The organism is Niastella populi (assembly GCF_002078015.1).
In the GTDB taxonomy this organism is placed as follows: Bacteria; Bacteroidota; Bacteroidia; order Chitinophagales; family Chitinophagaceae; genus Niastella; species Niastella populi.
Window position 1 is genome coordinate 57,672 of the sequence record NZ_LWBP01000192.1, and the last position, 42,364, is coordinate 100,035.

The following is a 42,364-nucleotide window of genomic DNA, read 5'->3' on the forward strand; positions in this document are numbered from 1 at the left end:
CCAAAAACCAGCTAAATGAGAACAGTATTAATCACCGGCGCTACCGCTGGTTTTGGAAAAGCCATTGCTGAAAAATTCGCTTCCAATAATTTCAATGTGATCATAACCGGCCGCCGGGCCAACCGGCTGAACGAGCTGGTAAAACAATTGACCGCCGCTTACAACGTAAAAGTACATGGGCTGGAATTCGATGTGCGCGATAAAAAAGCGGTTTTCAGCGCTATTGAACAATTGCCGGCTGAGTTTAAAAAAATTGATATACTCATCAATAACGCGGGGCTTGCGCTTGGCCGCGATTATTTTGAAGATGCGGATATCGATGATTGGGACACGATGCTCGATACCAATGTTAAGGGAGTGATGTATGTAACAAAAGCCGTTATACCTGGCATGATAGAACGAAAAGAAGGGCACATCATCAACATGGGTTCCATTGCCGGTAAGGAAGTATATGAAAGAGGAAACGGCTATTGCGCTTCGAAATATGGGCTCGATGCATTATCACAATCGATGCGTGTTGATCTGCTGCGGCACAAAATAAAAGTAACCGCCATTCACCCCGGCGCAGCGGAAACCGAATTTTCCATGGTGCGTTTCAAAGGCAACGCTGAAGCTGCGGATAAGATGTATGAAGGATATCAACCGTTATCTGCTGCCGATGTGGCCGATGTTGTTTATTACACAACAACATTACCATCACATGTTTGTATAAATGACCTCGTATTGACCTGTGTTGCACAGGCGAATTCTTTCTATTTGCACCGGTAGTTTTCAATGTTAAAATTCCCTTTATAGTTAGTAGATTCCCTTTAGTGGTATGTAAATTGTGATAGTAATATTAAGCAAACAATACATAATTCATTTAGAATATGTGAAATGTTGGCCTAACTGCTTGCATGAACCGTCAATTTGTGTAGTTTTATGTCAGCTATCAATTCCATAATCCTGCTTAAAAGCCAATTACTATGTGCAAAACCCTATGCGCATGCATCTTAGCATGTATTTGTGTATTTTTCTCCCCATCATTGCAAGCGCAAAATGATGTGATCAAACTTCAAAGTTGCGAAGGCAATCCTTATCAGCAATCTATCGACAGTATAAAAAAAGCCAGTGCCGAACAGGGATATGTACTATTGCGCGAAGCGTCAATTCAAATGGAAAGTGAGTATGAAATGCCGGTTGTTTTACCAATGCAGGCCGGAACGATATATCAATTTGTTTTTATTGGTGATCCGTCTTCAAAATTATATGAAGTTCGAATGTATGATTTCAATGAGCGCCAGGTTGTTTATAAAAGACATCAGTGGGGCGACGTAGATGGTAGTATCATCAGTTACACTTACGTTCCGCAGTTTAGCGAATACCACATGATAAAACCGGTTCAGGTGAACAAGAAGAAAAAGAACTTGTGCGGTTATGTGATGCTGTTAAAAAAGCCGGAGCCAACAGCGAAGAGATAACAAATAACAGTAAACGCTTTATACAAGAAAGGCGGGCCGCGTTGAAGCGTAGCCCGCCTTTTTCAATCATGGACTGATTGAAAAAATTATTATATTGCACCAGGCAGGGTTGTATTCATTGCTTTTATCCATCACGCATACTCCTCAAGACTTTCACCTGACCCTCACAGGACCCTGACGAGACCCTCACAAGACCCTTACGGGACATTCACGAGACATTCACGAGACTTTTACCAGACTTCCATGGTACGCGATTCCTTAATCGATGCTGGTTCAAAGGCCTGTACTCCTTATATAACCCTATTCTTTCGCTTTCCTTACGCTTTTGCACAAGCCTCAGCCATAAGAAGGCCACTACCTGCCTGTTACCAAAAAAAAAGCGCTCCGGTAAAGGAGCGCTATATATGTACAGGGTATTTTGTATGGTTTCCTTATTGCGCCAGTGAGATCCTGATCTGTATACCGGCCCTTGTTGTAGTGATGGGCGGTGAGGTAGAGATCTTCGGTTCTACTCTTCGCTGTTCAAAATAGAATTTCAGGTTTACCCGGTTACTGATCACATAATCGATCGTTGGGTTTATGGTGATCACTTTTTGTCCGTTCGTAGGAAGTGCCTGGTCCTGGTCTAACCGGCTGTTGGCGGTTATGTCGTCGCGGAAGCCAAGGTCTAACCGGAAACTGGCGTCATTTTGCAATGGCTTGCCCTTGATCTTGATCCACGAGAACGCACCGCGCTTTCTGAACCCGGCGCCGATGGTGAACTCTGTCGACCGGTTTTCGCTGAGTTGGAAGTCGATCAAACTCAAGCTCACCGTTCTTGATTTTTTATATTCAAAACGCGCGGTAAGCTGGTTGGTGAACTGCATATCCACATCTATCAAAGGTACAAACTGTTCGCTGATTGAAATGTTGGGCACCAGGAAGTAGGGGATAAAGGCGCCGGTAAGCGTATCGATGAACGAAGGAAAACCGAGATTAGCCGAATCGCGGTACAGCAATGCCGAGCTAAAGCTGTTCATGCTTAACGTACCGGTATAACCATGCGAAATGGTGAAATTGGTAAATATTTTCTCCATGCCTTTTAAGCGGGTGAGGCCAGTATAGGTCAATCGCCAGTTGGGGCGCGGCAAAATACCCGAGAACGGATTGGAGCGGATATTCGGGTTATCTCTTTTAATAAGCGATACCCCTGACGGGTCTTTACCGGTGTATGCCGCAACGAAGGCCGGGATCAATACATCCTGTGCATAACGGCCATAACCGGTATAATAACCATCGGTGGTGAACTGCTGGTTAGGATCGAGCTTTTGCCAATATGGGTTTTGCTCTGCCAGCCTTTTTGATAATATCATCCGGTAATCCTGGAATTTCAGGAAGGTGCTTGTTACCTCGTTCGGTCTTACCGGTGTGAACATTGTCTTCAATGCAATATAACTTACGCTAAAGCTGCCCGATGTATACGGGTTCAACCGGGCAAAATGCATGCCGGTGCCGGTAGTGTCTTTATACAGCTCACTATACATTTTACCAAACGTTTTATCGAACGTAAGGTCAATGGTAAGATCGCGTATCGGGTTCAGCGTGGCTGTTATGTTCAATCGCTGCTGATAATCCTGCCGGTTCTGGTAGTTGAAATTCGAATCGGCGGTGAGCCAGCCTTTGCTTGCCATCATGTTCACGAAGTTGGTATCGGGCTGGCGGCCGAAGATAAATCCAAGACCGGGCGCCATTGATTTAAAGTTCATTCCCAATACGCGTGTGCTATCGGTATAACCATAGATGGTAGCGCTGGCGTTTTCTGAATATTGTACATTCACCCGTTTCAGCATGGTGAGTAAACGGCCAGCGAACTTAACGCCGCTGCCCAATTCAAGCGGCGCGTTTTTGTCGCGCTTCTTTTTCTTTCCGGTAGAATCTGTCTTTTGGCCTGCTCCGGGTGGCAGGGGGCCCTGCGGTGCAGGCGCTGCTTCTTCTTCAAAGGCCCGCAGCAGTCTCGATTTGGCGTACAGCCGGGTAAAGTCTAATTCGGCGGTCACATTCTTTTGTTGTGCATTCGACAGCGTGTTACCCAGTTCGCGGGCAAGCAATGAAGCGGCTAACCAGTCGAAGTTTGCGGTATAACCTGCCCGAACGGTTGTCCAGTCGAGGAACGGCAGTTTGCTTGTTGGCAGGGTATATGAAACCGTTGCCTTATGATTGTACTGGATGGTGCGGCCGCCTTTCCAGAAGTTATGCCACATGCGTTTTTTCTCGGCTTCGCCCAAACGGCCGCTGTCCTCATCAACCCAGGAGCGGTTCAGTGCGGTGAAGTCGAGGTTCAGCGAACGGGTGAAATCCCAGCGCAGGTTATAGGTGCGGTCGAACGTAAAGTATTTATCGTACGTTTCGGGTATCAGGTTCTTTGGCGTACCAACGCTGCGTGGGCGGTAGGTACCGAACTGGCGGTTCACATCGGCCCTGAACCCAAGTAATGTAGGCATGGGGTTGATGTTGAAATCCTTTACCGCCGCTACCCAGGGCGATCTTGATTTTATAAGACGTTTGGCAGGTTCCCAGTATTTGGGGTTGGATGTATAGTTATAACCGAGGCCTGCGCGATGACGCACTACTTCATTGCTTTCGATCAGCGGGTTGTGCTGTTCTTCTTTGTAATAGGAATAGCTCAGGTCCCAGTTCTCGATGCTCCAGATCTGCTGTTTTTTACCGGTCGTATTCAGCTTCTTCACATTGGTGAAGTTGACGGTTTTGATGGTCTTTACATCGATGGCATCGTTACGGATTGAATCCTTGGCGGCGCCTGATGCGGCCTTGAGTTTGTCTTTCAGTTTTATATCCAGATCGTAAGGATCGTATTCGGGGGTTGTAACCGTTTTTGAATAGCTGGCATAAACCGGAATGGAGACACCTGCTTTGGCGGGTAACAGTTTACCCAGCTCGAGGTTGGCTGCCACATCCAGTTGGGTAAAGGCTTCGCGTGAGCGTTCGTTTACCCGTTGTTCCAACGTACCCCAGCCGGTGCTGCGGGCGCTACCGGAAATATACAGGGTACCAAGGTCGGCCAGTTTAATGTCTAATCGGCCGGTTGCAGCCCAGGCGCCCTGTTCATCGAGGCCAGATAAACGAAGCTCGTTGAACCATACTTCGGTACAGGCATCAACCCGGTTAACGTTTTGTACGCCTATGAAGAAGGTACGCACTTCACCAAGGTTGGGGTTGCCCAATATAGAGAACTGTTTGCCATCGCCATCGGTTTCCTGGTAATACTGATAGGTATTGCCGTTATTGTTGCGCGATACTTTCAGCGCGGTCAGCCTTTCGAGCGACAGATCGAGCAGGTTGTTTGTTGGCCATATCAGCTCATCGTCGGTTGTTCCCCATGGCGTAATTTCCAGCGGGATCTTTATCTCATAGAAGTTGCTGATAAGGTCGTTACCGATACGCACTACGGTGTAGAGGTCGCCATTCTTTATATCGGTTGAGCTTTTTACCGACTCGGCGTGCACATACATTTGTAATTGTTTGTACTGACGCAGGTCGAGGTTTATTGTTTTGAACACCCCTCTTGCATCGCCCTGTGCCAGGTTACAAACCTGCAGGCTCAGCGATTGTTCGTTCTGCAACAGGTTCACGTTGTTGTTGCTCAGCTGTTGCTGACGAATAACGCCGGGGGGCGTTCTATAGTTGACAGGATAACGTGATGCATTTTCTTCCACGTTCACGGCCAGTTGTTTTACCGTAGTGGTAGTGTTGGCAGGAATGGGTTTGTACTGATTGGCTGTGTCGAGCAGGTAGTTGAACTGACGCCATTGGTTACGCACCAGCTCGAGTTTGGCGAAACGCAACACCACTGAATCTTCGAAGCCGGTCATGTACATACGAATGAAACGGATCGACTTGAAGTCGGGGATATTACCTACTTTTTGCTGGAACTCCCTGATAGGGATTCGGAACAGGTACCAGGTTTCTGCGGGGCTTCCGCTGGGGCGCACTTCAATACTATCGGTAATGAAGTTTGTGCCCACGCGCATATTGGGTTTTTTCAGGTCAACCCGGTACTGAAAATATTCCTCCAGTTCATTGAGTGTATTATCGCGGTTGAACTCTTCCTGGTCGGGGTACAGTGTAAAGGCGCTTACGAATTTATCGCCGCTGCCGGCAACGGGTGAGTTGCCCTGCGGGTTGTTGATATTTTTGTAACGGGCAAGGATACCGTCGTTTGCACCGAACTGTGCATTACGGTAGTTGATGTAGTCGTCGCTCGAAGGGTCCTGTAAGGCCCGTTGATAGGCGGCTGAGCCAATGCTTTGCAGCTGGTTCAGGTATGCCTGGAATTTCGATTGCTCGGCATCGTTCACCAAACCGTCAAAACCGGCGTCCTGTAAAGGCCTGTCGGCAGGTTCGTTACTGAAGGCCTGCGTAACCTGAATGGGGTTGGCGGGGGCCTTACCCCAATTGGTATTATTGTCTTCCAGGGCGGTGGTCACTGCACCACTGATGCCGTTCTCAAAAAAGCGTTTGCCGTCTTTCAGCACGTCTTCTGAAACATTACCGAGGTTGAAATACAGTTCGCCGCCGCTGCTGCCGGGGTTCAGAATGTATGGGTCCTGTAACCAGAACTCGATGAACTCCACGTTACCGGTTTCAAAGTCAACCTGGTCAATACCGCGCATGATACCGCCCCAACGGCTTTTAGGGTTCAATAACCGGCCGTTAGGGTCGATGCTTCCCGGCCGCGCATCGTAGTTGTATGGACCTCTTTCGGTAGGGTAGTAGGCCATATCGAAAGTTACGAGGCTTCCCTGCCCGAGGTCGGGGGTACGTTGGGGGAAGATGTCTTTTACGTTTATTGAACGAACGCGTGGGTCGTTCAGCAAATTATCGTTAATGGGGTTGTCGGCGCTTGATCTGTCCTGCAACACGGGCTCGATATTATACCATGCGAGTTTAGCGCGGTTGAAACCATATTCGAGGGTGTCGCGTTTTTCGGCTTCGGGGAACAGCCCGTTGCCGGCAGGTGTTGAAGCCAGTCCCCAGCTAACCAGCGGAAAGCGGAGGTCGATGGCATTGCGCGAACCTTCAAAATCATCGATGAACACCTGGCTGCCACTGCCCTTGCCTATCTGCGGCGGGTGGCCCGGTTTCAGGTAAGCCGCTTCACCATAAGCCGTAATGGTACTCATTTCGGTAGTATGGTAAAAGGGGAGCTTATCTAACCAGCGCGTAATGCGGGGCGCCTGGGTCATATAATTGAAGTCGACCCCGTACATGGTATTGCGGATGGGGTCTTCATTGTAGCTTGTTTTTGTAAAGAAGGGGCGTTCTCCCAACCGTACCAGCGAGGCCCCGATCGTCAATTGCTCGCGGGCGGTTTGTTTGGCCATATAGTCGAGCCGTAAACCCATGAAGTTTCGCTGCTGCATTCCATAACCGGCATTGTTCTCAAACTGCACGTTAACGGGTAAGCCTGCGTTAAGAATGGCCTGGTTGATGATCTTAACCGTACCCAGGTTGTAATCTACTATGTAATCCTGGTTTTCTAAAAGTACCTGTCCGCCGGCCGTTACACTCACCGAGCCCTGGGGCACGTTGAAGGCGCCCAGTGAAATTTCGGATGTGCTTTGTCCTTTGGCATAACCGCTGATAACATACCGGTCGAGGTTGGCGTAGGTTTTGGCTATTTCTTTAATGGTGTCGTATAACGGGTAGTAGATGTACTTCTGCTTTATGTCGGGCGTACTGCCGGCAAATGCCACCGCTTCCAGATCGCGGCCGAATGGTTCAAGGGTGGGGAAGATGATACGGGCCTGTTGCGATTGTATGGTAAATCCTTCCAGAAAGTCGAATACCCCATCGGGTAAAGGATCGTTCCGGGCATTCAACCGGTCGAGGTTCATTAGCGTTATCAGTGGAACACCGGGTTTGTCGCCTTCGGGCAAAAAGCGCTTCTGGCCTAAACTGGGTTCTTCATACAAAACGTTCAGCTTGAAATCTGCGGGTTGTACACCGGAGAGGTAACTGCCGTCTTTTGTTTTGAGGGTGTACACGTTCTTCATCATCAGTTCCCACAGCGGCAGGTTGGTACGCTGAGATGTGGCCTTCAACAATTTCAGGAACAGTACTTTTTGTGTGCCTGCAGTTGTGTTGGTAGTATCGGGCGGCACATCCTGTGAAAATTCACCCACCTGGTATATTCTGCCGTTATAGCTGTATTGATAGGCAACCCCCAAAACTTCATCGGGTTGCAGTGGCTGATTGATAGAAAGAAAACCGATCTGCGGATTGTAATAGAAATCGGTTGGGTTCAGTTTGCGGGCAAATGTTTTTTCGAAGTCCTGCACCGGGCGCAACCCTAACGATGATAATTTGCTGGTGATAACAGAGGGTTTGCGGCTGTTGGGGTCGTTGATGATGCGGCGGAACAGATCGTTCGCATCGTTGTGCGGCAGTTGTCCCGCACTGCCCGGCTGCGGCGAATAAAACGGATCGGGCTCGCCAAGGTCCATCAACCCCACCACATCCCTGGTTTCGGTGGTGGAACCATTGCGGTTGGTAACCCAAACTTCCATACGCAGGATCTGCACCTGGGAGGTAACCACCGGCAGTTTCGACATGGCCCTGTTATAGTTCAGCCGGAAATACTGGGCCAACAGGAAGTGACGGTTCTCTTCATAATCGTTGGCCTTGAACTCGAAATAGGTATTGGCCGAACCGCCCTGCAATCCCAGCGACTGCCGCTGCGAGCGCTGGTTGGCCAGCACACCGGTTATGAACAGTTTACCGAACTGGAGCTGGGTTTTTATACCGAAGATATTCTGGGCGCCGGGGATCAGCGTACCCTTTGATGAGAAGGAAATGTTCCCCGCCTCTATCTTTTTTATGATCTCATCATCGGTACCGGTATAATCGAGCTTGAGCTGGTTATCGAAGTCGAAGTTGGCGAGCGTGTTATAGCTGATAGGCAGTTTGAGCTTATCGCCGATATTACCTATAACGCTCAGGTTGGCGTTCATGTCAAAATCGAAACCGCCATTGCGGCGGGCCCGTTCGGGTAATGCCGGGTTTTTGATATTCTGACCCTGGTAACCGGCAATGATATTCACTTCCCCCTGCGGTTTTATCTCGATCTTGCCATTTCCGAAGATGCGGTTGAACAGGTTATCGCTCATTGACATCTTAGGCCGCAGCATTTTGCGGTTCAGTCCGCTCAGGATGTTTGACCGTTTTTTGAAATATTCAGATTCCTGTTTACGGGCCTGTATAGCCATAAACTCCTCAAAGGTGAGATAGGTAGGTTTACGATAGTAAAAATTACCTATTCGTTCAATGATGTAGTATTGCTTTGTTTTGGGATCGTAAACGATAGAGTCCTGGATATTCGACGGGTCGTTCAAACCCATTGAATTTCGTTGAGGAAAGGTAAATTTATCGCCCCGCCTGTCGTGCAGGGGATACTTCAATGTGTCAATGCTTTGCGTACTGCTGGAATCCTTCGCCGGAGCCTGGGCTTTTACGATAGAACTCATACCTACGCAAGCAGCTACTATTAACACAATTGGTGTTATTCTGTTTCTGTAAGGTGCGCGTAACAATCTTCTCTAAAGAATTAGTTAGGTAGAGTTCCGATCCGATAGGCTTAAATGGTTTTTAATGCTTTCTTAATAATATCTTCAACTGCACTAAGAGAAGGTTCCGCTTTTATTACGCGTTGAATGGCTTGTTCCGCTGCAGCCCGGGCTATTCCAAGTGCAATTAAGGCATTTAACGCATCCTGCTCCAACGTATTGTTTATCAAGGGGGAAATATTTAGGCCTGGTTTGGATTTGCTGAGTTTATCCTTCAGTTCCAATACGATCCGTTCGGCCGATTTTTTTCCGATGCCCTTGATGGATTCTAATTGTTTGATATTCCCCTGTACAATGGCGCGCGACAATTCGTCGGGCTTCAAACTAGACAGCATCATTCGTGCAGTAGCTGCACCCACGCCCGATACGCTCAATAACTGCAGAAACAGTTCTTTTTCAGCCACTTCGGAAAAGCCGTACAATGTATGGGCATCTTCCTTTATGTGCAAATGCGTATATAGAAGCCCTTTGTCGAGCGCCTGGATGTGAGAATAGGTGTGCAGACTGATTTGGAGCTCGTATCCCACGCCGTTAGCTTCAATATGTACAACGGCTGGCGTTTTCAATACGAATTGTCCACGAACGAATGCGATCATAGGGCGAAAATAGGAAAGGTTTTCTGGTTTAGCATTTGAAGTTTGCGGAATGTGATTAAATGATAGAAAGTTGTTTCGCTATTTGCAGTTGGGTATATAACAATTACTTAATGAGAGCGTTATAAATGGTTTGTGGTTTGTAGTTTTGGGTTTGGGTTTTTCCGCAATTCAGGATTGCGTTAAATGACTTTTGCGGAATGAACATTTTACCGGAGCTGCAGCACGGATGGTAAGCCTGATGCGGCAGGCTGCACAGCAGGCAGCCAACGACAAACTACAAACCATAAACCATAAACTGGCTTTTATATATCTTTGCCAGCTTATTTGCTCTTATCAATCACTGGTTTTGTTATCAAAAATGATTCAATATCAAACTTGTATAATAGTAGCATGACCCAAAAAATTACTGCCGCCATCACAGCTGTTGGCGGTTTTGTTCCGGAAGAAAAGCTGACAAATGCAGACCTCGAGAAAATAGTAGATACCAACGACGAATGGATCAGGACCCGTACCGGTATTGAAGAAAGAAGGATCTTAAAGGGCGAAAAAGGCACCTCAGACCTAATAACTCCCGCGGTGCAACAAATATTGAAGAAAAGAGGGATCGCACCGGAAGAAATCGACGCCCTGGTAATTGGTACCGTTACCCCGGATATGATGTTCCCTTCTACCGCCAACCTGGTTTGCCACAAGGCCGGATTGAAAAACGCCTGGGGTTTCGACCTGCTGGCTGCCTGCAGTGGTTTCTTATATGCACTCACTACCGGCGCCTCTCTTATTGAAAGCGGCCGTTATAAAAAAGTGATCGTAGCCGGGGGCGACAAAATGAGCTCAATTGTCGACTATAGCGATCGTACTACCTGTATCATCTTTGGCGATGGCGCTGCGGCTGTATTGCTGGAAGCCAATACCGAAGGGTACGGTGTTCTCGACAGCATTCTGAAAAGCGATGGCAGCGGATGCCAGCACCTGCATATGAAAGCAGGCGGCTCACTGCGCCCGGCTTCTGCTGAAACAGTTGCCAATAAAGAGCACTTCATTTACCAGGAAGGTCAACCCGTATTCAAAGCGGCGGTAAAAGGAATGGCCGATGTAAGCGCCGAACTGCTTGAAAGAAATAAACTCACCGGTGATGATATTGCATGGCTGGTTCCGCACCAGGCCAACAAACGCATCATTGACGCCACTGCCGATCGTATGGGCCTTACCCACGATAAAGTGATGTTGAATATTATGCGTTATGGCAATACCACCGCGGGCACTATTCCTTTGTGTTTGTGGGATTGGGAAAGCAAACTGAAAAAAGGCGATAACATTGTGCTGGCGGCCTTTGGCGGCGGCTTTACCTGGGGCGCTACATTACTTAAATGGGGATATTAGGGCAATGTGATAATGTGCTAATTTGATAATGTGATAATGCTTTATGTGCGGCCTCGCTATTGAATGCGAAGTGTCCTGTATGCGGAAGCGCATCGCAAAAATGCCTGTTTTTGCAGGGTGCATTTATTGTAATTTTTGATCTGTCGCTACAGCGAAATGTATATATTCCTCTATGCCGGATGTTGAAGTAAAGAAAGTACTTCAATATTCGGCATTTTACATTTGGTATTTATTATTTTTAAACATGGCTAACAAAGAATTCCCATTTACCGGCTTTACCTCGCTGGCAATTCATGCCGGTCATGAGCAGGATCCGAATTACGCGCACCTCACACCAATTTACGCTTCTTCAACATTCGTTTATGATACCGCAGAGCAGGGCATGCGCCGCTTTAGTAAACAGGAGGAAGGATACATTTACAGCCGTTGGGGCAACCCTACATTCACCGAAGCTGAAAAAAAGCTGGCTGCCATGGAGTGTTTCGGCATAACAGACGCTACAGGCAAACCATTGGTGGCGAAAGCGCTGTTGCATGCATCGGGCATGGCTGCCATCAGTTCGCTGTTCCTCTCGAACCTGAAAGCTGGCGATCAGATACTGTCGCATTATTCATTATATGGCGGTACACAGGAAACGATGGATAAAGTACTGCCGGGTTTAGGTATTGAAGCGGTGATCGTTGATCTGCGCGATCTCAACAAAGCGGAAGAAGCCCTGAAAGCGCATCCGAAAATAAAGATGGTGTATCTCGAAACGCCCGCCAATCCCACTTTACAATGTGTAGATATAGAAGCGCTCACCACGCTGGCCGGCAAATATGGCAAGCTGGTGGCTTGTGATAATACATTTGCCACTCCTTACCTGCAACAGCCGTTCAGGTACGGCGTTGATTTTATAGTACACTCTACCACCAAGTTCCTGAACGGGCATGGCACTGCGATAGGCGGGGTTTTGATTGGGCGTGATATTGAATTCATGACCACCCGGGCAGAAAAGACCATGCAATTGCTGGGCGGAAACAGCAACCCTTTTGATGCGTTCCTGCTTGTAAATGGCATGCGCACTCTTGAAGTACGTATGGAACGGCATTGCCATAATGCCATTGAAATTGCCAACTACCTTGAAGGCCATCCGGCCGTTGCCAAAGTAAATTTTACCGGGCTGCCCTCACATCCTGATTTTTATCTTACCACCAAACAAATGCGACACCCCGGCGCCATTATGAGCATTGAGCTCAAAGGCGGTTTGGAGGCGGGCAAACAAATGATGAACCGCCTGCTGTTGTGCACCCGAACCGTTTCGCTGGGTACCTGCGATACCTTGTTGTGCCACCCCGCATCCATGACGCACTACGGCGTACCGAAAGAACAACGCGAAAAATATGGCATTACAGATGGGCTTATACGCATGAGTATCGGTATGGAGAATGTACAGGATATTCTCATTGACCTGGAGCAATCGCTTAAAGGTTTGTAGTTTGCCGTTTGTGGTTTGTTGTTCTATTTATTCAGAATGCGCTTTATTGCCTGCCGGCAGTCTTTAAGTTTGAACAACCATAAACTAACAACAATAAACCATAAACTTTATATATGAAATGGATTCATTGGTTAACGGCGATCACGCTGGTATCGGGGTGCCAACTTTCATCAGACAACAAATTCGGGCTTATCATTCGCAATGGAATGATCTACGACGGCAATGGCAAAAAGCCATATAAAGGCGATATTGCCATCAATGCCGATACCATTGCTTATGTTGGCGATCTCAGCGGTGCATATGCCCGTAATGTGATCGATGCCAAAGGCATGGCCATTGCGCCCGGATTTATAAACATGCTTAGCTGGGCCAACGAATCGCTTATTCAGGATGGCCGTTCACAGGGCGATATAAAACAGGGTATAACCCTTGAAGTAATGGGTGAAGGCGAAAGCATGGGCCCATTGTCGCCATCGATGAAAAATGAAATGGAGCAGTACCAGACCGCCGTTAAATATAAAGTGGAATGGACTACCCTGGGTGAGTACCTGAACTACCTGCAGAAAAAAGGCGTGTCGTGCAATGTTGCTTCATTTGTAGGCGCCACTACGGTTCGCCGTTATATCATTGGCGAAGATAACCGCGAGCCTTCACCGGCCGAACTCGACAGCATGCGGCAGCTGGTTGCGCAGTCAATGAAAGAAGGTGCGCTGGGTGTTGGTTCTTCCCTTATTTATCCGCCTGCCTTTTTTGCAAAGACCGATGAGCTGGTGGCATTGTGCGAAGAGGCCGCGCGTTATGGCGGTTCCTATATATCACATATGCGCAGCGAAGGCACGCAATTGTATGAAGCGCTGGAAGAACTGATCACCATTGCCCGGCGTGCGCACATTCATGCCGAAGTATATCATTTGAAAGCGGCGGGTAAAAGCAACTGGACTAAAATTGACAGTGTGATCCGCCGGATAGAACGCGCCCGGGCCGAAGGTCTCGATATCACCGCCAATATGTACAACTATATTGCCGGCGGTACCGGGCTAACCGCCTGTTTGCCGCCTTCATTACAGGATGGCGGGTTTGGAAAACTGCGCAGCCGTTTGCACGACCCCGCCATTCGCAAACAAACCATCCGCGACATGAATACGCCTGCCACTACCTGGGAGAACTTTTATGCAGCGGCCGGTTCGCCCGATCGCATTTTGCTGGTAGGCTTCAGGCAGGATAGTCTTAAGAAATACATTGGTAAATCGTTGGGCGAAATTGCCCGCCTGCGGAACAGGCAGCCCGATGAAACGGCGTTGGACCTCATTCTGGAAGACAGCTCGCGTATTGAATCGATTTATTTTTTAATGGATGAGGCGAATATCAAAAAGCAACAGCAAATACCGTGGATGAGCTTTGGAAGCGATGAAGGCTCTTATACCCCCGAAGGCGTTTTTCTGCAGTTCAACTGCCATCCCCGCGCATATGGCAATTTTGCCCGTTTGCTGGGTAAATATGTTCGCGATGAGAAAGTGATGCCCCTTGAAGAAGCCATTCGTAAATTGACCAAACTGCCTGCAACGAACCTGCGCATTGAACGCCGCGGGGTGCTGAAGGAAGGCAATTATGCCGATGTGGTTGTTTTTGACCCGGCGGCCATTCAGGACCATGCCACATTCGATAAACCACACCAGTTTGCCACGGGGGTAACACATGTGCTGGTAAATGGGGTAGTGGTTCTCAAAGATGGGGAACATACCGGCGCCAAACCCGGAAGGTTTGTAAAAGGTGCCGGGTTCAATAAGCAATAGACTATAGGCAATGGGCAAATTATTTCAAGGCTGATAACTAAAAGGCCGGCCTCCTGATTTGCAAAGAACTAAACTGACAACATAAAATCTATTCACTATATAAACATGAAAATTAATATTCGTCGTGCTGTAAAAGAAGATTGTGCCCGGTTACTCGAGCTCATTCATGAATTGGCTGTATATGAAAAAGCGGCGCAGGAAGTAACGGTTAGTATGGAACATTTTGTAGAAAGCGGATTTGGAAAACAACCGGTTTGGTGGGCCTTCGTGGCCGAAGCCGACGGACAGGTTGAAGGATTTGCCATTTATTACATTCGCTACAGTACCTGGAAGGGCCAGCGAATGTACCTCGAAGACCTGATCGTTACCGAAAAAATGCGGGGCAAAGGATTGGGCAAAATGCTTTTCGATCAATTGATTATAGAGGCGAAAGAAAAAGGTTTCCATGGCATAACCTGGCAGGTGCTGGAGTGGAACGAGCCGGCTATCAACTTCTATAAAAAGTACAACGCAGGCTTTGATCCCGAGTGGATCAATTGTAGCCTTACGATTAGTTGAAAAGTTGATAAAGTTGAAAAAGTTGATAAAGGGTAAGTCGATCGTAAGAAGCAGGAGGGAAGGATCACGGTTTTAATATTCCTGCTTCTTACTTCCTGCCCCTCTGCTTATTACTGCCGATGCCCGGATTGCTGCCCCAATTTCTGGTCCCCGGTTCCGGTCCCACTCCAAAAAAACTTAACACTTTCGCCTCCCAACCTTTTCCCCAATTATTTGTAACTTGTTAAAGTTATCAGGGATTTACCTTCTCCGCTATGAAAAGTTCCACTGAATTAGCAACTTTATAATCGATACCGGTCACATAGAAAAAAGTTCAGGTTCTAGTATGAAAACAATTGTAGCAGGCGCTGTAATTTTTATCGGGCTTTCTGTAGTTAGCTGCAGAAAAAATCATGACGTTATCAGCCGTGAGGTCAAGAACGACACCGCTGCAAATTATGCGCGTGATATCTATCTCTGGTACAATAACATTCCGGGATCATTTGATGCACACGAATTCTCTGACCCCAACGGGGTTATGCAGGGCATCCGGGCTTTTAGCGAAGAACCCGGTTTCAATACACCGGTCGATCGCTGGAGTTTCGCCATGCTGAAAAGCGAATGGGACAAACTTAGCTCCGGCATTGGCGGTGACTTCGGTATGAACGTCTTTTTTTTCACCAATTCAGATCTGCGGGTATCATATGTAGAACCCGAATCGCCGGCGGGCAAGGCTGGCATCAAACGCAGCTGGCATATAAAGCAGATCAATGGGAACGGGAATATAAACTCAGGCAATGCGGCAGGAATAATTCAGGCTGTTTATCAAAGTACAACGGGCACTTTTTTGTTTGGGCGCCCCAACGCAGCCGATACAACCATTGCACTGAAAGCCGCATCGTACAAAGAGCATCCTTTATTATTCGATACCGTGTATAACACCGGCAGCACCAAAACCGGTTATTTTGTTTTCAATTCATTTCTTGGCGATACTTCTGAGATCAGGGATGGGTTTATCCGCATCTTCGAAAAGTTCAGCAACGAGCATGTACAGGATGTGGTGGTTGACCTGCGCTATAACGGCGGGGGATATGTATCGGTACAAAACCTGCTGGCCAACTACCTGGTTCCATCGGCCGGCAACCAGCAGGTTATGCTTACCGAAGAGTTTAACGCCCGGTATAAATCATTCAACGTTACAGAGAATTTCAATAAAAAAGGAAACCTCGATCTCAACAGGCTGTTCTTTATTGTAAGCCAGAGCACCGCCTCGGCGAGTGAGCTGCTCATCAACAGCCTGATGCCTTATATGGATGTTCACCTGGTAGGGCCTACCCGCACGCACGGCAAACCGGTTGGCTTTTATCCCATTCCGGTTTTTGATTGGTACATTTTTCCCGTATCGTTCCGTACGATAAACAGGAATGGTGAAGGCAATTATTTCAACGGGTTAGATCTCAGCCACCAGGTTGCAGATGGGCTCGATAAAGACTGGGGCGATGCCGGAGAGCAATGTTTGAGCTCGGTACTGAATTTCATCAATAATGGCAGCTTTGCCCGCATGGCTGTTTCGCCGCAGCAACGGCTCAGTTTAACCGAAGAAGTATTGAGCCTTAATGCCCGCATGGGGCAGCCTAAGTTCAGGGGAATGATCAGGTAAAGGCATAGCTGCAAGCAGCAAGCTTCAAGCTATAGCTGTAAGCAAATACATAATACAGCTTCAAGCTTCAGGCGGGAGGCAAATACAAAGGTATAAAGGCACCGAGGTAGCGAGTTAATACGATAAATACAAGAGAGGGTTAACTGCGGTCAGATAATCCCTGGGGCATAAAGTAAAGGCATAAAGGCACCGAGGTAACGAGTTAATACCATAAATGCAAAAGAGGATCATCTGATTAAGTTGATCCTCTTTTGCATTTACTTGTAATTTGCAGTTTGCAGGTTAAGCGGGGTAACAATTACTTAGGGTTTTACTTGTTGGCTTTATGCCTTGCAGCCTCATTGCCTCGTTTAACTAACCCCATCGATAGTCACCTTTTTGTCGATCTTCCCGATTAGCCCCTGCAATACTTTACCGGGACCGCATTCAGTAAAATGATCGCCGCCATCGGTGATCATTGTTTTGATACTCTGGGTCCACTTCACAGCGCTTGTCAGCTGATCGATAAGATTTTGTTTGATATCTTCTTTATTGCCTACGGCTTTAGCCACAACGTTTTGATAAACAGGGCAATTAGGATGATAGAACGTGGTAGCTTCAATTGCTTTTGATAATTCGGCTTTGGCAGGTTCCATCAGTGGTGAGTGAAAAGCGCCGCTTACCGGTAAAACCAGCGCGCGTTTGGCGCCGGCAGCTTTCAGCCGCTCGATGGCAACTTCTATACCTTTGATGCTGCCGCTGATAACCAGCTGGCCCGGACAATTATAATTCGCCGGTACAACCACTTCGTCGGTTTCTTCCTGGATCTGAGCGCAGATCTCTTCAACTTTTGCATCATCGAGACCCAGTACGGCCGCCATGGTGGAGGGATTGCTTTCGCAGGCTTTTTGCATGGCCGTTGCCCGGATGCTTACCAGTTTCAATCCATCTTCAAAGCTCAATACGCCATTCGCCACCAATGCCGAAAACTCGCCCAGTGAATGACCGGCAACCATTTCGGGACGTGCATTATCAATACTTTTAAATGCGATCACGGAATGAAGAAAAATGGCGGGTTGGGTTACCCTGGTTTGTTTCAGATCTTCTTCAGTGCCGTTAAACATGATATCCGAAATACGAAACCCCACAATCTCATTCGCCTGTTCAAATAATCTTTTCGCAAAAGCGCTGTTTTCATAGTGGTCTTTTCCCATGCCCGGAAACTGAGAACCCTGTCCCGGGAACACAAAAGCATGTGTCATAATGTAAAAAGGGGTTTAAAAAACAAAAATGCCACAAAGGTTTTAACTATCCAAAAAGAAGTAGGGGGCAGGAGGTAGAAAAGGGTGGAACCGCCTTCAAAGTCAGGCCCACCCTGTGTTTTAATTAAATTTTTTTCTTTCAGATTTCTGCTTCCGCCGTCCGTGTCGGACCGCCGACCTATATGTCAGACTTAATATTAATGTAACCGCGATGAGATCAGTTTGGTGAACTCGCTGCGGGTTTCATTTTTTTCAAACTCGCCCCAGAAGGCCGATGTAGTGGTTACGGAGTTTTGTTTTTGTACTCCCCGCATCATCATACACAGGTGCGATGCCTCAATAACCACTGCCACGCCAAGGGGTTGCAGGGTTTCTTTTATGGCATCTAGTATTTGGGTGGTAAGCCGTTCCTGTACCTGTAGGCGCCGGGCATATACATCAACCACCCGGGCCAGTTTGCTTAAACCGGTAATATAGCCATTAGGAATATAGGCAATATGCGCTTTACCGAAGAAAGGCAGTATATGGTGTTCACAAAGGCTGTATAATTCAATATCCTTAACCAGGATCATTTCGCTTACGTTCTCTTTGAACTTGGCTGAATTTAAAATAGCCCTTGCATCCATTTCATACCCCTGCGTCATGTATTGCATTGCCTTGGCAACCCGTTCCGGCGTTTTAACTAATCCTTCGCGCTCGGGATCTTCACCCAACAGCGAAAGGGTTTCGCGGTAATGATGAATCAGACCCGGCATGATCTTATCTTCGTATTGGTCGATTTTTTTGTAAGCCATTTCGTTGATTTATTTTATAATGCTGAACGCTGAATGCAAAACGCAGAACGCAAAATGCTGAATGCCAACGCCTGGTTGGCCTCCTGCTATTGCGCCGGGAACTCTACAAAGTTCCTTTCTGTTTCGTACAACCGCACCTGCAGGTCGAGCTTTGCATCAATTTGTTCACGTAACAGATCGTAGATCACCACGCAAATATTTTCAGCCGTCGGGTTCAGTGTTTTGAAGTATTCGGTATCGAGGTTAAGGTTCTTATGATCGAACCTTTCAAGCACATGGTCCCTGATGAGCTCGCTTAATATTTTCATGTCCATTACATAACCGGTTTCCGGATCGGGCTCGCCGGTTACTTTCACCACTACTTCATAATTATGGCCATGAAAGCTGGGATTGTTGCATTTGCCAAACACGGCATCGTTCTTAGCCATATCCCAGGCAGGATTATATAAGCGGTGGGCCGCGTTAAAATGTTCCTTTCGGTAAACAGCTACTTTTCTGCTCATGTTATTCAAAATACAAAGTAAAAAGCTTTTAAATGTATGTATGCCGGTTTCACGACAATTGCGACAACCGGCCTATTCGCCAAAATACTCCACAAAAATGCGGGGTGTTTCATACAACTTAATGCCATGCAGTTGCACACCGGCCGGTATGTGGGGCTCCAATTGCTTCCAGATGGCAATGGCCAGGTTTTCGGTAGAACAAAGCTGGTCCTTCATGAACGGCACATCTACATTAAGGTTTTTATGGTCTAATTGTTCAGTTACGTATTGATTAATAATGCGGCTCAGCGCTTTAACATCGCATACAAACCCGGTATCGGGGTTGGGGCGGCCTTTTACGGTAACATACAGTTCGTAATTGTGGCCATGCCAGTTCTCATTGGCACATTTTCCAAAAACCTGTTCATTCTGTTCCTTGCTCCACCTGGGGTTGTATAATTTATGGGCGGCATTAAAGTGTTCAACACGAGTCAAATACACCATTGTTGTCGTGAAAATTTGCCGCAAAGGTAAGATATAGCAGGCAGAAGCGCCAATGAATAAGGCACAGGGGGGTGGTTATTGGGTACAGGGAGGAGAATTTAAGGGATAAAGGCGGAAGCCAGAAGGCACAAGGCAAAAAGGTACAAAGCGAATGGCACAAGATTTAAAAAAGGAACGGCGCAGGGGCAAGGGCGGCTTGACCGGATCGCCCGGGTCTTTAATTACCCGACCGTAAATTAAGGGCCTGTAACCCCGCAAAGCGGGGCAAGCTCTGAAACTTGCAGCCTGCAACTTGCCTTTCTCCCCTTAGCTTTGCACCATGGATATTTTGCTTTTAGCGGCTACAAGCTTTGAAATTCAACCCACTATAAACTTTTTGGCCAACAGGGATCATATCGACGGCGGCAACCGTTTCGATGTGCTGATCGCGGGCATCGGCTGTATGAGCACGGCTTACTGGCTTACCAAAACCATTGAGAAAAAAAGGCCCGGTTTCATCATTCAGGCCGGAATAGGCGGCAGCTTTTCTGCCGATTATCCGCCGGGAAGCCTGGTGCTGGTAAATGAAGAAGTGAGCGGCGACCTTGGCGTGGAGGAGAATAATGAGTTTAAAGATGTATTCGATATGGGCCTGCCCCAGATCACTGACCCATATACCGGTAAAGATCTTGTCAATACCCATACCGATCTGCTGCTGCAACAGAAATTACCCCTGGTAAAAGCGGTTACCATCAGCGAGATCACCACCCGCCCTGAAAGGCTACGGCAACTGCAACAAAAATACCGGCCGGTTGTTGAGTCGATGGAAGGCGCTGCTTTTCATTATATAGCATTGATGGAAAAAATTCCATATATGCAGTTGCGCGCAGTTTCGAACTTTGTAGGCGAACGCGATAAAAGTAAATGGAAGATGAAGGAGGCGATCGGGTTGCTAAATGAAAGATTGATACAGATGGTGACTGAAAGTTTTAAATGATGAGTTTGTAAGTTATTCAGTCATTCTGTTGTTCAGTTCGTAGCTGGCCAAAAAACTGAATTACCGAACAACTACTTAATAGGTTTTCAGGATCACAAAATATAGTAATTATATACAGATGACTTTACGTTTAGGTTTTTCCCCCTGCCCCAACGACACGTTCATTTTTGATGCGCTCGTAAATAAAAAGATCGATACCGAAGGCCTTACATTTGAACCTGTGCTGGAAGATGTGCAAACCCTTAATGAATGGGCTTTGCAGGGCAGGTTGGATATTACAAAGATCAGTTACGGCGTGCTGCCTTTGTTACTGGAAAAATATGTTGTATTGAATGCCGGCGGCGCACTGGGTAAAGGAGTTGGCCCATTGTTAATTACAAAACAGGCCGGTGCGGCAAACAAAGCGGTAGATGAAATGACCATTGCCATTCCGGGCGAACATACCACGGCTCATATGTTATTCTCACTGGCGTACCCGCAGGCGGCAAAAAAGAAGTTCATGATCTTTTCGGCAATAGAAGATGCCGTGCTGAATGGCGATGTTGATGCGGGCGTTATCATTCACGAAAACCGGTTCACCTATCAGCAAAAAGGATTGCACAAACTGGTTGATCTCGGTGAATACTGGGAACGGCAAACCGGTAATCCCATTCCGCTGGGTGGTATTGTAATGAAGAAAACCTTCGATACAGCCCTGCAACATAAAGTAGATAGCCTCATTAAACGCAGTCTTGAATTTGCGTTCAAAAATTATCCGATTATAACTGAATATGTAAAACAACATTCACAGGAAATGAGTGAATCGGTAATGCGCCAACACATCGACCTGTATGTGAATAACTATTCTTTGCAATTGGGCGCCGATGGTAAAGCGGCTGTAAATACTTTTCTGCATATTTACAGGCAATTAAAGCAGGTAAACGCAGCTACCGAAAATATCTTTTTACAGGTTGAATAGTATGGTATGCGCTTTGCTAAAACAGGAGAATGCCAATGCACATTGAACCGGGGGCGAATGGTTGGTAAAGCGGGTGCCTTGCTGTAAAAGTAATTATATGAAAAATGTTTCCCTTGGTTTAGCCTTATTCACATTGGTCGCCTGTAGCCCTGTTTCACAAAAGAACAAAGGCAAAAAATACTTCGCCGATCTCCTTAAGGATGTGGATAAAATTCAGCTTAAATTCTTTAACCATGGCGATACGCTGGCTGAATCAATTACAGATCAAACAGAAATTGATATTTACAAAGAACTGATCACCGGTAAGCGCGATCCCAAACAAAAGATCAAATGCGATTCAACCGGTGAAATACTTTTCCTGAGTAAGAAAGATGTGATCCTGCATGCCTGGTTCTCCTCCCGCGCAACGGGCAGTAAATACGACAAAGCCTGTGTAACTTACTCGGTTGAGCCCGAATCATATGGTTCTGCGTTGACCGTCAGATCGGGCCAGGATATTGACGATTATTACTACAAACTGCGCAGCACCGCCAACAGAATGGCGCAGCATTAAAGAATATCGAATAATGAATGCTGCATGTCGAACGCCGAAGTAAATTCACTTCAGTGTTCGGCATTTTTATTTTCTTCCCCAATTCAAAAACTGTTATTATATTCGCGCCGCCGGTTTATAGCCGGCTCTTTTTCTGCTAATTTGGGTCTTCTGCACGCTGCCTTTTCTTTATCAGCCTCTGCTCCCATAATCCCATTCACGGGATGGTATTTCAAAATCGCTGATATAAAAAAATAAACATCTATGCAACCTTTTCCCGTTGTGTGCTCAACGCTGTCGGCCACGCACCTGGCTGTGTACCTGCAGCAACAATATTATTTGGGGGCAGGCACTACCTGTCGTTTAATACGTGCGGCCATCAACCATGTTTACCTGGTAACCGATGGTGCGCAGCACTATGTTTTCAGGTTATACAGTTTGAACTGGCGCACTGAAACAGAAATAGCCGAAGAGCTAAAACTGCTCGATCTGTTAAAAGAGAACGGCATTCCCGTTTCATTTGCCTTACCCGACCCTGAGGGTAATTATATTCAACACATACCCGCACCTGAAGGCATGCGAATGGGCGTGTTGTTCTCTTATGCAAAAGGAGAGAAGACGCTTAACTTTTCTGAAACCCTTCATTACAAACTGGGCGTAATTATGGCCCGTATGCACAAGATAACGGAAGGGCTTAGCCTGCAACGGGTCCACTACACCCATAGGGTATTGCTGATGGATTCTTTTGAATGGCTGAAGCAATACCTTTCTGCCAATACGGAAGAAATGCAATGGATGCAGCGGGTGCAGCCGTACCTGTTACAGCAATACTTAAACGCGCCGTCGCATTTGTTGAGAAAGGGTGTCGTTCACCTCGATATCTGGTTCGATAATATGAATATTCATAACAATGAAGAGGTGACGATCTTCGATTTTGATTTTTGCGGGAACGGCTGGCTGCTGCACGATCTTGCCTATTACATAATGCAGATCTATAATACCGAAAAAGAGCCGGGGATGTATGAATTAAAGCTCGATCATTTTTTGAAGGGTTATGAATCTGTAACTCCCATTCCTGAAGCAGAAAGGCAACTGATACCGGTTGCCAGCATAAGTTTGTATTTCTTTTATCTCGGCGTGCAATGCCAGCGCTTCGAGAACTGGACCAACTCACACCTGAATGAAACATGGTTAAAGCGGTATATCAACCTGGTGATAAAAAAGCTGTATAGCTTTCATCAGTTACCTGAATAAGCGATAAAGGTGTGCCACACGTAAAAAGTGTGGCACACCTTCTATCCCCGGTCCAGCGCTTTCTTATACGTTTCTAAACAACGCTTGCGCGCCATTTCATGATCAACCATGGGTTGAGGGTAGGTGAGTTCCTCAAATTCGGGTACCCACCTGCGTATGTATTTCAGTTCGGGGTCGAACTTTTTGGTTTGCAGGTAGGGGTTGAAGATCCGGAAATAAGGCGCTGCATCGCAGCCGCAACCGGCAGCCCATTGCCAGTTGCCGTTATTGCTGGCAAGGTCGAAATCGAGCAGCTTTTCTGCAAAGTATGCTTCGCCCCAGCGCCAGTCTATCAGTAAATGTTTGGCCAGGAACGATGCCGTTATCATACGAACGCGGTTATGCATAAAACCGGTTGCATTTAACTCGCGCATACCGGCGTCAACGATCGGGTAACCGGTATTGCCTTCGCACCAGCGGACAAACTCGTCTTCCTTGTTCCGCCATTTTATATGATCGTATTCCGCTCTGAAGGCAAGGCCTTTGCCTACATGCGGAAAATGCCAGAGGATCATTTGAAAGAAATCGCGCCAGATCAATTCACCCAAATACGTTTCATTCAGTTTTATCGCTTTTTGTGCAAGCTGCCGTACGCTGATGGTGCCAAAACGCAAATGCACGCCTAAGTGGGTTGTGCCCTCTGTTGCAGGAAAATCACGTTGTTTGTCGTATTGCGCTACGATCCTGTTATCGACGGTAACGGCAGGGAAGGGATCGCCTGTTTTGTTGAACCCGATCGACTTCAATGAAGGCACCGCTTTTGCCGCCTGCCGATAAAAGTTGTTATAGTATTTTTGGGTGGGATAACTTTGTAAATAGAACCTGTTCAGCGTGGCCTTCCATTTTTTGCTGTAAGGTGTGAATACCGTATAAGGTTTGCCATCGTCTTTAACCACCTCCTCTTTTTCAAAGATCACCTGGTCTTTATACGTATGAAGCGTTATGCCCTGCTCCAGTAAAAACGTTCCCACATGTTCATCGCGCTCCAGGGCATATGGTTCGTAATCGTGATTGGTGAATACTTTCTCTATGGTATGTTGTTTTACCAGTTCTTTAAATACATCGACCGGTTTGCCATGGTATACCACAAGGGAAGAACCCAGTTCTTTCAACTGTTGCTGCATTCCGGTCAATGCATTATGAATGAACTCAACCCGGCGATCGGTTGTACTGGATAACTGATCGAGGATGTCGGTGTCGAATATAAAGACGGGTAATACCGGCTTGCTGCTTTTCAACGCATGGTATAAACCCGCGTTATCGGCTAACCGCAGATCGCGGCGAAACCAGAATATGTTGATAGGTGCGATAGGTTATTTTTTAATGTTTTTGATACGTATAGTGTCCTTACGGTTCCTGAGTTATACAGTTATACAGTTATACAGTTATTCAGTTGTTCGGTTTTGTGAATAGCTGGTTACTTTTTCACCGATTTCAATGTGATGTTTGTAAGCCGTTGTTTATAGGATTAATGATCTCTTTAAATAACCGGGCCACCAATTGATTTTGATACAATTTATTGCGGAACTGGCTTACCCATCTTATTCCATACAGGGCATTGGTAAGAAATACTTCCGTTGCCGCTTCCAGTTCTTCGGGCGTGCAGATCTTTTCCTGCACCGTATAGCCGGCCTTTGGCAATACGTTCAATAAATATTTTCTCATTACACCGCCAACACCGCCTTCTGTCAATGGCGGGGTATAGATAGTGTCATTATGAATTCGGAAGATGTTGGCAATAGTGCCATCGCAAATGCGGTTATGGGCGTTCAGCACCAGGCTATCGCTCAATTGATTTTCCCGCGCATATTGGGCTGCCATTACATAAGGCAGGTAATTGTTCGATTTTATATTGGCCAGGCGGTCGCAGCTTTTTTGAATACCCGGACAAATATCAATCTTTAACCCGGTTAAATTAAAGGTAAGGTAATCGGCGGCCAGCGGTTCGGCCTGAATAACGATCGATGCGTGGGCATCTTCCGTGGCGAACAACGTGCCGTTACCCCGCACTACCGTTATACGAACCCGAGCGGCGCCATTGATGTTGTTTTGACGGCACAGGTCGAGGATCATTTGCGAAATATAGTCGGGCGTATAATGTTCCTGCAGTTTCATGTTTAAAACAGCCAGGCCGTGGTTCATGCGCTCCATATGCAAATCGAAGAGTGGCATTTCCCCGCGCCCGGAAGCCGCACTGGCATGCACTACTTTAATGGTCTCGAACAAGCCATCGCCAAATCGAAGGCCCCGGTTGGCCGCGCTAAATATAGGGGTACTGTCGGGTATTATTTCTTCATTGTAAAACAGCCAGTTGTTCATATCGTGAAGTTCTGGAAAGAAAACAAATGGGCAAAAAGTCAATATGTCTGATGGCCTGGTTGTGAGGCTTAGCTGTGGTTTGTTGTATACCGGGTATGGTTAAAAGCGAGCAACAAGCTTGTGTAACAGATACAAAACAGAGCTTAAGCACAGGAATTGCCTGCGTTTGGTCTGGGCTTGGTCTGTGTTTGGTGTGCGTATTGTGTGTGATAGTACGCGATCAATAAGCCAGGTGGCTGCTATATGATCAGGGCAGAAACAAAAAAGAGTCCGTTTCGACGAATCGAAACGGACTCTTTACAGACATTTTGACTGATGAACTGAACTATTTAGTCTTGAGCTATTATACCATTTTTAACCGCATACATAACCAGGCCGGCCATTGATTTGGCGCCGGTTTTGGTTTTGAGTTTGTCGCGGATAGCTTCAACGGTACGGGGGCTGATCTCAACGATATCAGCGATTTCCTTGGTGGTTTTCTCTTCGCACATCAATTTCAGGACCCTGATCTCTTTTTCGGATAAGTTTACATCCTGTGGGCCTGCTACGTCTGTGCGTTTTGTACGCAAACCAGTTAGCAAGGCCTTGTTGGTAAGCTCATTAAAAAAGAATTCCTGTTCGTAACAGGTTTTAATGGCCTGGTAAATTGTTTCCGAATCAGAGTTTTTTGTGAGGTAAGAGTTGGCACCGATCTCCATGAGCTTGCTGATCATCGAATGATCATTGTGCATGGAAAGAATGATAACTTTTGCTTCTGGCCGAAGTTTTCGAATCTCAGGCAGCGTTTGAATGCCATCCATGATAGGCATTTGAATGTCCAGCAAAATAATGTCTGGTTCGATGTGTCTGAGCAGGTTTAAGAGCTGCATGCCGTTGTCGGCTTCGGCAATCAGCTCTACATCCCTTTTAGCAGCCAGGGCGGTACGTACTCCTGCCCTGAACAGGGCATGGTCGTCGGCAATAGCTACTTTAATAACGCCTTCGGTGTCAGGTTTTTTCATGCGGGTTGTATTTTTTTATAAGATAAGGGATTGAAAATGTCTGTTAACACTACTTCAATTTTCGCCCCCAAAGTCTTAAATTTTCGTGACAAATACTATAGCAGATTTACGAAATTATATTATTTCGGAATATACGTAAAACTATTTGAAAGGTAAGTTTACTAATCGTAAATGTAATTCACCTGCTACGTATATGTGATTATTACTAGTTTCTTCGGTAAATACCGAATAAATTAAATAGAGCAATTCTGCTCTTGTCCACATAGTTGTTCACAACTATTTTTGGAGCCAAGTTGATTGACGGGGATTGGCAACCTCATATCGTCCAGAGTCCTTTAATTCAACCGTCCAAAAGTCATTCTAATATCCAATGAATACCGGTGAAATCCAATGTCAATCAACTTTCTTTTAGCCTTTTACTATATTAGTCAATACACGTCCCTGTAAAAACACGCATATCCATTCCCTGCATCATCTGTGAACCCTTGAAAACAGCGTACCCGTAATCAATTCCTGGAAAGGCCTGGCTGTTTTGGCTCGTATTAATCCCTAGCTTATGGAATCATTTCAGAGAACCTTGTCAATAACCTTTTGATCCTCTGAAAGTATTTAAACGTTGTTGGTTAGAGCTGTGTGTAAATTTACTATGCCTGCTTTTTTTACGTGCTTCAAACGGTACGGCAATAAAAGGCAGGCATTTTTTTCCTTTTATGGGAAAGACTGTGAATAACGTGGAAGATGACAGATTTATTTAAAAATGCATGTTTATGTGGATAAGAAACAGCTTCAGGCTGCAAGCTTCAAGCCGCAAGCGAATACAGCCGAAAGCCTAAAGCCTAAGGCCGAAAGCCAAAAGCATAAAGGCGAGGGCAAAATTAATAGTTTAGAACTGAATAATTTAGAGCTGTGGCGCCCATTTAGGGGCTGGGGGAATTCAAATACTGCTGCATTCTTCTCACCCTGTCTTCGAGTTTTTCCGATGTAAGGTTCTCGCGCATACTATCTACTTTAATAGGAAAACAGAATGGGGTTAACTGCCGGGGAAATGTTATTATGATCTTCGACCCCCGTACGCGTTCCAGCATATTGCGCAGTCGTACTTCTTCCATCTGCTGATCGAACACTTCCTGGTAGGATTGCCGTAATAGTAAATTGCCGGGCTCATATTCTGAAAAAACATTGAATAACAACGATGCCGAAGATTGTAAATGCCGTGCTTTCTTTTGCTCGCCGGGATAACCCTGGAATATCAGTCCGCCAATAACGGCAATATCCCTGAACTTTCGTTTTGCCATCTCTGTTGCATTTGCGCTGCGCTGAATATCAGTTAATAGATTGTCTGCTGTAAACAGGTCGTACACATTGGTATCATCAACCGGTATAGGCTGATCGCTGAGCAGTTCGAACCCATAATCGTTCATGGCGAAGGAGAAAGTGATGGGCGTTATTTTACTGATGCGCCAGGCCAGGATGGCGGCCATGGCTTCATGCACCAGCCGGCCTTCGAACGGGTACACAAAAAGATGATACCCGTCTTTGGTTTCAATGTGTTCTATTAACAGTTCGTTGGCCCCGGGCACGTGCGATAATTGCTCCTGCAGTTGAAACAGCGGGTTTAATACCTGCAACTCTATATCAGGTGAATGGTGAATGGTCAATGGTGAGTGGGTGGCTGTTAGCCGGTCCCCGCTATTGATCTTTGGCTTTCCGCTTTTTTTATTTCTACCTTCCGGCTTCGTATTTCTGACTTCCGCTTCCCGGCTCACGGCACCGGACGTTAAATTTCTGGCCTCTTCAAATTTCTGCCTGAGTTTCTTTCCCAAATTTGCGCTCAACGGCATTCGGCCGCCCTGCCAGCTGGGAACTATCGATTTTTTAGCGTTTGATTTTCTCACCAGCGCGGTCATATCCTTAATGGTCACCAGTTCCAGTTGCCGCCCTGCCAGTGTGAATACATCGCCGGGCGACAGGCGGGTAATGAACCATTCTTCAATAACGCCGATAAACCCGCCGCTTACGAATTTCACTTTCATCATGGCCTCGCTTACTATAGTTCCTATATGCATGCGGTGCCGCATGGCTATGCGCCTGCTGTTGATGCGGTACACATCGTCAATGACCTCCACTTTTTTATATTCATCGTATTGTGCCAGTGCATTGCCGCCCGATGTAATGAATTCAAGTATGGCTGTCCATTCAATGTGCGTCATATCGCGGTAGCAAAAGGTCGATCTTACCTCTTCAAAGATCTCGTCGGGTTTGAACCCATCTGAAATGGCCAGTGTGCTCAGGTACTGGATCAGCACATCGAAACACAAGACCATGGGTTCGCGGCTTTCGATAAAAGTTTCCTCCACCGCGCTTTTCAGGGCGGCGGCCTCTACCAGTTCGAGCGAATGGGTAGGCAGAAACCAGATCTTGCTTACATCGCCGGGACTATGGCCGCTTCGGCCGGCCCGTTGCAGAAAGCGGGCAACACCTTTGGGCGAACCCACCTGTATAACAGTTTCAACCGGACGAAAATCAACACCGAGGTCAAGGCTGGCGGTACACACCACGGCTTTTAGTTTTCCGGTATGCAGGGCTTCTTCAACCCAGATGCGTAGTTCCTGCTCAATACTGCCGTGGTGCAGGGCAATGGCGCCGGCCAGGTCGGGCGCGGCGGTAAGCAGGGCCTGGTACCATTGCTCGCTCATGCCCCTGGTATTGATAAATATAAGGGTGGTGCGGCTGGTATTTAAAATAGGAAGCACCTTGTGAATGAGTTTTAACCCGAGGTGACCGGCCCAGGGATATTTTTCAATTTCATCGGGAATGATGGATTCAATAACTATGTCTTTGCGGATATTGGCTTTCACTATTACCCCGGTTTCACCACGCAGCTCACCTGTTACCGGGGAGATGTTATAAACAGGTGACAATAACACATCCTGCGCCTGATCGAGATTGCCTATAGTTGCCGATATTCCCCAAACGCGTAGGGAAGAATTGCCGATTGCCGATTCACGATTCACGATTGGCGTTCGCAATGCTACCAGCTTCGACACGGCCAGCTCAACCTGTACGCCTCTTTTTGAACCTATAAGCTCATGCCATTCGTCAACGGCCAGTATTTGCAGGTGCTCAAAAACTGCGGGGTACCCTTTTTGCGCCAGCAACAGGTGCAGGCTTTCGGGAGTAATGATCAGTACTTCGGGCATTTTACGTTTTTGCCGCTGCCGTTCGCTCATGTCGGTATCGCCGTTGCGAATGCCGATCTTCCATTGCATGTTCAGCTCACCGATCACCGCTTCCATGGCGCGGCCAATATCCTTGGCCAGGGCCCGCAGGGGCGTTATCCATAACAATTGCAAACCGTTACCGGCTTTTGACTGCCAGTTGCCGGGGTGTTTATTGATGAAATCGATGACGGCGCCCAGAAAAACGGAGAATGTCTTTCCACAACCCGTGGGGGCGTTAACCAGGCCGCTTTTACCATTAATGATATGTTGCCAGGTTTCTTCCTGGAAGGTGAACGGGTGGAGGCCTTTGTTGGCCAGCCAGTCAGCGATGATCTTATATCCGGTAGAAGTTTGAAGCCGCATAACACAAGGGCATACCGCCACACGAAGTTGTGTATTGAATGCCTTTTCCTTTGCGGGGTAATTTAGTGAATTTTTTGGCCCCTTCCGGTCGCTCTGCCAGTTGGCGGAGAGGAGAAAAATAGGTGTGCCACACTTTTCCGGGCTGCGAAAAGTAAGTGTGGCACACCTTGAGTGAGAAAATATAAGCGGCCTTGTTCCCTCTTTTGGAAAATATTTCCGGTAAAGGGAAGCAATCAGTGGTTGATAGGTGTTTTTGGCGTACGCCTAAGTGTATTTCATTAAAATTTATAAATGGTTATAAGTGTAATGAATACAGATATTTAAATAGAACGGAGTAAGTAGAATCTGGCAATGGATACGAACTTTTTGTAATCTGGCGCAGGTTTGGAGAATACAGGCACGCAACCCAACCCTCGATCCATGACACGATTTCGTACCCCGGCCAATATCCGTTGGTTATTGGTTATGCACCTGGTGGCATTATCCACCAGAACGGCAACAGCCCAATGTCCTGCCGGCAGTATCATCAATGGTACCGGCACCATCACAAATGGACAAACTACCTGTATAACTTCCGGTGTAAGCACCGATGTTCAGTTGAACAATGGCTCCGTCATGGTGATCATCAGCGGCGGTAACTATACAGGTAATCTTTCTTCAAACAATGGAGCTTCGATACAGGTGCAGCCGGGCGGACAACTTGCTCCCAACCAGGCAAACAGTTTTTCGGCCAGCCTCACCAATAATGGTATCGTAGTGTTCAATAATATTTCGCTCAGCGGTGGCGCTGCCATCACCAACAGCGGCAGTTTTACCTGGGCCGGCAGCTGGAATCAGAACAGTGCTATCACTGTTACGAATACAGCTTGTGGTACCATGAACTATAGCCAGGGCACGGGCCTTGGCAGTAATGGAGTAATAGTGAATGATGGCGTGCTGAACTTTTCGCAGGGTTTTACGATGAACAACGGAACCATCCTCAACAACCGCGGGCGCGTGAACGTCACCGGCGATATAAATCTTGCCGGTACATTTTACAACCAGCATATTGCGGTATTCAGGGGAAGCAATAACAATATAAGCAGCAACAGCACCAGCGATTCGCTGGTAAACCTTGGAAAGATTACAGTAACAGGTTCTATTACCACTTCTATAGCAACGCGCAATGATGGATTAATGGTGGTGAACGGTTCGTATACCATCAACGGCGGCGTGTACAGGATCAATAATACTACAGCGCAGCTGCGTATAGGCGGTAGCTTTAGCAATAACGGGCAGGTGCGGGGCAATGGCGGTTTGCACATTGGCGGCTCCATTTCAAACAACCAAACCATTGCCGGTTTTGGCGGCGGGCTGCAACGGCTTACCGTAAACAAAAACTCTCCCGATGTACCGGGCACAACAAACAACCTGAACTTTAATACAGGTCTTGCTGCCGGTGATACCGGCACGTACAATCCGCCCTTCGACAATCCGGCTTCCTGCGCGGTTTTACCAGTAAGGTTTTCTTCGCTGCAGGCGGCTTATAACAACGGCCAGGTTCAATTGAACTGGCTGGCTTATGGGCAATCAGCTACAGGCTCCTTTACCATTGAATATAGCCAGGATGGCAGGTCGTTTACCAAAGCAGGTGAACTGGCAGCCACCGGCACTAATGACCACACTACTCCATATGTGTATAAGCATATGCCGGCGCTATCGGGAACCCTTTTTTACAGGGTACGCGAAACAACGCCCGATGGAACTATGTACTATAGCAATATGGTAGTGGTGAAAACAGGGAATACGTTTTTGGCAGGCACCGATGTGTTCCCTAATCCTTTTACAGAAACACTGCAAATAAGTATGCAACTGGAGAAAACCGGTATGATTCAGGTAGCGCTGTACGATGCCAGTGGCAGATTGGTAAGAAGGTCTCACCAGACAGGAGTGGTGGGACGGAATACCATTGTCATGGGTAATTTGTCGGCGCTGCTTCCCGGTGTTTATCTTTTGCAGATAAAAGCAGGCGAACATATTTCATTTGAGAAACTGACTAAATGATGTTACACGAGGGTTATTTTGCACATCAGGCCTCCCGATTTTTCGGGAGGTTTGTTTTTCTCCGCCGGCCCTACAGCGTCTTCATATATTCTATCACCGCTTTACGTTCCTTCTCCGTTAACTTATCACCAAACGTGTGACCATAGTTGCCATAGCCGGGCGCATCGGTATTGTAAATATGTTTGCTGCCGGGTTTTTCTTCTTTTGCGTATTTCCAGCCCAGCTTTTCATAATCGTATTCCGGGTTATCGAAATCGCGGCTCCAGTACCTGGGTCGAAGATCGCTGTTGAGCAATGCTTCCAGCGTAGGCACCGATCCGTTATGCAGGAATGGCGCTGTTACCCAAATGCCATCGAGTGGTGGGGCAATATATCCTTCAAATGGCTCCAGCCGTGCCGGGTGATCGCCGCTGGTGAACCAGCTTTGATTAAACCAGTTCACAAACTGCGGACTGCTGTAATTGCTTTTATATAATAACGAGTCGGTTTGAATAACAGCTTCGGGGATCAGGAGGTTGGGATACTTCTCGTTTGCGCCATACGTACCGTGGCAGCTGGAACATTTTTTATTGAAGATCTTTTCTCCTTCTTTGGCCAGTTCGGTATTGACTGCGCCGGGGTATTTGGGCGGTTCAAGTGAATAGATGTAGGCCAGCAGATCGGGCATATGGCTGTCTACTTCGTGCGATTCTGCGGTGTCGTTCACCGTTAACAGGTTGGAGGCCATCAGGAAACGGCCAAAGTCGCCGCGCCCGAACCCGTTATAGAACATGGCGTTCTTTTTCTTCAGCAACCACCATGGTGGTACATCGGAGGGAATAACACCTTCGGGGATCTGCAATTGCGCATCTTCATTCCATTTAAAAGTTATGGGGTCGCGATGCGCTACCAGTACTGCCGCCAGCCGGTCGGCCGTATTCACGCCTTTGATATCTACGGTGAGGTATGGGGTAATGGCTTTGGCTACATCGAGAAATGGTTTTGCCGCTTTGTACTTCACATTCGGGGAGGTGAGCTTCAACATGTTCTCCACGGTTTTCAGGTTCTTGAGGCTTGCCTTTCCGCTTTCGGTAAAATCAGTGAACGTATTGCCGAGGCCCATTACCAGTTTGTTGTCGAACACCTGTGCATGGCATTGCATACAGTTGGGAGCCACAAGTATTTCGCCATTTGGTGCGGTAACCGCTGTATATTCATGAGAAATGCCGGCATTCTTTCCGGTGCGTTCGAGATAATTTGTTTTGCTTTTGCCCATGCCTAATTTGAAAAGGCTGTATGGGATCCCGCCTTTTACATAATCGCCGGTTGTGAGGTATTCATAACCTTTTTGCACATCGCCGCCGGTACGTTGTACGCTGGGCGGAATAGCCACGGGTTCATAACCATTCGTGAGCACACCGGTAAAAGCCACGCCGCTGATGACGATCAGCGCCAGCACCAACCATTTTTTCATTCGAAATCCCCCTTGTTTAATATACTAAGTTACAAAGGAAGTTTTTAGTTGCTGATAGCTGATCGCAGATAAGAATAAGAAGTAAGTGGTATGTTGCGGGAAGTATGAAAAATTGGGGTAATAATCAAGGACTTAGTAGAGTGAAAGGCAAAAGTTATATTTGGAAGAAAGTGTTAAAAATACAGCTGAAAGCTGAAAGCCTAAAGCTGAAGGCGAATACAAAATACAGATGCGAATACAGCTGAAAGCTCAAAGCCTAAAGCTGAAAGCAAATACAAAATACAGATGCGAGTACAGCTGAAAGCTCAAAGCCTAAAGCTGAAAGCAAATACAAAATACAGATGCGAGTACAGCTGAAAGCCTAAAGCCGAAAGCGAATTCAAAATATAGCTGCAGGAACGGTGATCTCACTTCGACATTCGACATTGAACATTCACTATTCAATATTTTGTATCTGTATTTCCTTTCTCATTTCCCATATAACTCCAACATCTTCTTCAGATCTTCCAACGTATTGATCTCATCCGGCGGTTTGTCGGTGCGCCAGCGGCTGATGCGGGGGAAGCGCAGGGCCACGCCCGATTTATGACGGTTGCTGGCGGCTATTCCTTCAAAGGCGATCTCAAATACCAGTTCGGGTTTTACGGTTCTTACCGGTCCAAACTTTTCGAGCGAATTCCTTTTAACGAACGCATCTACCTGGGCAAATTCTTTATCGGTCAACCCCGAATAGGCTTTTGTAAATGGCACCAGTTTGTCGCCATCCTTTACCGCAAAAGTATAATCGGTATACAGGTTACTGCGGCGGCCGGCGCCTTTTTGCGCATACACCATTACCGCATCGATGGTGAGCGGGTCGATCTTCCACTTCCACCAGTCGCCGCGGCGCCGACCCACCAGATAAGCGGAGCTTTTTCTTTTTAACATCAATCCTTCGCTATTGATGTTGCGGCTTTGCCCGCGTTGGGAGGTCAGTTCGTCCCACGAGCGAAATGCAACAACAGGGGAGAGTTGCAGCCACGGCAATTGCAGCGAGGTTACCAGTTTTTCAAGTTCGGCCCGGCGTTCCGTTAAAGCGAGGTGGCGAATATCTTCGCCATTCAACTCAAGCAGGTCGTAGGCAAATAAGCCCACAGGCGCTTCCTGCAGATTTTTCTTCGTGATATTCTTTCGCCCGATGCGGGTTTGCAGTACATTGAAGTTGAGCACCAGTCCGTCTTTGTACGGTAATATCTCGCCATCGATCACCGTACCGTTCTGTAATCTGTTTTGCAGGATGGCGTACTCGGGAAATTTTTCGGTGATGAGGTCTTCTCCGCGGCTCCATACAAAGAGCTGGTCGTTTCTTTTGATAACCTGACCGCGAATGCCATCCCATTTCCATTCAGCCTGCCAGTCGGCCGGTTCGCCCAGATCATGCAGTGTTCCTTCAAGCGCATAGGCGAGGTAGAAAGGGTAGGGTTTCGAGTGATCGGTTTGGATGCTTTGCTCGCTTAACAATGCTGTGAATGTGGTAGTGGCGGGGTCCCAGTGGCCGCTGATGCGGTGGGCAATGACATTGGGATCGAGTTTAACGGTTTTGGCCAGTGCGTTCACCATTAGTTTTTGAGATACCCCTACGCGGAAGGTGCCAGATAATAATTTATTGAATACAAAACGTTCGCGGCTGTTCAGTTCCTGCCATGATTGTAAGATGAAGGCTTTCTTTTCTTCTTCCGCCGCTTTTTCGAGCTGCTGGAATTTCTCAACATAATAATGAAGGGGGTGGGCCCCCTCCCGACTGGCCCCCTCCCGGCCTCCCCCGGTGGGGGAGGAGTTAGAAGCGTAAGAGCTCTTTTCGGGGATCAATAAAGCTATCGTTTCCGACAGGTCGCCCACCGTATGATAACACTCCTGGAACAGCCAGATGGGCAGGTTCACCAGTTCGGTACACCATACGGTCAGTTGTGTGCCGCTAACGGTGCGGCGTGGCCGGCGCCCGCTGAATAAGGCGATCACCCATACCTTATCTTTTTCATCGCCGTGGAGGAAATACTCAACCAACGCCTGAAGCTTTTCATTTGTTTTGGTGCTGTTACTTAGCTTATAGATTAGTTGAGCGAATGAATACATGATGTGATAATGTGATAATTTGATAATTCGATAATTCGATAATGGAATACAGGCTTTGAGGGTGCTTTCACGTGAGCTGCGCATTTTTTAGGAAAACCTGTAATAGAAGAATTATCACATTAGCTAATTGGTTAATTGGCTTTCTTCGTCTTCCGTTCCAAACTCGGTTTTCACTTCATGCGCATCGATTCCTATTTCATTCAAATACCTGCTGAAGGCTGATTGAAATCCATGCGTGATAAATACTTTTTCTGCTCCCGTTGCTTTTACCGCCTTCAATAATCCATTCCAGTCGGCATGATCGCTAAGGGCAAAACCTGCATCGGCATTGCGGCGGCGCTGGTTACCGCGCACCTGCATCCAGCCACTGCAAATACCTGTACTATGGGGTGAGAACCGCCGCATCCATGGGCTGCCGTCGGCCGATGGCGGAGCAATCACCACGCTGCTTTTAAAAGTTTCTTTAGGCATGTCGGGGGTGATGCGTTGCACGGCGGGCAATTTCCAGCCGGCCTGTGTTAGGGTCTCATGCACATTCCAGATGGCGCCATGTACATATATGCTGCCTGTAACTTCTTCAACCGCTTTCAACAGCCGTTGCGCTTTACCCAAACTATAACCGATCAGTACGGAAGTTTTATTGGCTACTTCGTTGGTGCGGATCCAGTTTTGAATGTCATGATATATTTCCTGTTGCGGCTTCCAGTTGTAGATAGGCAGTCCGAAGGTTGATTCTGAAATAAACGTATTGCAGGAGATGGGCTCAAAGTCGCCGCTGAAACCATCGGCTTCGGTTTTATAGTCACCGCTCACCACCCATACTTCGCCTTTGTATTCAACCCTTATTTGCGATGAGCCAATGATGTGGCCGGCCGGATGCAGTGATACGGTCACTTCATTAAAATATACTTTTTCATTCCATTCAACTGCCTGGTAATGGCCCTGACCTAACCGTAGCTGCAATAAAGGCAATGTGTGGTGATGGCAAAGATAGGCCTGGCTGCCGGGGCGGGCATGATCGCTATGGGCATGGGTGATCACCGCTTTATCAACCGGTTGCCAGGGATCGATGTAGAAATTTCCCTGAGCACAATAGAGACCTTTGTCTGTAAATGAGATCAGTGGCATTAAAAGGCTGTTTCAGGTTACAGGTTTCAGGTTTTGGGATACCCGTAAAAAAGGTGTGCCACGTTTTCAAAACGTGGCACACCTGATATGGTTAATATGATGCGGTAATTAGTAAACCGTTTTAACCACCCCGTCTAACTTCTTTACAAAATAAAGTTTTTTGTTTTCGTAGTAGTCGTGGGTCATGGTGGTTCTGTTGATCACCGGTTGAATATCGAATTCACCAAAGAGCATATATTTTTTATCGCTCAGGCTTGAGCCGAGGTTGGTGCCGTATAAATTTAATAAGTGCGCAAAATGGTACAGGGTTTCATAACCACGGAAAACCATATCCGACGGGCGCGAGAAGAATGTTGTTTTAAAATTCTCATTTACGGTAGCCGCCAGTTTGCCGGTAGGGGCAATATAGAATGCGGTGCTGTAGATCACTTCGAGGTTCTTGTATTGTGTTTTCTCGAAATCGATCTGATCCCATGTGGGCATACCAATCACTACATTCGGGTTTGCGGCATTGCTTAATAATGCCAGTTGCTGGCAAAGCGTTTGGGCGAAGGCAGGATCAAGGCTTCCGGCCACAATGACGTTTTGTTTTTCGCTATCGAGATACAAATCGAGTTTATCCTGTGTGAAGTTATCGTCGAGTGTTACCCATTTCAATTTCAGCTTTACGGCGGTAGTTTTTTCAAACTCGGTAAAGTAATTTTTTACGCGATCTTCCAGCACACCCTTTTTTCTGAATATGATGATGTCCTGTAGAGAATAATTCTTTTGCAGGAACCGGTATATGCCTATACAGTGCGTATACAGGGTTGGGTTGAGAATTACGTAATGCGGGTTATTGGTAACGCTTGCGTCGGCAGGAAGCGTGGCATTGATAAAAGGAACATCCATCGTAGCCGCGAGGTTGGCAAGCCGCAGGGCTTCGGTTGGGTTTACCACGCCGATGATAAGATCGGTTGATCTGAAGTCTTCGCCGGCCAGCAGCGTGTCAATCTGTTGCTGGGGCGCTTTGATATCATATACATGAATATCGAGTTGAATGCCTTCTTTTTCCAGGGAGTCGATTGCCATTTCGGCACCTTCCCAGAACTCCAGACCGGCGCTGGAATGTTTGGGGAAAGTTTTTGCGTCGTACCGGTAATTACCGGTCATGTCAAAGGCTGAGTCGAGATACAGTGGGGTAAAAATCGCAATACGTTGCCGGGCGGTGCTGTCTGTTTTCAACTCCGTTGAAGGTTGCACCATTGTTGTAGCCGGTGTTGTGGTAGTGGTGGTGGCCGGCGTTGGCGTAATTTGAGCAAATACAGGCGCTACCAGTCCCATGGCAAGGCATGAAAGCGATAATACGATCCATTTTTTCATCATAGGGAATGCTTTATAGTCTAACTGTTGAGATGTCACTAATGTATGCATACCTCGCGAAATTCAGGCTGCCGGTAACCGGTTACCGGTTTCCAGGTTCCCGGATACCGCAAAGGTGTGCCACGTTTCGCCTCAGCGTTGCCAGGAAACGTGGCACACCTGTATAATTTAGACGGTTACTCCCATTCTATCGTTGCAGGCGGTTTACTGCTAATGTCGTATACCACCCGGTTAATACCTCTTACATTATTGATTATATCAGTCGAAATATGTGCCAAAAATTCATAAGGGAGGTGGGCCCAGTCGGCGGTCATGCCATCTACGGAGGTTACGGCTCGTAAAGCTACGGTGAATTCATACGTTCTTTCATCGCCCATAACCCCAACGCTTTTTACGGGAAGTAAAATAGCGCCTGCCTGCCAAACCTGGTCGTACAGTTTGTGTTCTTTCAAACCCTGCACATAGCGGTGGTCGGCTTCCTGCAGCAGTTGCACTTTTTCGGGCGTTATTTCGCCCAGAATACGAATGGCGAGGCCGGGACCGGGGAACGGATGGCGGTTCAGCAGATCGGCGGGAATTCCCAGTTCATGACCTACGCGGCGAACTTCATCTTTGAACAGGTAGCGTAAAGGTTCTACCAGCTCGAGGTGCATGATGTCGGGCAAACCACCTACGTTGTGGTGCGATTTGATGGTCACAGACGGACCATGTACTGAAACGCTTTCGATCACATCGGGGTAAATAGTACCCTGGCCAAGCAGTTCAACCCCTTCAAATGATTTGGCTTCCTGCTGGAAAACCTCTATAAACAAACGGCCGATGGTCTTACGTTTAGCTTCGGGATCGGTTTTCCCCTGCAGTTGATCGTAAAACAGTTGTTTGGCGTTAACACCTTTTACGTTGAGGCCAATGGTTTTATAGGTATCGAGCACCTGCTCGAACTCATTTTTACGCAGCACGCCGTTATCGACAAAAATACCGTAGAGGTTACTGCCGATGGCTTTGTGTATAAGGGTTGCGGCAACGGTTGAATCAACACCGCCGCTGAGTGCCATGATCACTTTACGATCGCCGATCTGTTTTTTGAGGTCATTTACCGTATCGGTTATAAAGTGGGCGGGCGTCCAGTCCTGTTTGCAGCCGCAGATATTTACGAGAAAGTTTTTGATGATCTTTTTGCCTTCTACCGAATGGTACACTTCGGGGTGGAACTGTACACAATAGAGCGGGTTGGCTTCGCCATTCTTTTTGAAGGCGGCGAAAGGAATGCTGTCGGTGGTAGCCAGCACATTGAAACCGGTGGGCATTTGCAATACGGAATCGCTATGGCTCATCCAAACCTGCGACTGGTCCATTACGTCTTTTAGCAGAACGTCGTCGGTTTGTTTGTGCATAAGGGCGCGGCCGTATTCCCGTTTGTTACTTTTGGCAACCTGTCCGCCAAATTGTTTGGCGGTTAACTGGGCGCCATAACAAACACCCAGAACGGGCAGTTGCTGGTGCAGGGCTTTAACATCTACTTCCGGGGCATTGGGATCGTTCACCGAGAAGGGGGAACCCGACAGGATTATACCTTTCAGCGAAGGATCAATTTCAACTTTTTTGTGGAAGGGAATTATTTCGCAATACACGTTGGCCTCCCGGACGGCCCTGGCAATCAATTGGGTATACTGACTGCCGAAATCGAGAATAAGAATCTTTTCCGTCATGGTGGTGCGAAGGTAAGAAAATACAGGCTAAAGGTGAAAGGGGAATACAGCTTCAAGCTTCAATGGTATAAGTACCCGGGTTGGCAAATGAAACGGAGGGAATAAGTAAAGTCGGCCGTTACCGTAACCTCTGTGATGGTGCGGCGGCAGGCGGACAGGAACAGGGAAAGGCTAAGTATGAACAGGGGTTTGGTCAAGGGGTTGGGGGGGTGAAGTGAGCGCACGTGATAAGTAAATAATCTTTATGCCGGTTTGAAAACACGTAGGTCTTGTTTATCGTCCAATGCATAAATTTTGTTATCCTTCATAACCGGTTCCTTTAAAAAAGAATTATCAGCATCTTCTAATTTATAATACCATATCATATTATTGCAAGACAAATCAAACAAACCAATTACGTTGGGTCCCAAACTTTGGGAATAGGCTCTGAATAAAATATAACTGTCAACTAATTTACCGGTCAAAAATGACCAACCTTGTTCAGATGGGACCTGTGAGCAGTCATGCAAAATGGTCCTTTTCCGGGTAGACAAATCAAATTCCATTATAAAACGCCTGCCTAAAAGGTAAAGTTTTCCTTGTTCAGCATTCAAAAGCCACTGGATACTTGATTTTACACTATACGCCGTATTCCAGCTAAAAAGAACATATTCCTGGGGCGTTAAAAAATTATCAATTTCCCATACTTTTTTCCCTTCGCTATTAATTCCCAGAATTTTACTATGGGTTATGTGCAATAAAAGAATGCCATTCCACTCACCAATAATATTCGTTACTTCTCCCTTAAAACTGAGGTTTTTCCCGGTAATTGAAATACCATATTTAGCAACATTCAGTTCCCATGCCAACTCGTAAGTTTCCCTGTTATAACAATATAGTTTGTCAAAAGCGCTAAATGCAGTACAATAAAAACGAGATGTAAAAAAAGGATTATTAGCAAGAAAAGGTAGCTCTAAGAGAACTTTACCTGACTCTATATCAATTATTTCAGAATGAATGCTTTCACCGGCAGCAACCAAAAATTCGTTTTCACAATTTACTACCGTCGACATTTTCCTTTCAGTTACAAGCGCCCTTGTTTTACTCTTGATATTAAAAGAATAAAATATTCCATCCAATTCAGAATAATAAACATTATCCTTATATAAAAAGAACCAATTCGGGTTACTAATTAAAAAATCTGTAACCTGTTGTCCCATTAATTCAAAATGAAATTTATTTTCTTTCCCAACAATAAGCAGTTCACCCTGTTGTGTAAATAAGAAATCACGTACATTTTTTATTGTTGTATCTAATTCGAACATAAATTTTACTATTTAGCATCTACAAAGTCCCATAGAGGGCTTGTAATTTTTTCAACTTCAGCATCAAAAATTTGCTGTGAAGTTATTCCTTTAAATTGTAAATATTGGGAGCCTGTTCCGCCGATTTCAGTATAGGCAGCAACTTTATCTTTTCTAAATAATTCCTGATACTTTCCTATTACATAATTACGTGCATCATCGGCATGCGGGAATTGTGCAGTTGGAAACCGCTCAAAATCAAACCACTGGCGATAATTATCGGCCGTATTTTTCAAATATCTTTTAAGCTGATCGGGAATTCTTCTATTTGGTATAAAGTCAATATAGTCTAACCCCCAGGATTTTAACTCACGCAATGGCCCATCTACCATTAGCATGTCTGCTTGTGCATTACTGCCTTGAAGCCAAAAATGTTCAAACCCGGAACAAACACATCAGCAACTGTTTTAAAATCATCTCCTTCCTCTAAAGCCAACGGGACAAAATTAACCAGCAATAGATAACTTTTAATTGTATGCGCATTATTTATCTTCACTAAAGAGGCATTAAGCGCTTCCAATTTGGATTCATCAAGCATGTATTTTGCCAGACCAGCATCAACATTATCAGGACGCCTTTGCTTAATATTGGAAGCACTAGGATATATATCCTCATAAATTGAATTTCCAATATTGTTTGTATTTATATTTAAAACATATTTCAGCGAATCTCTTCGGCCCTTTTTTTCATATTTACGATTTGCTACAATAAGACGGGTCAGGCTTTCCCTGCCATACTTAATTATCTGTTCTTTTGTTACTGAATCGCGAATGCCCGTATCAGCGGCTTTCAACATACCTCCAACACTAAGCGCTACTACCAGTAATATCAGTTTAATAAAGACCTTCATAAAAACTAACCATTTATTTATTAAACACTAAATTTTATTTATTCGCTTATATCATTCTGCAGGATCGTTTTAATAAAATCCAGCAATATGACTTTGGTTTCAGTAATCAATGTGTCCTTGGATATGTCGGCTCCCCCTGTTTTAGTGCCAGTATC

The 42,364-nt window shown here is 46.6% G+C and carries 30 protein-coding genes; 12 read left to right on the plus strand and 18 right to left on the minus strand.

Features of this window, described 5'->3' with window-relative positions; all coding sequences use genetic code 11:
- The first annotated feature begins 15 nt into the window (after positions 1–15).
- Positions 16–768, plus strand: coding sequence for an SDR family NAD(P)-dependent oxidoreductase (locus A4R26_RS20200; protein WP_081167421.1), 753 nt, complete (start codon positions 16–18; stop codon positions 766–768).
- A 275-nt stretch (positions 769–1,043) separates the two neighbouring features.
- Positions 1,044–1,460: a hypothetical protein gene (locus A4R26_RS20205; protein WP_133054741.1), complete on the plus strand. Its 417-nt coding sequence runs from the start codon at positions 1,044–1,046 to the stop codon at positions 1,458–1,460.
- Positions 1,461–1,891: 431 nt separating this feature from the next.
- Here A4R26_RS20205 and sov read toward each other — a convergent pair whose 3' ends face one another.
- Complete coding sequence (sov, locus tag A4R26_RS20210; protein ID WP_081167429.1) at positions 1,892–8,983, minus strand: T9SS outer membrane translocon Sov/SprA; 7,092 nt, start codon at positions 8,981–8,983, stop codon at positions 1,892–1,894.
- A 110-nt stretch (positions 8,984–9,093) separates the two neighbouring features.
- Positions 9,094–9,678, minus strand: coding sequence for a Holliday junction branch migration protein RuvA (ruvA, locus tag A4R26_RS20215; protein WP_081167433.1), 585 nt, complete (start codon positions 9,676–9,678; stop codon positions 9,094–9,096).
- Positions 9,679–10,068: 390 nt separating this feature from the next.
- Here ruvA and A4R26_RS20220 point away from each other — a divergent pair, with 390 nt between their 5' ends.
- The 5 genes from A4R26_RS20220 (at position 10,069) to A4R26_RS20240 (ending at position 16,525) form a co-directional block, all read left to right on the plus strand.
- On the plus strand, positions 10,069–11,058 hold the full coding sequence (locus A4R26_RS20220) for a beta-ketoacyl-ACP synthase III (protein WP_081167436.1): 990 nt from the start codon (positions 10,069–10,071) through the stop codon (positions 11,056–11,058).
- Positions 11,059–11,302: 244 nt separating this feature from the next.
- Positions 11,303–12,535 (plus strand): trans-sulfuration enzyme family protein, encoded by a 1,233-nt coding sequence (locus tag A4R26_RS20225; RefSeq protein ID WP_081167541.1) that lies wholly within the window; start codon positions 11,303–11,305, stop codon positions 12,533–12,535.
- A gap of 113 nt (positions 12,536–12,648) precedes the next feature.
- A complete protein-coding gene (locus A4R26_RS20230) occupies positions 12,649–14,328 on the plus strand; it encodes an N-acyl-D-amino-acid deacylase family protein (RefSeq protein WP_081167439.1) in 1,680 nt (559 codons plus the stop codon).
- 105 nt (positions 14,329–14,433) lie between these two features.
- Positions 14,434–14,886: a GNAT family N-acetyltransferase gene (locus tag A4R26_RS20235; protein ID WP_081167442.1), complete on the plus strand. Its 453-nt coding sequence runs from the start codon at positions 14,434–14,436 to the stop codon at positions 14,884–14,886.
- 325 nt (positions 14,887–15,211) lie between these two features.
- Positions 15,212–16,525, plus strand: coding sequence for a S41 family peptidase (locus A4R26_RS20240; protein ID WP_081167446.1), 1,314 nt, complete (start codon positions 15,212–15,214; stop codon positions 16,523–16,525).
- A gap of 350 nt (positions 16,526–16,875) precedes the next feature.
- On the opposite strand, the gene fabD is transcribed toward A4R26_RS20240, so the two are convergent.
- The 4 genes from fabD to A4R26_RS20260 all read right to left on the minus strand — a co-directional run bounded on the left by fabD (position 16,876) and on the right by A4R26_RS20260 (position 19,546).
- A complete protein-coding gene (fabD, locus tag A4R26_RS20245; RefSeq protein ID WP_081167449.1) occupies positions 16,876–17,766 on the minus strand; it encodes an ACP S-malonyltransferase in 891 nt (296 codons plus the stop codon).
- Between the two features lie 197 nt (positions 17,767–17,963).
- Positions 17,964–18,560, minus strand: coding sequence for a GTP cyclohydrolase I FolE (gene folE, locus A4R26_RS20250; RefSeq protein WP_081167452.1), 597 nt, complete (start codon positions 18,558–18,560; stop codon positions 17,964–17,966).
- Positions 18,561–18,646: 86 nt separating this feature from the next.
- Positions 18,647–19,063, minus strand: a complete 417-nt coding sequence (locus tag A4R26_RS20255; protein ID WP_081167456.1) for a 6-pyruvoyl trahydropterin synthase family protein — start codon at positions 19,061–19,063, stop codon at positions 18,647–18,649.
- 72 nt (positions 19,064–19,135) lie between these two features.
- Positions 19,136–19,546, minus strand: a complete 411-nt coding sequence (locus A4R26_RS20260) for a 6-pyruvoyl trahydropterin synthase family protein (protein WP_081167459.1) — start codon at positions 19,544–19,546, stop codon at positions 19,136–19,138.
- Positions 19,547–19,865: 319 nt separating this feature from the next.
- Here A4R26_RS20260 and mqnB point away from each other — a divergent pair, with 319 nt between their 5' ends.
- From mqnB to A4R26_RS20280, 4 genes are all read left to right on the plus strand, one after another.
- The gene (gene mqnB / locus A4R26_RS20265; protein ID WP_081167462.1) at positions 19,866–20,522 is read left to right on the plus strand and encodes a futalosine hydrolase; all 657 of its coding nucleotides are present in this window, start codon (positions 19,866–19,868) and stop codon (positions 20,520–20,522) included.
- 118 nt (positions 20,523–20,640) lie between these two features.
- Positions 20,641–21,480, plus strand: coding sequence for a 1,4-dihydroxy-6-naphtoate synthase (locus A4R26_RS20270; protein WP_081167465.1), 840 nt, complete (start codon positions 20,641–20,643; stop codon positions 21,478–21,480).
- A 97-nt stretch (positions 21,481–21,577) separates the two neighbouring features.
- Positions 21,578–22,033, plus strand: a complete 456-nt coding sequence (locus A4R26_RS20275; protein ID WP_081167470.1) for a hypothetical protein — start codon at positions 21,578–21,580, stop codon at positions 22,031–22,033.
- A 243-nt stretch (positions 22,034–22,276) separates the two neighbouring features.
- Positions 22,277–23,266: a phosphotransferase enzyme family protein gene (locus tag A4R26_RS20280; protein ID WP_081167474.1), complete on the plus strand. Its 990-nt coding sequence runs from the start codon at positions 22,277–22,279 to the stop codon at positions 23,264–23,266.
- Positions 23,267–23,307: 41 nt separating this feature from the next.
- Here the strand turns inward: A4R26_RS20280 and A4R26_RS20285 are convergent, their stop codons facing one another.
- From A4R26_RS20285 to A4R26_RS20300, 4 genes are all read right to left on the minus strand, one after another.
- Positions 23,308–24,615: a cryptochrome/photolyase family protein gene (locus A4R26_RS20285; protein ID WP_081167479.1), complete on the minus strand. Its 1,308-nt coding sequence runs from the start codon at positions 24,613–24,615 to the stop codon at positions 23,308–23,310.
- A gap of 124 nt (positions 24,616–24,739) precedes the next feature.
- Positions 24,740–25,624 (minus strand): aminotransferase class IV, encoded by an 885-nt coding sequence (locus A4R26_RS20290; protein ID WP_081167483.1) that lies wholly within the window; start codon positions 25,622–25,624, stop codon positions 24,740–24,742.
- 329 nt (positions 25,625–25,953) lie between these two features.
- A complete protein-coding gene (locus tag A4R26_RS20295; RefSeq protein WP_081167487.1) occupies positions 25,954–26,625 on the minus strand; it encodes a response regulator transcription factor in 672 nt (223 codons plus the stop codon).
- Between the two features lie 917 nt (positions 26,626–27,542).
- A complete protein-coding gene (locus tag A4R26_RS20300) occupies positions 27,543–30,209 on the minus strand; it encodes a ligase-associated DNA damage response DEXH box helicase (RefSeq protein WP_081167492.1) in 2,667 nt (888 codons plus the stop codon).
- A gap of 420 nt (positions 30,210–30,629) precedes the next feature.
- Between A4R26_RS20300 and A4R26_RS20305 the strand changes: the two genes are divergently transcribed.
- A complete protein-coding gene (locus A4R26_RS20305; RefSeq protein ID WP_081167496.1) occupies positions 30,630–32,252 on the plus strand; it encodes a T9SS type A sorting domain-containing protein in 1,623 nt (540 codons plus the stop codon).
- A 70-nt stretch (positions 32,253–32,322) separates the two neighbouring features.
- Here the strand turns inward: A4R26_RS20305 and A4R26_RS20310 are convergent, their stop codons facing one another.
- The 8 genes from A4R26_RS20310 to A4R26_RS20345 form a co-directional block, all read right to left on the minus strand.
- Complete coding sequence (locus A4R26_RS20310) at positions 32,323–33,705, minus strand: c-type cytochrome (protein WP_081167500.1); 1,383 nt, start codon at positions 33,703–33,705, stop codon at positions 32,323–32,325.
- A gap of 468 nt (positions 33,706–34,173) precedes the next feature.
- Entirely contained in the window at positions 34,174–35,901 is a 1,728-nt protein-coding gene (locus tag A4R26_RS20315; RefSeq protein ID WP_242674969.1) for an ATP-dependent DNA ligase, read from the minus strand.
- Between the two features lie 39 nt (positions 35,902–35,940).
- Positions 35,941–36,945, minus strand: coding sequence for a ligase-associated DNA damage response exonuclease (locus A4R26_RS20320; protein WP_081167509.1), 1,005 nt, complete (start codon positions 36,943–36,945; stop codon positions 35,941–35,943).
- 108 nt (positions 36,946–37,053) lie between these two features.
- Entirely contained in the window at positions 37,054–38,358 is a 1,305-nt protein-coding gene (locus A4R26_RS20325) for a type 1 periplasmic-binding domain-containing protein (protein WP_133054742.1), read from the minus strand.
- Between the two features lie 125 nt (positions 38,359–38,483).
- Positions 38,484–40,016, minus strand: a complete 1,533-nt coding sequence (guaA, locus tag A4R26_RS20330; RefSeq protein WP_081167517.1) for a glutamine-hydrolyzing GMP synthase — start codon at positions 40,014–40,016, stop codon at positions 38,484–38,486.
- Between the two features lie 242 nt (positions 40,017–40,258).
- Entirely contained in the window at positions 40,259–41,320 is a 1,062-nt protein-coding gene (locus tag A4R26_RS20335) for a hypothetical protein (protein ID WP_081167520.1), read from the minus strand.
- An 8-nt stretch (positions 41,321–41,328) separates the two neighbouring features.
- On the minus strand, positions 41,329–41,697 hold the full coding sequence (locus tag A4R26_RS20340) for a hypothetical protein (RefSeq protein WP_081167524.1): 369 nt from the start codon (positions 41,695–41,697) through the stop codon (positions 41,329–41,331).
- Positions 41,691–42,209: a hypothetical protein gene (locus tag A4R26_RS20345; RefSeq protein ID WP_081167533.1), complete on the minus strand. Its 519-nt coding sequence runs from the start codon at positions 42,207–42,209 to the stop codon at positions 41,691–41,693. Before A4R26_RS20345 ends, A4R26_RS20340 begins: the two co-directional genes overlap by 7 nt.
- Positions 42,210–42,364 lie beyond the last annotated feature (155 nt).

Coding starts and splice junctions, on each gene's coding strand:
- A4R26_RS20220 (WP_081167436.1), top strand. CDS start 10,069: ATGACCCAAAAAATTACTGCCGCCATCACAGCTGTTGGCGGTTTTGTT.
- ruvA (WP_081167433.1), bottom strand. CDS start 9,678: ATGATCGCATTCGTTCGTGGACAATTCGTATTGAAAACGCCAGCCGTT.
- A4R26_RS20305 (WP_081167496.1), top strand. CDS start 30,630: ATGACACGATTTCGTACCCCGGCCAATATCCGTTGGTTATTGGTTATG.
- A4R26_RS20225 (WP_081167541.1), top strand. CDS start 11,303: ATGGCTAACAAAGAATTCCCATTTACCGGCTTTACCTCGCTGGCAATT.
- A4R26_RS20280 (WP_081167474.1), top strand. CDS start 22,277: ATGCAACCTTTTCCCGTTGTGTGCTCAACGCTGTCGGCCACGCACCTG.
- A4R26_RS20270 (WP_081167465.1), top strand. CDS start 20,641: ATGACTTTACGTTTAGGTTTTTCCCCCTGCCCCAACGACACGTTCATT.
- fabD (WP_081167449.1), bottom strand. CDS start 17,766: ATGACACATGCTTTTGTGTTCCCGGGACAGGGTTCTCAGTTTCCGGGC.
- guaA (WP_081167517.1), bottom strand. CDS start 40,016: ATGACGGAAAAGATTCTTATTCTCGATTTCGGCAGTCAGTATACCCAA.
- folE (WP_081167452.1), bottom strand. CDS start 18,560: ATGGCTTACAAAAAAATCGACCAATACGAAGATAAGATCATGCCGGGT.
- A4R26_RS20300 (WP_081167492.1), bottom strand. CDS start 30,209: ATGCGGCTTCAAACTTCTACCGGATATAAGATCATCGCTGACTGGCTG.
- A4R26_RS20340 (WP_081167524.1), bottom strand. CDS start 41,697: ATGCTAATGGTAGATGGGCCATTGCGTGAGTTAAAATCCTGGGGGTTA.
- A4R26_RS20235 (WP_081167442.1), top strand. CDS start 14,434: ATGAAAATTAATATTCGTCGTGCTGTAAAAGAAGATTGTGCCCGGTTA.
- A4R26_RS20345 (WP_081167533.1), bottom strand. CDS start 42,209: ATGAAGGTCTTTATTAAACTGATATTACTGGTAGTAGCGCTTAGTGTT.
- A4R26_RS20255 (WP_081167456.1), bottom strand. CDS start 19,063: ATGAGCAGAAAAGTAGCTGTTTACCGAAAGGAACATTTTAACGCGGCC.
- A4R26_RS20315 (WP_242674969.1), bottom strand. CDS start 35,901: ATGCGCAGCTCACGTGAAAGCACCCTCAAAGCCTGTATTCCATTATCG.
- A4R26_RS20320 (WP_081167509.1), bottom strand. CDS start 36,945: ATGCCACTGATCTCATTTACAGACAAAGGTCTCTATTGTGCTCAGGGA.
- A4R26_RS20295 (WP_081167487.1), bottom strand. CDS start 26,625: ATGAAAAAACCTGACACCGAAGGCGTTATTAAAGTAGCTATTGCCGAC.
- A4R26_RS20275 (WP_081167470.1), top strand. CDS start 21,578: ATGAAAAATGTTTCCCTTGGTTTAGCCTTATTCACATTGGTCGCCTGT.
- A4R26_RS20200 (WP_081167421.1), top strand. CDS start 16: ATGAGAACAGTATTAATCACCGGCGCTACCGCTGGTTTTGGAAAAGCC.
- A4R26_RS20290 (WP_081167483.1), bottom strand. CDS start 25,624: ATGAACAACTGGCTGTTTTACAATGAAGAAATAATACCCGACAGTACC.
- A4R26_RS20335 (WP_081167520.1), bottom strand. CDS start 41,320: ATGTTCGAATTAGATACAACAATAAAAAATGTACGTGATTTCTTATTT.
- A4R26_RS20230 (WP_081167439.1), top strand. CDS start 12,649: ATGAAATGGATTCATTGGTTAACGGCGATCACGCTGGTATCGGGGTGC.
- A4R26_RS20325 (WP_133054742.1), bottom strand. CDS start 38,358: ATGCATACATTAGTGACATCTCAACAGTTAGACTATAAAGCATTCCCT.
- A4R26_RS20240 (WP_081167446.1), top strand. CDS start 15,212: ATGAAAACAATTGTAGCAGGCGCTGTAATTTTTATCGGGCTTTCTGTA.
- mqnB (WP_081167462.1), top strand. CDS start 19,866: ATGGATATTTTGCTTTTAGCGGCTACAAGCTTTGAAATTCAACCCACT.
- A4R26_RS20310 (WP_081167500.1), bottom strand. CDS start 33,705: ATGAAAAAATGGTTGGTGCTGGCGCTGATCGTCATCAGCGGCGTGGCT.
- A4R26_RS20260 (WP_081167459.1), bottom strand. CDS start 19,546: ATGGTGTATTTGACTCGTGTTGAACACTTTAATGCCGCCCATAAATTA.
- sov (WP_081167429.1), bottom strand. CDS start 8,983: ATGAGTTCTATCGTAAAAGCCCAGGCTCCGGCGAAGGATTCCAGCAGT.